At 38.0% G+C, this 57,671-nt stretch carries 49 protein-coding genes and 1 tRNA gene (2 of these 50 cut by a window edge); 1 reads left to right on the top strand and 49 read right to left on the bottom strand.

Translation table 11 applies throughout. The features are described 5' to 3' along the window. The 23 genes from C4S54_RS11565 to C4S54_RS11455 all read right to left on the bottom strand — a co-directional run. A protein-coding gene (locus C4S54_RS11565; protein ID WP_103869679.1) for an ABC transporter ATP-binding protein crosses the window boundary here: on the bottom strand, positions 1–679 show its 5' end (the start). The gene continues 1,016 nt to the left of window position 1, outside the view; only the first 679 of its 1,695 coding nucleotides appear in the window; its start codon is at positions 677–679; the stop codon falls past the left edge of the window. Continuing rightward, positions 676–1,134, bottom strand: coding sequence for a lasso peptide biosynthesis B2 protein (locus C4S54_RS11560; RefSeq protein WP_103869678.1), 459 nt, complete (start codon positions 1,132–1,134; stop codon positions 676–678). The genes C4S54_RS11565 and C4S54_RS11560 overlap by 4 nt, the downstream gene beginning before the upstream one ends. A gap of 20 nt (positions 1,135–1,154) precedes the next feature. Further along, positions 1,155–2,240, bottom strand: coding sequence for a CDP-glycerol glycerophosphotransferase family protein (locus C4S54_RS11555; RefSeq protein WP_103869677.1), 1,086 nt, complete (start codon positions 2,238–2,240; stop codon positions 1,155–1,157). Next, positions 2,227–4,251 (bottom strand): glycosyltransferase, encoded by a 2,025-nt coding sequence (locus C4S54_RS11550; RefSeq protein ID WP_103869676.1) that lies wholly within the window; start codon positions 4,249–4,251, stop codon positions 2,227–2,229. The genes C4S54_RS11555 and C4S54_RS11550 overlap by 14 nt, the downstream gene beginning before the upstream one ends. Positions 4,252–4,264: 13 nt before the next feature. Then, positions 4,265–5,788, bottom strand: coding sequence for a lipopolysaccharide biosynthesis protein (locus C4S54_RS11545; RefSeq protein WP_103869675.1), 1,524 nt, complete (start codon positions 5,786–5,788; stop codon positions 4,265–4,267). A gap of 16 nt (positions 5,789–5,804) precedes the next feature. After that, the gene (locus C4S54_RS11540; protein ID WP_103869674.1) at positions 5,805–6,983 is read right to left on the bottom strand and encodes a nucleotidyltransferase domain-containing protein; all 1,179 of its coding nucleotides are present in this window, start codon (positions 6,981–6,983) and stop codon (positions 5,805–5,807) included. After that, positions 6,976–9,258: a CotH kinase family protein gene (locus C4S54_RS11535; RefSeq protein WP_103869673.1), complete on the bottom strand. Its 2,283-nt coding sequence runs from the start codon at positions 9,256–9,258 to the stop codon at positions 6,976–6,978. Before C4S54_RS11535 ends, C4S54_RS11540 begins: the two co-directional genes overlap by 8 nt. Then, positions 9,242–9,700, bottom strand: a complete 459-nt coding sequence (locus C4S54_RS11530) for a VanZ family protein (RefSeq protein ID WP_160110754.1) — start codon at positions 9,698–9,700, stop codon at positions 9,242–9,244. The genes C4S54_RS11535 and C4S54_RS11530 overlap by 17 nt, the downstream gene beginning before the upstream one ends. A gap of 134 nt (positions 9,701–9,834) precedes the next feature. Next, positions 9,835–10,740 (bottom strand): glycosyltransferase family 32 protein, encoded by a 906-nt coding sequence (locus tag C4S54_RS11525; RefSeq protein WP_103869671.1) that lies wholly within the window; start codon positions 10,738–10,740, stop codon positions 9,835–9,837. Beyond that, positions 10,709–11,656, bottom strand: a complete 948-nt coding sequence (locus C4S54_RS11520) for a capsular polysaccharide synthesis protein (protein WP_103869670.1) — start codon at positions 11,654–11,656, stop codon at positions 10,709–10,711. Before C4S54_RS11520 ends, C4S54_RS11525 begins: the two co-directional genes overlap by 32 nt. After that, positions 11,640–13,019, bottom strand: a complete 1,380-nt coding sequence (locus C4S54_RS11515; RefSeq protein WP_103869669.1) for a hypothetical protein — start codon at positions 13,017–13,019, stop codon at positions 11,640–11,642. The genes C4S54_RS11520 and C4S54_RS11515 overlap by 17 nt, the downstream gene beginning before the upstream one ends. A gap of 3 nt (positions 13,020–13,022) precedes the next feature. Further along, positions 13,023–13,973: a glycosyltransferase gene (locus C4S54_RS11510; RefSeq protein WP_103869668.1), complete on the bottom strand. Its 951-nt coding sequence runs from the start codon at positions 13,971–13,973 to the stop codon at positions 13,023–13,025. Then, positions 13,970–14,968 (bottom strand): glycosyltransferase, encoded by a 999-nt coding sequence (locus C4S54_RS11505; protein ID WP_103869667.1) that lies wholly within the window; start codon positions 14,966–14,968, stop codon positions 13,970–13,972. Before C4S54_RS11505 ends, C4S54_RS11510 begins: the two co-directional genes overlap by 4 nt. Next, positions 14,940–16,352, bottom strand: a complete 1,413-nt coding sequence (locus C4S54_RS11500; protein ID WP_103869666.1) for a polysaccharide biosynthesis tyrosine autokinase — start codon at positions 16,350–16,352, stop codon at positions 14,940–14,942. Before C4S54_RS11500 ends, C4S54_RS11505 begins: the two co-directional genes overlap by 29 nt. A 27-nt stretch (positions 16,353–16,379) precedes the next feature. Then, the gene (locus tag C4S54_RS11495; RefSeq protein ID WP_103869665.1) at positions 16,380–16,646 is read right to left on the bottom strand and encodes a lasso peptide biosynthesis PqqD family chaperone; all 267 of its coding nucleotides are present in this window, start codon (positions 16,644–16,646) and stop codon (positions 16,380–16,382) included. A 13-nt stretch (positions 16,647–16,659) separates the two neighbouring features. Then, positions 16,660–18,063: a sugar transferase gene (locus tag C4S54_RS11490; protein WP_103869664.1), complete on the bottom strand. Its 1,404-nt coding sequence runs from the start codon at positions 18,061–18,063 to the stop codon at positions 16,660–16,662. A gap of 11 nt (positions 18,064–18,074) precedes the next feature. Beyond that, complete coding sequence (gene pssE / locus C4S54_RS11485) at positions 18,075–18,557, bottom strand: PssE/Cps14G family polysaccharide biosynthesis glycosyltransferase (protein ID WP_103869663.1); 483 nt, start codon at positions 18,555–18,557, stop codon at positions 18,075–18,077. A 24-nt stretch (positions 18,558–18,581) separates the two neighbouring features. Further along, the gene (gene pssD, locus C4S54_RS11480) at positions 18,582–19,052 is read right to left on the bottom strand and encodes a PssD/Cps14F family polysaccharide biosynthesis glycosyltransferase (RefSeq protein ID WP_103869662.1); all 471 of its coding nucleotides are present in this window, start codon (positions 19,050–19,052) and stop codon (positions 18,582–18,584) included. 295 nt (positions 19,053–19,347) lie between these two features. Next, complete coding sequence (locus C4S54_RS11475) at positions 19,348–20,787, bottom strand: glycoside-pentoside-hexuronide (GPH):cation symporter (RefSeq protein WP_103869661.1); 1,440 nt, start codon at positions 20,785–20,787, stop codon at positions 19,348–19,350. Then, positions 20,787–22,259, bottom strand: coding sequence for a DUF6937 domain-containing protein (locus C4S54_RS11470; protein ID WP_103869660.1), 1,473 nt, complete (start codon positions 22,257–22,259; stop codon positions 20,787–20,789). Before C4S54_RS11470 ends, C4S54_RS11475 begins: the two co-directional genes overlap by 1 nt. 195 nt (positions 22,260–22,454) lie before the next feature. Next, complete coding sequence (locus C4S54_RS11465; RefSeq protein ID WP_103869659.1) at positions 22,455–23,540, bottom strand: HD-GYP domain-containing protein; 1,086 nt, start codon at positions 23,538–23,540, stop codon at positions 22,455–22,457. A 52-nt stretch (positions 23,541–23,592) separates the two neighbouring features. Beyond that, the gene (locus C4S54_RS11460; protein WP_103869658.1) at positions 23,593–25,755 is read right to left on the bottom strand and encodes an HD-GYP domain-containing protein; all 2,163 of its coding nucleotides are present in this window, start codon (positions 25,753–25,755) and stop codon (positions 23,593–23,595) included. After that, positions 25,733–26,788 (bottom strand): histidine kinase N-terminal 7TM domain-containing protein, encoded by a 1,056-nt coding sequence (locus C4S54_RS11455; RefSeq protein WP_103869657.1) that lies wholly within the window; start codon positions 26,786–26,788, stop codon positions 25,733–25,735. Before C4S54_RS11455 ends, C4S54_RS11460 begins: the two co-directional genes overlap by 23 nt. A 193-nt stretch (positions 26,789–26,981) precedes the next feature. Here C4S54_RS11455 and C4S54_RS11450 point away from each other — a divergent pair. After that, positions 26,982–27,064 (top strand) — tRNA-Leu (locus tag C4S54_RS11450). Between the two features lie 111 nt (positions 27,065–27,175). Here C4S54_RS11450 and C4S54_RS11445 read toward each other — a convergent pair. The 26 genes from C4S54_RS11445 to C4S54_RS11320 form a co-directional block, all read right to left on the bottom strand. Beyond that, complete coding sequence (locus C4S54_RS11445) at positions 27,176–27,775, bottom strand: NUDIX hydrolase (RefSeq protein WP_103869656.1); 600 nt, start codon at positions 27,773–27,775, stop codon at positions 27,176–27,178. A 68-nt stretch (positions 27,776–27,843) separates the two neighbouring features. Continuing rightward, the gene (locus tag C4S54_RS11440) at positions 27,844–28,122 is read right to left on the bottom strand and encodes a hypothetical protein (protein ID WP_103869655.1); all 279 of its coding nucleotides are present in this window, start codon (positions 28,120–28,122) and stop codon (positions 27,844–27,846) included. 92 nt (positions 28,123–28,214) lie between these two features. Then, the gene (locus C4S54_RS11435) at positions 28,215–29,861 is read right to left on the bottom strand and encodes a putative manganese-dependent inorganic diphosphatase (protein ID WP_103869654.1); all 1,647 of its coding nucleotides are present in this window, start codon (positions 29,859–29,861) and stop codon (positions 28,215–28,217) included. A 60-nt stretch (positions 29,862–29,921) separates the two neighbouring features. Beyond that, entirely contained in the window at positions 29,922–31,652 is a 1,731-nt protein-coding gene (locus C4S54_RS11430; RefSeq protein WP_103869653.1) for an ABC transporter ATP-binding protein, read from the bottom strand. After that, positions 31,649–33,373: an ABC transporter ATP-binding protein gene (locus tag C4S54_RS11425; RefSeq protein ID WP_103869652.1), complete on the bottom strand. Its 1,725-nt coding sequence runs from the start codon at positions 33,371–33,373 to the stop codon at positions 31,649–31,651. The genes C4S54_RS11430 and C4S54_RS11425 overlap by 4 nt, the downstream gene beginning before the upstream one ends. Positions 33,374–33,405: 32 nt before the next feature. Further along, the gene (locus C4S54_RS11420; RefSeq protein ID WP_103869651.1) at positions 33,406–34,935 is read right to left on the bottom strand and encodes an RsmF rRNA methyltransferase first C-terminal domain-containing protein; all 1,530 of its coding nucleotides are present in this window, start codon (positions 34,933–34,935) and stop codon (positions 33,406–33,408) included. Between the two features lie 128 nt (positions 34,936–35,063). Continuing rightward, complete coding sequence (locus C4S54_RS11415; RefSeq protein ID WP_103869650.1) at positions 35,064–38,864, bottom strand: hypothetical protein; 3,801 nt, start codon at positions 38,862–38,864, stop codon at positions 35,064–35,066. Between the two features lie 271 nt (positions 38,865–39,135). After that, positions 39,136–39,504: a metal-dependent transcriptional regulator gene (locus C4S54_RS11410; RefSeq protein WP_103869649.1), complete on the bottom strand. Its 369-nt coding sequence runs from the start codon at positions 39,502–39,504 to the stop codon at positions 39,136–39,138. A 117-nt stretch (positions 39,505–39,621) separates the two neighbouring features. Beyond that, positions 39,622–40,167: a DUF3793 family protein gene (locus C4S54_RS11405; RefSeq protein ID WP_103869648.1), complete on the bottom strand. Its 546-nt coding sequence runs from the start codon at positions 40,165–40,167 to the stop codon at positions 39,622–39,624. 37 nt (positions 40,168–40,204) lie between these two features. Then, positions 40,205–40,630, bottom strand: coding sequence for a flavodoxin (locus C4S54_RS11400; protein ID WP_103869647.1), 426 nt, complete (start codon positions 40,628–40,630; stop codon positions 40,205–40,207). Positions 40,631–40,831: 201 nt separating this feature from the next. Further along, positions 40,832–42,376, bottom strand: coding sequence for a ribonuclease Y (gene rny, locus C4S54_RS11395; RefSeq protein WP_022776027.1), 1,545 nt, complete (start codon positions 42,374–42,376; stop codon positions 40,832–40,834). A 164-nt stretch (positions 42,377–42,540) separates the two neighbouring features. Next, positions 42,541–43,161: a regulatory protein RecX gene (locus tag C4S54_RS11390; RefSeq protein ID WP_160110753.1), complete on the bottom strand. Its 621-nt coding sequence runs from the start codon at positions 43,159–43,161 to the stop codon at positions 42,541–42,543. Between the two features lie 104 nt (positions 43,162–43,265). Beyond that, positions 43,266–44,351: a recombinase RecA gene (gene recA / locus C4S54_RS11385; RefSeq protein ID WP_103869645.1), complete on the bottom strand. Its 1,086-nt coding sequence runs from the start codon at positions 44,349–44,351 to the stop codon at positions 43,266–43,268. A 273-nt stretch (positions 44,352–44,624) separates the two neighbouring features. Continuing rightward, positions 44,625–45,161, bottom strand: a complete 537-nt coding sequence (locus C4S54_RS11380) for a hypothetical protein (protein WP_103869644.1) — start codon at positions 45,159–45,161, stop codon at positions 44,625–44,627. A gap of 64 nt (positions 45,162–45,225) precedes the next feature. Continuing rightward, complete coding sequence (locus C4S54_RS11375; RefSeq protein ID WP_022776032.1) at positions 45,226–45,624, bottom strand: GerW family sporulation protein; 399 nt, start codon at positions 45,622–45,624, stop codon at positions 45,226–45,228. A gap of 25 nt (positions 45,625–45,649) precedes the next feature. Beyond that, the gene (locus C4S54_RS11370; RefSeq protein WP_160110752.1) at positions 45,650–46,630 is read right to left on the bottom strand and encodes a DUF2953 domain-containing protein; all 981 of its coding nucleotides are present in this window, start codon (positions 46,628–46,630) and stop codon (positions 45,650–45,652) included. 54 nt (positions 46,631–46,684) lie between these two features. Then, on the bottom strand, positions 46,685–47,038 hold the full coding sequence (locus C4S54_RS11365) for a hypothetical protein (protein ID WP_103869642.1): 354 nt from the start codon (positions 47,036–47,038) through the stop codon (positions 46,685–46,687). Between the two features lie 95 nt (positions 47,039–47,133). Then, positions 47,134–48,573 (bottom strand): peptidoglycan D,D-transpeptidase FtsI family protein, encoded by a 1,440-nt coding sequence (locus C4S54_RS11360; protein WP_103869641.1) that lies wholly within the window; start codon positions 48,571–48,573, stop codon positions 47,134–47,136. Beyond that, complete coding sequence (locus C4S54_RS11355; protein ID WP_103869640.1) at positions 48,551–49,912, bottom strand: FtsW/RodA/SpoVE family cell cycle protein; 1,362 nt, start codon at positions 49,910–49,912, stop codon at positions 48,551–48,553. The genes C4S54_RS11360 and C4S54_RS11355 overlap by 23 nt, the downstream gene beginning before the upstream one ends. A gap of 4 nt (positions 49,913–49,916) precedes the next feature. Then, positions 49,917–52,160, bottom strand: coding sequence for a peptidase U32 family protein (locus tag C4S54_RS11350; protein WP_103869639.1), 2,244 nt, complete (start codon positions 52,158–52,160; stop codon positions 49,917–49,919). A 47-nt stretch (positions 52,161–52,207) separates the two neighbouring features. Continuing rightward, entirely contained in the window at positions 52,208–52,621 is a 414-nt protein-coding gene (gene zapA, locus C4S54_RS11345; RefSeq protein ID WP_103869638.1) for a cell division protein ZapA, read from the bottom strand. A 58-nt stretch (positions 52,622–52,679) separates the two neighbouring features. Next, entirely contained in the window at positions 52,680–53,711 is a 1,032-nt protein-coding gene (gene ruvB / locus C4S54_RS11340; RefSeq protein WP_103869637.1) for a Holliday junction branch migration DNA helicase RuvB, read from the bottom strand. Positions 53,712–53,763: 52 nt separating this feature from the next. Then, the gene (gene ruvA / locus C4S54_RS11335) at positions 53,764–54,384 is read right to left on the bottom strand and encodes a Holliday junction branch migration protein RuvA (protein WP_103869636.1); all 621 of its coding nucleotides are present in this window, start codon (positions 54,382–54,384) and stop codon (positions 53,764–53,766) included. A gap of 110 nt (positions 54,385–54,494) precedes the next feature. Beyond that, a complete protein-coding gene (locus C4S54_RS11330) occupies positions 54,495–55,526 on the bottom strand; it encodes a branched-chain amino acid aminotransferase (protein ID WP_103869635.1) in 1,032 nt (343 codons plus the stop codon). A 105-nt stretch (positions 55,527–55,631) separates the two neighbouring features. Continuing rightward, positions 55,632–57,044, bottom strand: a complete 1,413-nt coding sequence (locus C4S54_RS11325; protein WP_103869634.1) for an AI-2E family transporter — start codon at positions 57,042–57,044, stop codon at positions 55,632–55,634. A 43-nt stretch (positions 57,045–57,087) separates the two neighbouring features. Then, on the bottom strand, positions 57,088–57,671 hold the 3' portion of the coding sequence (locus tag C4S54_RS11320) for an Mrp/NBP35 family ATP-binding protein (RefSeq protein WP_103869633.1). It continues 226 nt past the right edge of the window; 584 of the gene's 810 nt are visible here — the last part of the coding sequence; its start codon lies beyond the right edge, outside the window — the gene reads right to left on this strand; its stop codon occupies positions 57,088–57,090.

Here is a 57,671-nt window from a genome sequence, read left to right as displayed (position 1 = left end):
AAGATTTTTCTATAAGTATATTGGCAAGACTCTCCTGCATAAATGATCTGTACTTAGATTCCGACTCCTGTACTTTCACCTGCAGGTACTTAATTTTTTTACCAAGCCAAAAACTGGCGATCATAGTTATCGGAGCTACCAAAAGAGCAAATAGGGCAAGCCTTACATCGTAATATGCCAGTGTAAAAAAAGTAACCAAAAGCTCTACCACTAATCTTATTATGGTAGGAATAGTAGATGATATCCCGTCTGATACAGCTGACACATCGCTTGTAAGTCTTGTCATAAGATCACCGGTGTGGTATTTGGAAATATCCAGCCAGCAAGTATCCAGTATTCGTCTGTATACTTTTTTTCTTATGCCAAATCCAAATTTCTCATATACTACAGTTGAAACAAGATTGCTGATAATTGCAAGACTCTGTCCCCCAACAATAACCAAAACATATATCGTTATGATTGATGCCAGTTCTGAAAGATTTCCCTCAGAAGCATTGTCGATCATAGTCTTTCCAATTATTGCCATTCCAACTGACAATAATGTAGCTATCAGATCAAAGCTAAGGAGCAGCCCTAATTGCGGTATGTAAGGTTTTGTATAATCGATGATCCATTTAAAATATTCTTTTGCATCATCTTTTCTCGCCCAATATCTTTTCAATTTATTAACTCTGTTCATGTTCCTTCCCCAGCCCTAAACTTGTCTACTATTGCATACCCCTGATTATTTCCGTTACCGCCGGTAACATATAATTTCCCACACCGTAACCATGCATGGGCTATCATTTTTTTATTTTCATCAAGCCTGCAGCCTAAATACAAAGTAGTTTCAATACGTTTTTCAGAAAGAAGTTTCTGCGCTGTAAGTGCTCTTACAAGGCACTTACTCTCCCATTTTGTCTTTTCACATACCTGATTTACTGCATATGCAACTTTTTTGGCATATTTATAGTCTTCAAACGATGCATCATCCGGGGATTCTTCACCTTCAACTCCCCATTTACCAGCAAGTTTCTTTATATCAGAATTAATAATTCGAAATCTGTAATACGCTGATAGCAAAAATGCTTTAATCGTTACTTGTTTATGCTCGTTATATCTGATAAATCGGTACAATCTTAAGAAATAACTCATTTCATCCCCATAGCGTTTATCTAAATTACACTTTTAACTTTTTCATAAACTCTCTGACAATTGCTTCTATCCATATATGCAAAAAATTCTTTTGCTCTTTGTCTGTATTTTTCTTCCAATTTGCATTGGTTTAAAACCATTTTTTTAAGTACATCCAAAAAAGCATCATAATCAATGGTAAGCGGCCCTAATCCGTTTTCATAATCATATTTGCCCTTTGATGTATATGGATTGTCATAATAAGTATCATCAAATTGATAATAAATAACAGCCTTTCCAAGATAAGCAAAATCAAAGGCTATAGATGAATAATCCGTTACAAGAAGCATGGACTCTTCAACGAAACTTTGATATGTTCCCCTGTATATCTTTTCCTTTACCACAGCAGGTAAATATTCTTCAAAGTATTCCATTTCAGGATGCATCTTAATCCTCAGTTCATACCCGTTAGATGCTAAAAAACTCCTGATTTCCTGATCTTCAAACAGTCGACCTATAGTTCTGAAATACTCAGTATCCATAACCTTTTTGGGGTCTTGGCCTAACAGCTTATGACGCATGGTAAATGCTATTCCGATCATTTTTTTTGATCTGCTTTCAAGAAGATCAAATCTTGGAAGCCCGGTCAACCATAGATGACTTGCATCAATCTGTCGGTTACTTTTAAGCATATACTCATATTCCTGTTTCCCGGAGGTAATGACATAAAAGTTCTTATGAGCAACCTCTTTTAACATTTTTGAAAGGTCATGAGCTGCTACTCCATGCTGAAGAAAAATCTGCTTCGTTTCACAATGATTCTCCATATGGAGAAGTTGTGAACTGCAGTGACATTCTGATATGCAGGATAGAAACTTATGTGTCAAAGAACCATAATCAACTACTTTTCCAATTTTATTCAGTCTCTCATAATCAGCAGATTTCTTACTGATTGCAAATACGGAGTCAACCTTTTTATCCTGAAGATATTTAAAAAAAGCTTCTCCATTGTCGCCTGCACTCATCTCTCTGTCGCTTATAAGCCATATTCTTTTCTTATAAACTCCCCTGCCTATTTTTCTGATAAATATAAATACATATCTTTTTAAAATTCTAAAATTCCCCATTGTTTAATATCTTCGCTTTAAGAATTGTGAAATCCCCTGAGTAATCTGCCTTTGTGTAAGTATTATTCTTTACTCTTTGCATTTTGATAAAAGCCTGCCTGAATGATTCTACAGAATCAACATATTCAATATATCCACAATCTTCAAAAGTTTTGAAAGTCTCGTAAACCTTATGGTGATTGTTTCCAAAGACAATGCATGGTGTGCCTGTGATCAAACTGAAGATCATTCCATGCAATCTGTCTGTTACGACAAACTCTTTACTTCCCCAGACTTCCAGTTTCTTATTTAATACCTCTTCCCTTTTTGATGAATTTAAATCTCTTTTAATACATGTGTCTGTTACAAATATTTCATTATTTTCCTCGCACAAACGCATAACTTCCTGCTTGTCTTCCAAAGAAAGTGTCCCTTCTTTGTCAGATCTTAAGCAAATAAGAATTCCATCACGCGTCTTATTTATAGGAGAAACGTCAAACTCAGATACAATGTCATGCAAAAACTCTATATTGCAATTAAAGTATTTCTCCATAATTGCTTTTGATTTATAATCCCGGGCAAAAATAGTGATATTTTTGCATTTTGATATTATTTTCTTATCAATTGCCAGCACTTTTTGTCCATCTTCATCATCAGTGTAGTGGATAGTTTGCGGCATTATGATGATTCTGTTATTAAAAAATGACTTAAGAACAATCCTTCTAAAATCCTCAGCAAAGGAATACAGGTTGCCAAAATTACCGCCGCCCTGGCATATAATAATATCTTCTTTTGTTATGTACTTTTTTAAAGACCTGGAATCATCCTCAGTATTCCATCCATCTACTACAAAAAGTTCATAATCTTCATTCTCATTGCAAAAGTCTGCTAATTTTTTTTCTGTAACATATGCAATGGCATGGTCACCCAAATTATCAAAGCAAGGCAGTTCAAAATACACTATCCTGATTTTTTTATCTCCAGTCAGAGAAAAATCTCGTGTTTTTTTCTGAGGAAGTAATTTTTGTTTTACTCTTTTAAGCTTTTTTGCAGTAAACTTTACTACTTCCTTTCCCTGTATATAACCATTGAAGAAAATTTCATCTTTCAGATATACATCTATGATCTTTTTGTCTTTATCAGATATAAGCGAATTCTTTAAAAATTCTGTCTTATAGTCTTTAAGCATATGCTTTGCATATTTCACATTTTCTTTTGCACCGGCACAATATCCGCTCCTTATATCAGAAAAAACATAAGGCAGAAGTTTAGATAAAGACAGCTCGTATAAATCTTTATAGCCCTTTTCTTTAAAATATCTTGCTCTTTCCTCCTGACCAATACATGAAGCATGGCACCCTTTGTGCCAGCTCTGTGTAGTCGCATTATATGAAATGCTGTCACTTCTGATTAGATAGAAATATAAAAAGTCCGGAATTTTTACAACTCTCTTTGCCTTATCAAACAAGTAATACGTTGTCGCAATATCCTCATAATTTCTTCCCTCAGGATACCTTACGCCATTAAAAAGCTCAGCCCTGTAGAGTTTCCCCCATGCATAACTTTTGATATCATCATCATCAACAAGCTTTTTTAGAGCATCATGACGGTCCCACACTCTGGCCTCATCATATATCTTATTGGTAATAAGCAATTTATTATTGTCATCCTCGTAATGACAGCAAATAGAAATATCCGCATCATGCCGCAGGGCAGCATCAAGAAGCTTTTCTACCATCTTCGGATGAATGTAATCGTCCCCGTCAACACAAAGCACCCAATTTCCACTAAGCTCATCCAAAGCTGCATTTCTTGCACTTGAAAGGCCCCCGTTTTTCTTATGAATAACCCTCACTCTTTTATCTGTCTTAGCATATTCATCGCAAATATCTCCACATCTGTCAGGAGACTCATCATCCACAAGCATCACTTCCAGATTTGTGTAAGTCTGACAAAGTATTGAGTCAACACATTTTCTTATATAGTTTTCAACTTTATAAACAGGGACTATCACACTTACAATATCACTCATAAAACCTATCCTGTTACCTTCTTATCATCATTTTTATCTTGGCAATTATGCCTTGTGCTCCGTCTGAATTGAAATAAACGCCGATAAAAAATGCAAAGCTAAGACAAGCTACTATTCCTCCCTTTATTATCAGCATTATTATTCCCGTAACCTGTATCCATGATGTAACAAGACTCAAAGCAGCAATTGCAGAAATACACAAAATAACATTTACAGCTATATCACGATAATAAATTAAAGCAGATTCATTAAAATACTCTTTGAATAATATCTTGGGTTCATACCAGCAATAGGTTGTAAGTCTTGCAATGGCAGAGGCAAAGATGACTCCCGCAATTCCCAAAACATGCCCCAGAACAACTGATAGTACTATGTTCTCTATTGTTGCTATAAGCATGATATACTTGGTCTTTCTGTATAATCCTGTTGCATCTCTGTACAGCCACAATGGTTGTAGTGCACAGGAAAAATAAGCATTGACAGTAACAGCACAGACAACTACGGTCGGTAATGTAAACTCCTGTCCAAATATCAACCTGACAAAATCATCAGCCAGTAAAAAGTAGCAACCTGTTATTACACCGCATAAGATCAAACTTATTGACTGGATAGATTTAAATACCTCATATCGCTTTTTATCATTTTCTTTTGCTATTACATTACCAATACTTGCAGTCATTGAGGAAAAGAGGATCTGCTCCATCAAAAGAAGCTTCTGACTCAGCATAAGATAATTTCCAAACATTCCTACTGCTACGGTACTTACCACCATCGAAATAATAATATTGTCTGTGGCTGAGAAAACTGTTGTTGAAACCTTGTAAATAAATACAGACCTCATATTTTCAACAATTTTTTCTTTAAGACTTACATCCTCTACGCTCTTGTCCTTCAAGTTCCTTATATATGGATACTCTTTCTCGGCCTTTCTGGTTGCAATGATATTGTTGGCTATAACCATCAGTGTATCTGCTGCCAGATAAAGCATGTAGCTTTTTAATACGATCAAAATCAGTATCTGCAGCAGAACTTTTGTAATGTTGATTACCATTCTGATCCTTATGACCATGTAGTCTTTCTGATCAGCGGTCAAAAGGGTAGTCTTATAAACAAAAAGATAGGATGTAACAACATTAGCAAGGGCAAATAAGTAATAAATCTCCAAATACCTGATATCGTTTTGGACATTCACTATTACTTTTAAAAATGGAATACAGCAAAGACCACATACAAGGACTATTAAAGCCACAATGTTGTATAACTTCCTGTAAAAAGCAACAAGTGCCGTTATCCTTTCTTCATCGCCATCTGCAAGGGGTTTATAAAAGCTATATGACATAGCAGTTGAAAAGCCCAGATCTGCCAGGCATAAAAGATTAAGAACATCAGAAAAAATACCATTTAATCCAAGAAACTCAACTCCAATCGTTCTTAAAAAAACAACTCTTGAGACAAAACCAAGAATCATGGTAATAAACTGGTATACAAACCCCATTATTGCATTTTCTGCTGTTCGTTTTGTTCTACTGACACTCATTTTTTCACTTCCAATGCTATGCTCTATTCTGCTTTCTAAAATTTAGATCAAGCTTACAATAGATTTCAAGCATTCTCTCCCGCTCCTCTTTATCAGCTTCTTTAAATCTTGAGGCATGAATCCTTGAGCTCTTATTACATGCACCTGATACTCCTCTTATCACCCATGCAAGCGGCAAGAGAAAAGGTGCCTTCTTCAACCATGAATATTTTTCAGTCATAAAACTGATTGAAGGAAAATAATAATGTAATCTCGTGCTGCCTTTTTCATCTGCAGATATCTCTTTTGCAAGTTGTCCCCAGATACCATTTTCTGCTTTTCCGTAAATTCCACATTCCACCATGTAAGAAAACAGATTTTCATAAAATGGTGAAAACTCTTTGTCATCCATCCAAATGAATGCAAGTGCTTTCATATTTTTTTCAAAGCTCAAAATGCCGCACTTTTTAAGCTCTGCCTGGATATATTTCTTGTCCAAAGACTCACCTTTAGCATTCCAGAAAATGTATATATCTACCAGATTCCTTATACCACAACCAGTTTCAAAGAAATGTTTTGCCATATGAGCAATCATATAAATGTAAAAATCTTCATCAGCAAACTCATATGTATAATTCATACCGGGTTTCAATTTAGCTTTAAATGATTTATCAAAGTACTGATTTTGTACGTAATCAACATTTTTGTCATAAAGACTCCAATGCATTTCAACTATTATTTCTGAACCCTTTGAAAAAATAACATGATGTTTGATAAGACCATGATTCGTATACCCAAGACTCTCCAGAATTTTTTCCGCTTTTTCCAGATCATCATCATAAACAACTATGTCTATATCACTCATATCTCTCATTTCAGGGGAAGGATACATCCTTTTCAGGATACTTCCTTTTAAAAACTGATGCCGAACTTTTCCCTGTTCAAGAGCATTGCTGATTTCATTTATTGAGTTCCATTGCAAAAAAGTTTTAAATGTACTTCCGGCAAGACTCCTCTTTATCTGATCAAGTTCAGGCTTCAATTTTGCCAGACTGATCAGTGATTTCATAAACAGATAATCCATCTGTCCTCTGATTCCAATATCTATAATTTCATCTATTGTTATGTCCTCCGGCAGGTCATCAACCACCTCGTTGTAAAGTGAGCCCCTGATCAGATTTCTTGCACACTTTCTTATGGATATACTATTAACCATTTACTTCAACTCCTACATCTTCTCCGGTTTCACTCTGCTGCAAATTCTCCCCACCTGTTTCTGTTTCGGCATCAATACCTGCTTCATCTGTCAGATTCTCCTCATCAGTCTCCGCATTATTCATATTTTTAGCCTTTTCTTTTTCTTCATTGATTCGCTCAAGTTCCAGTGCAGCAGCTACATCGCCGCCTTTTTCTGCAATTTCTTTTGTATACTGCAATATGTAATCTTTTCTTGTGCTCAAAAAATCTGTCACATATTCAAGCGAATTGTTATAACTGGCTTCGGTCCCTTTACTAAAAAATCTGTTTTTTGAAGCAATTGCCGGTTTCTTTATAAGTGAAACAGCATTTTCTAATGTTACCGTCCATTTTTCTTCGCTAAAACTTGTACTACTAAGTGTATTCATCTTGCTTACCAGCAAGTTACAAAATTCATCATTCATAAGAAGAGACTGCAAAAACACATCTCTTTGCATTCCCATTTGTATAAATGAATCAATTGACGCTGTATGATATTGATCAATTCCCAACGTATTTTGGAGACTCTCGCACATAAACCTCCATCTTCCGTCTGCATACCCTGTTCCATCGGAAGATGCAGTTTTCCATGCTGCGCTGTCCTTGGGAGCAAATGGATAATTGCCCACATACATGTTGTAACAGATAAACTCTGCATAGTTTTCAACATCCATCATTGTTTTGACTTCATTGTAATTTGCTTCCACTGACAGATCCGTATTCCTGACATAATTAACAAGGAGTTCAAAATCAGAATTATATCCCTTCCAATCTCGTATGATTATCTCCTGATCTCCAAGATTATATCTGTTTTGTATATATTTAATGTCATAGTCCGGTTTAAAGAAATATAGTCCCCAATATTCCCCATCTATAAACAAAGAACATGGAGAATAGTTATAGGTTGCAATGCTGAGACCATCTGCCAGGTTGCTTAGCAGATAACTTCTTATTTTCAGATCATTATCAACCCCGCCCTGAACAAGGACAATCTCTCCTGAATCTGTAATGTGATCAATGGCTGAAGATCCTTCATAAATAGAACTCTCCTGCTTATCCATTGAAATCCTTATATTTTTTTGCTTTGTGAATGTAACATCATCTATGATAATGCTTATATCAGAATTGATCTCAAATGTCTTATCTTTACTAGGTTCAAAGTACTCTATTATCGCCGGTTTCTTCCATTTGTTATAATAATTGCCATATTTGGCCCCAAGTTCCTGTATAAGAGCATCCTCTCCGGTTCTTCCAGAGACATATATTCCATTTTCGTAATCAAATAGATTTTCTGGATCAGTACATATAGATAAGACCGGTATGTCTGTATAGTCGCTGTCCTGTTTAAGTCCCACATAATAACTTTGAGTGGCCTCTTTTGTGACATTTCCCTTTGCATCTACAGCTATTGCTCTCACAACAAGGCCTGCATCCACTGATTCCGGAAAATAACCTTCGCTGGCTTTATACTCCATTGCAAGAGCAGCATATTTGTACTTCGAGCCAGACTGATTCGTAATTTTAATAGGACCTGAATATTCTGCTGAATCTTTTGTAGGAGTAGTTCCATCAGTTGTGTAATATATTTTTTCTCCTTCATCACAAGAAAGTGTCAGCAAAAAGCTTCCGTTGTAAAATCCCCCCGGTGTTGAAAAACTAATCCCGTTATATTTAGCATATTCAATGTCCTTATCAGAATTAGCCTTTCCTTTTGTAGATGATAAATATCCCCAGGTATTATTTTCATCCATCACACATCCATAACTTTTCTCAGTCGGAGTTTTGGGAACCAGAATACTTTTTATTACCTTGCCATCCTTATTTTTTAAAAATAATACATTTTTGTCTAAGGCGCAGGGATTAACACTGACATCCACCACATAATACTGATCTTTTTTTAATGATGTATCATCACTTATAGCAGCAATTTTCTTATCGCCAAGATAAATTTCCACTCCGGAAATATCAAGCGGTTCTGTTCCCGAATTATATAATTCAACCCACTTTTCAGGGCTCACTTCAGATATAACAATATAAGTTTCAAGTGTATGACTGTTTGACACAAGCACATCATCAGTTGTAAAATCCTTATTTTCCTGCAGATACTCCGCTATTTGCCTGTCTCTTTGCTTTGAAAAACAGACAATAATTATTAAAAGTATCAGTGATAATACGCTTAATATGATTATTGCAATATCCTTTTTCTCAAGCTTTTTATCCGGTTTGTCATCTCTTTTTTTATTCAGAAAACTCATTTTTTTTCTTTACCCTCATACTAAAACGTTGTATTACTCCACCGATCATAGCTCCGGCAAATGTCCCTGTAACATTTGTAAAAAGATCTGTCAGCTCAAAAATTCCTCGTCCTGTCAAAGCCTGCAATATTTCTATCCCAAAACTCGTAATAAAGCCCACAAGCACTGTCATGATCACCGCACGAAACAAAGGATCTTTTTTTCTATATAAAACAATCAATAGTCCCCACGGAAAAAACAAAGCTATATTAAGCAGGCTATAAACCGTATACATATATGAATATATGTGTCCACGAGAAATACCAAGGTTAAAATACACCCCGATTCCTCCATTCCTTGACCCCGGTTCACGTCTTATTATCGCGATCAGCAATATTACTCCTAAATAATACACAGTAAAAAACACGAGAAATACTTTTGACCACGGAACTTTTCTTTTCACATGAAAAACATATCCCGGCACTATGATGAACAAACATAGTATTATAAATAAAAATTGAAACTGACTTATATACAGCCCGCCTAATTGCTCAATCACAAGCCATCTGAAATATCTTGCAAATTCATTTATCATTGTCAAAGCTCCGGTAGAGCATCCCCATTCTTTTGAGCGATAGAATACTCATAAAATGGAATACTCTTATTCAAAATGCGATATCTTTTTCTTCTGACCAGAATCTGAACAAAATCGAATACTCTCTCATTGCGGCTTATTAATTCCTTTATCTTGTTCTTGGCATTTCTGCCATCACTACCTTTCAACCTCCACACACCTGCATTCAAATGTATTGCGAAGTGACGTCCTGTCAGTGTTCCGATTTCAAATAATTCTTTAGGATAAATGACAAAATCACCTAAATCCTGAAAGGTGTTGTTTAACATAAACTGCGGGTAATGCTTGAGTATGTAATATGTATAGTAATAATTGCTGGTAGCATATCCATGAACATATATCTTTCCGTCTTTGCACTCGAATGATTTTTTACTGATACTGCCATCATCAGGTAAAAACACCGTGTTATCATACATATCCATGATTCCCTTAAACAATGGATTGTGCTTTTCACTTCCTATTATTGCCGTGCCAACAGAACAATCAAAGATGAAATTTAAAAAAGCTTTATGCTTTAACAGGGGATCAAAGCTTTTCTTTACTTTTACATCTGTGTCAAGATATATGCCACCATATTCATAAACTGCTTTCGCTCTGTAATAATCACCTATAAATCCTATCTGACCGTCTTTATATGTATTCCTTACAAAATCATTTTCATCAAAAGTGCAGTTTGATTCATCCCATCTCATGATGGTATATCCATGAAGCTTTTCCCATGTATCAAGGCATTTTTTCAGATCCTCCGGTAGTGGTTTGCCTCCAAACCAGCAATAATGGATTATCTTAGGTATTCGGTTTCCCTCTTCCGGAATTATATTTATTAATTTCCTGGCATCAGTAATTTCCTTTGTTGATAACGACATCATAGAAGTTTCCTTCCCTCTTTAATCTCTTCTGGTCAAATCTGTAACTAAGCTTATGTACGCCTGTTGTTTCTTTCAAAAAGTCATATTTGAATTCATCAAAATCATCGTATATATATGATGCGAGCAAATGTGCCTGTGCCTGACTTAAAACAGGCATTTGCCTGAATTCTTCAAAATAGAACTCATTTGCTATAGATTCAAAGATCTGATAAATAAAGTAGTTTACGCATCTGTCATGATCTTTCCAATATTCCAAAAGCATCTTTTGAAGCAGGCAAATAATATTGTTATTGGTCGTACTGTGTATGAACCAGTTATTAAGCTGCATTATCTCGGGATTGAAACCAAAATAATAGAAACTGAACATAAAAAAAGGTACTGAATCGATATATCTTATGATTTTGTTGTCAGTAAGCAGGACTGTCGAATCAATCCAATATCCTCCATATTTTATCAGGAGTTCATTCCTTACCAGATCACTGTACTGCGCATTTCCAATTATTCCCTCTTTCCACTTTTTTTCTATGTAATCAGGAAGCGTCACATAATCATGAATAGTAGATTCATCCAGAACAATTATTTTCTTGTCAGGCATATATTTTTTCTGACTGTCAACGCACTTCTTTACTATATCCGGAGCATTATCAATTCCCTGAAGCCACAAACTCCACACAACGTCAGTTTTATTTTCTTTTGCACGCATCTCCCAGGGTCTCTCCAAAATACATTTAGAATAATATTTTTTTCTGAATTTCTTATAGTAAAGCATCCTGTGCTTCTGCCCGACCATAACTCCATACAAAAAATGCATTTTGGGCACATTGTACTTTACTTTAAGCATTATCTGATCATATATTGTTCCCAGAAGCATTCCGTCTTTTGCTCTGTTTATAATCTTGTTATCCCTTTTTAACATACCTGGATTTCCTCTTCTTAAAGTACCTTGACTTTTCAGCAGCTACATACGGTGTTTTATCGCAGCATATATATATAGTGAACAGTACATAAAGATACTTCATTGTCATTAAAGAATCAGCAATATACAGATGCACACAGTAACTCACTGCCCCAATAAATAATGTCCTTATGAGTGCAGACCTTGTCCTTATCATATCTTTAAGCATCACCACACCCATATACACAAGATAAACAATGTATGAGATCATTCCAGGGTATGCGTATCTGATATAATCGGCAATATAAAAGCTATCTATTGATGCAACAACAAGTCCGTCAATTTCGCAAAGGAAAGCTCTTTTCCTGCCTATCCCCAAAACCGGATTAAGCCATTTAACCTTAAATACTTTTTTTAACAAGTCTCTATATGCAGCACTTTGCCCAAGCTGCTCGAGGTTTGCACCATACTTCACTGAAAATGATGTATTAAAGATCGTATCTACAAGACTTGTAATCTGAAGCATTATGTATTTGCCTGCACCTGTAGGCTGCAGAAGGACTATAATACCTGCCCCTACAATAATTCCCGCAAAAGTATACAGACAATTTCTCTTTAAATATTTCCTGTCAGAGAGAATAAACATCATTCCATAGCACAAAAAAACAACTCCAAGACTTGATCTTGATCCTGTTAAAAAAACATTGGCAATAATGCCAAACAGTAATAGCGGCCTCCTGTAGACATTAAAGGTTTTCTCTTTTATGTCATACCCTGCCAGAGGCATGGCACTCATCAACAGTAGTCCATAACCAAGTGAATGAATGCAATTTCCCATTATTCTATAATGCCCGCCTCTTATATATCGTCCGGTATAAATCCCATCAAGGGTAACCAGATATGAAAATGGCGATACCGTTGTTATTGACTCTTCTATCCCCAAAATGACCAGAATATACAAAAACGCAATTAACATCTTTAACGTTTTATCTACTCCAACGCAGTCTTTGATCACATATATCAAGAGGTACATGCACAAAATGTCAATAAATGGGTTGAAAAAAGCATTGAAGTCTACCCTGAGCACCATTGTGTAAAAAACAACAAAAACATACGGAAATAGTACCCATGTCATCTTCTGTTTAAGTACAACATCAACAAAATCAGTACTTCTTTGATAATCAAAGGCTATTGCACATAACAAAGCAATTATCACAACTCTGACAACAGTCAGGTCAAACAGAGGATTTTCAAGTCCAAAATATGGTGGCATTATATATAAAGCAAAAATATATAACAGAGAACATCTGTAAAAAATAACCCGTTCTCTTGGAGCCTTGAAATATTTACTTTTCTCATTATTTAAAGTCTTAATATTACTCATTTTCTATTTAAAAGCCATCAATAGTTCTACAGGTATTGATCTGGCCTTATGATAACAATCTACATATCCTAATAATCTAAAAGTGTTAAGCAGTTTTCTTTCATTTATCAGTCCAACTCTCATTTCAGTCGCTGATACATGCTTTTTCAAAATACTGATCCTTCTGTTGATTTCTGCGTCATTTTGCCCATCTCTGCAGTCCTTATCCAAATAATAAATCGTCTGCTCATGACTTTTTTTCAGATCCGTCAGGTATTTGAGACGTTTTTCTTTTTCATGCTCCTTATGAAGCGTTACATTATCTGAATGAAGGCGTCTTTTTATTGTAACCTTATGAAAGAAATAAAGTTCATCACCTGCAAGAGCAAGCTTCCAGACATACTCGTCATGAGCCCACCCTTCATACCAATAGGTGCTGATTCTGTCCAGAAATTCTCTTCTCATCAACATTGTGCAGCCCTGGCATCCGATAAATATGTTTTCAGAATTAAACTCAAGTTTTTCTAAACTATCATCATTTTTGAATTTCTTTAGCTCCCAGGCCGGAACGTCAGGCGCATCCAAAGTACTTTTAAATGGTTCAAACTCAGATCCAAGAAGCCCAATCTCAGGGTGGTTTTCCATTACTTCTACCATCTTTTCCACCCGATCTTTGATCCAGATATCATCCTGATCACAAAAAAAGACGTAATCGCCTGTTGTTTGTTTTAAAGCAGTTATAAAATTTGATGCATAACCAAGATTACATTTATTGACCGACACTTTGAATCTATCCTGCAGTCTGTTTTGCTCTATAAACTTTTCTATTACTGCTACAGTGTTATCTTTTGAGATATCATCCTGAATTATTACTTCATTCACAGGCATTGTCTGATCTATTATCGATTTTAGCTGGTCTGATATATACTTTTCGCCATTATAAGTAGCTATGGCCACAGATATTTTTCTATTCATCCGATCATTACCTTTGATAATATTTTTGAATATATGCCATAATCCAACCTGTTTACAGATTTGATATATACCCCAATCTTTCCGGTAAAATACTTATTCTGCCTGTAATCAGGAAATATGGATCTCGCATAATCAAAAGATTTTTTTAAAAGTTCTTTTCTTAAATCGTTGCTTTCCACTCTTCCTATCCTGCTGAAATTACTGCAAAATAGTATTTTCACACAAAAATATTCAAGTTCATCTTTATAAGAGTTGTATAAATCATTATCCTTGTAATAATTCAAAATATCGTCTATGACCAACAATATATCCCCAACTCTTTTCCCTTGATTTGAAGTCATCGTAGAATTTTTTCTGACGCTATAATAGACAAGTTTTTCATCAACATAAATCTGTTTCTTTATGTAAGGAAGCACTTTTACATAAAAAGCTGTATCCTCATAGATCATGCCTTCAGGAAAGCGGATACTATTATCTATAAGTATTTTCTTTTTATATAGCTTATTCCATGGCGATACCTGAGGATCAAAAAATAGTTCTCTGCTGTCACCATGTGATTTGATAGTTCCTCTTGTTCCTATCTCCTTATATAGAGGCAATCCATCAGGTCCATCTTCAGTAAGCTCAAGCATACTGTGATAGTGGCATTCCACAATATCCGCATCATTATCTGTAGCAGCTTTATAAAGTTTCTCGAACATTGTAGTATCAACATGATCATCAGAATCCGCAAATCCTACATATTCTCCGCTTGCTTTCTCTATCCCCAGATTTCTGGCGCTTGCCTGCCCACCGTTTTCTTTTGAAAAAATCTTTACAATGTGCGGATATTTCTCACTGTATTCATTCAGGATTTCAAGAGAGCCATCTGTTGACCCGTCATTGACTACTACAATCTCCAAAAGATCATGATCTAACGTCTGTCCAACTAAAGCATCCATGCATCTTCTAAGATACTTCTCAGTGTTATACACCGGCACTATTACGCTTACCATACTCTCCACCATTCACATAATCTTTATGATTGTAATCTTCTGATTTTACAGAAATACCGTTGTATACAAAACCGCATATATTGGCATCAACAGCTTCAAGTCTTCGTATGATCATCTCTTCTCTTTCAAATTTGGTAAGTAACTCTCTGATTACAACTATAAAGGCTGTCGCTACATTAACTACTTCTATTCCATCAGTAACTATTCCAATTGAAGGAGTATCTATAATAATCATCTCATACTTTTCTTTTAACTCATTTATTAGTCCCATCCACTTTTTACCAATCAACAATTCTGTGGGATTAAGCGGATATTCTCCGGAAGTGATCACATCCAGATTTTCTAGTGCATTTGGAACAATTCTGATTTCTTTTTTTCCTGAAAGAAATTCACTAAGTCCTGAAGATTGTTCTATATTCAACTCCTGCGCTATATTTCCGTTTCTTAAATCAGCATCTATAAGGAGAGTTTTCTTCCCCATCATGGAAAAAGCAATTGCTATATTAATACTACTTGTAGTTTTACCTTCATCGTAATCTGCACCTGTAACTGCAAATACAGGGCACTTTTCATTTTTTCCCGCAAAGACCAGGTTTGTGCGAATATCGTTATATGCCTCCTTTAAAACAAAAGGGCTTTTCTCATTGAGAAGAATATCTGGTGCGCCGTTTTCCTTCTTTTCATCAATTTGCGGAACTGTACCAAGTATCGGGATATTGAACATGTCAGTAACTTCATAGACACGTCTGTACCTCGTATCTCTAAATCCGATAAAAAGAAATACAAGTGTAGCCAATACTGCGCCTCCAAAAACACCAATAGCTGCAAAGACAATTATGTTAGTTGATTCAGAAGGCTGAGTCGGCAAAACAGCTTCATCCAGCACCTCAATGCCACCGGACTTTACTATACTGATTATTTTTTGAGGAGCGAGCTTACCTATTGTGTTTGCAATCAGCATGGCGTTATAGGGGTTACTGTCAGATACAAAAATTTTAAACACGGCAGTTCCACCCACAGCAGAAGATGTGATCTCCCTCCTCAGAACATTGGCGTTATAATATGCCGTGTTCAATTCAGCTTCTTCTATGACAGAGTTAAGAAAGCTGTCACTCTTTAGAATCTGGGTATAACTGTTAAGAAGTGTTGATGCAGATGTTATATCAGAAGTAGAAATATTGATTCCATTATCATTGATATAATCAGGATTTGCATACACATACAAAGATATTTGAGCCATATATGTGTCTTCGCGCATAAACATAGACACTGCTCCGGTTATGACTCCGCATATAAGACCAACCAAAATTATAAACTTCAATTTCGATATAATGATCCAAAAAACTTTTTCCAAATGAAAATTCTGCAATATTATCTTTAGCATTATTTAAAATCTCCCCTACTTCCACATTCAGATAAAACTAAATTCCTGTAGTTTCCCCAAAAACTCCAGGACTGATTTTTCACATTCTTCTTCCGACACATCATATTCTGCCAAGAGCTTTTTTATGATTTCTTCAACAGTTATGTCTTCCTGAATAAGGTCCCAGATATCATTTCCTGACCCCTTTATCATGAAGTATTTCCCGGAATCAAAATCAATCATTACTTTCTCACCGGAAAGATCCGTAACATTAATGTCTTTTTTCAACTTTATAACATCACTTCTGTCAAACATTCCTTTGCCTCCCTTAGTATGCTCCCTTTCTTTTGAACAAAACCCCTACTGTCTTTAGTATTATTTGTATATCAGTTAAAATGCTCCAGTTATCTATATATTTCAGATCAAGCTGAACAACCTCATCAAAATCTGTGATATTGCTTCGACCGCTGATCTGCCACATTCCTGTTATCCCCGGCTTAATGCTGATCCTGCGCCACTGTCCCCTCTCGTACTTTGATACTTCATCTACTGTCGGTGGTCTTGTGCCCACAACACTCATATCTCCCTTTAAAACATTAAAAAATTGTGGAAGCTCATCAATACTGGTCTTTCTAATGAATCTGCCTACCTTTGTGACTCTTGGATCATCTTTTATCTTAAACATGAACCCGTCCATCTCGTTCTGCGATAGAAGTTCTTCCTTCTTTTTCTCTGCATCAACACACATGCTTCTGAATTTATATATTTCAAAGGTTCTTCCATTTTGTCCGACTCTTTTTTGCCTAAACAAAACAGGTCCTTTTGAATCAAGCTTTATTGCGATTGCCGTAGCCAGCATTATAGGGGAAGTTATTATAATTCCTACAACGCTCACGAATATATCCATAAGTCTTTTCACAAGCTGCTCATATGTGTTAAGGGTTACTGTGTGATATGTGATAAGCGGATATGTTCCAACTGAGCTTACAAAACTGTTTGGCCTGTTCATAAGGTGATGTCCGTCAGCATCGATAACAACCTTGACTGTGACTCCCATTTCAAGACAGATATCTACATACTCATGGATCTGCGCCAGATTATCATCTGTATGCTGCATGAAATATATCTGATCAATCTCATAATTTCTGATAATATTTTCAAGATCTGACAGATTTCCCAAAACATTGAATACTCTGTTTTCTAGTTCTCCTTTTTCCAAAATATATCCGACATTTTCTATCTTCATGCTTGTCTTATTCAGGAAATAGTTAAACTTCTCAAATTCCTCAAAAGTGCCAACATACGCCGCTCTTGGCGCTTTGTATGTAGTAGTTACCATCTGCAGGAATCTGCTCACTATCATGTTCAGGCATATTGCTATGTAAGTGAACAAAAGGTAATGCAAATGGAATCTTCTGGCTCCAAGTCCCGGATTGTAAACATACATAAACACTATTGTTGTTATAGATGCAAGAATCCATGACTTGGTAAGTATCTTCCAAAATCTGTCCATATAGAAAAACAATGTGACATTATAAATCCTGGCTTCTTTATTAGCCAGGATATATACGACTCCGAAGACAATTACCAAAGCAAAACACTTCAGATAAGTCCCCTCTCGCAAATAATTGCCATAGACTATCTTTTCAATGAAATAAACAAAAGCTATCAAAAAGATATCTACACACATTTGTATTACATTAGTATTAGCACCCTTGTTGTTCCTGTTCATATCCCAAACCCTTAATCAAACATTCCCATAAAATTCAGTATTATATCTTCTATGTTACCGCCCTTTACTTCATAAGGCTTAAAATCATAAGTTTTTGCTTTTTCAATATAATCGCCAAGCTCATCAACATTTTCGCAGCTAAGCACGCATCCTTTTGATGAAAAAGCATTTGCTATCTCTCCCTGGTGGTCATCCACGTGCTCTCCGAACTTGCTCTGCCTTGGAACTACTATTACAGGCTTTTTGGCATTGGTTCCGGTAATTATGGTTCCTACCCCTGCGTGTGTGATAAGTATGCTGCATTCAGATATTTTTTTTGCATATTCCTCAGAATCAATAAAGTCAACATACTTACAATTCTTGGGCTTGTATGTTGAAGAACCGGTCTGAATAAAAATCTCTTCTCCAACAATATTTTTGCCGGCAAGTTCATCAACCGCCTTAACCAGTCTGTTCATCTGAAATTTTTGTGTTCCAAGCGTAACAAAAATCAAGACAACACCCCCCACGATGCAAATTTAAAATATTTCACCACCAAGCATTGATTTTGGATAATTCTCAAGCATATCTTCCCACTGAACCATGAAAAGATCCGACAGGTTATATACAAGCTTTCCTGTCATTGACGGATGGTTAACCCTGGCAAAAGATTCTACATAAATAACCTTTATTCCTAAGAGCTTACCTACCACACAGAAGGGATACGCTATAAGAGCTCCTGTTGTAATGATGAATTCAGGCTTCTCTTTAAGTAATATCTGTATTGTCCTAAGGAACAGATAAATAAACTTAATAGGAAACTGTGCCTGCTTTCTATTCATCTGTGGGACATAATAATGTCTGTTACAAAAATCCTTGACCTCAAAATCACTTTTTTCTGTAACAAGAAAACAATCGTATTTTTTTTCTATTTCTTTTAATCTGGAAATTTCCTCCAGGTGACCACCTGAAGACGCTACGAACGCAACTTTAGCCGTACTTTGACTCATACAAGTCCCCTCCCATTAATAAGAAAATAAAAAGCCGTTAAAAAATCCCGAATAGTACTGTTTTTCCACCCTTGAAGTATTGATTGATCCGCCCTAAAGAAATGAATCAATATTCATTTCTATCAATCCTGTAATACTTATTACAATACTGTTACAAATTATAGCGTGTTTTTAATCATAATATCTATCATAATTCGGCATTTTTTTGTGATTTTATAATTATTTTATAATTAGAAAAAAAGGGTTATGTGCGGCAATTTTCCACACATAACCCTTCTTTTCGTATAATTATGAATTACTTCATTTTTTCAGTTTCCCTTTTTACAAGTTCCACAGATATTTCCTGTAATTTTTCGTCTGTTAAAATGTATTTTTTCTTAAACCAGAAGATTGCAAAGATAAGACCTGCGATAGGAATAAGAGTCATTGTCATTCTAAGTCCCATCTTCTGAGCAGCTTCTACTCCAAGTGAGTAATCAATTTTCTCAGCAGTTTCCTCAACATCCTGTGAAAGTGCAAGGATCTGAAGTGCTAAAGATGCAATAAGCGCTGAAATTCCGGAAGCAAGCTTAACTACAAATGTCTGCATTGAAAAAATAACAGATTCATCGCGGCGCTTATTCTTAAGATCACCATAGTCAACAGTGTTGGCAAGAAATACTGTTGTTATAACAGCAAGCATACCATTTGCAGCAAAGATAAAGAATCCCGGTACAAATAACAGGAACACATTGCTCATAGATGTTGATGCCAAAACAAGAAGTGAAATGTATCCTGCAATAGCCATTCCAAGGCTGACATAATAAATCTGAATTGATGAAAAGAACTTTCTAAGGAATGGATATAAAAGCATCATTGCAAGGATCTGTATTCCGCCGCCAAAAGTAGAAAACAGAGTATAATCACCTCTCCAGCCTGTTCCGCCAAAATCATATTTAAAGAAATAGATAACAAGGTTTGATGTAATATAAATTGAGCAGTTTACAATTACGATTGCTACAGTTACTGCCATAGCCTGGTCATTCTGGATAAGAGCCTTGAACATCTCTCCTATTGAAGCTGACTTCATATCTGTTGTAGCTTTTTCTTTTACATTGATGCAGCAGATAACTGTAAATAATACAAAGAGAACTGCTACAGCAATTGAAAAGTAAGAAAAACCGATTCTTTCAACTTCTCTGTCTGAGATTCCTGCAGGTCCAAAGGTTCTACCAAGAGCAGATACTGACATTACTGTGATGATAGTGATAACAGCAGAACCAACTCCTGCACATGAACGAGCAAGTGTTGTGAGGCCCTCTCTCTCTTTTCCGCCCTCAGTAAAGGCAGGGATCATTGACCAATATGGGATATCCATCATTGTATAGGTAACACCCCAAACTATGTAAGTTACAGCAGCATAAGCCACAAGTCCGCTTCCTGAAAGAGTTGGCGGAGCTGAGAACATAAGATAAAGAACGATTGCATTTGTGATCGTTCCTATAAGAAGCCAAGGTCTGAACTTGCCCCAACGGGTCTTGGTCTTGGCAACTATCGCTCCCATGATAGGATCGTTAAACGCATCAAATACTCGTGCCACCATAAGAATAACGCCCATTGCAGCAGCGCTTACCCCTAAAATATCCTGAAAATAATAAAGTACATAAGATGCTGAAAGCATGTATACCATGTCTTTTCCCACAGCACCCAGTCCATAGGACGCCTTCGCAGCCCCTGACAGTTTTGCTTTTTCCATTATTTTTTACCCTCCTTAAGCTTTACAGCAAGCTCAACAACTTTTTTTGCTCCGTCATAGATACCCATTTTTTTGTTAAGAACTATGCTCTCACACATCTCATTCAAAAGATCAGTTTCAAGGAACTGGTCAACCATCTGAAGGATATGTGGTATATCTCTGCACTCAAGTGTACCATCACCAATCTCTGCTGAATGGATTGCTCCCCACATCTCATGCTTACCGACTCTCTTTATAAAGAGCTTTGGAACAGGATAAAAGGCCAGTTCACTTGGCTTTGTAACAAGTACATCGCAGCTTCTCATGAGAAGATTTGTTGCGTATACTGCCTCAAAAATGTTCTTGTGATAAAAGCCGTGTATTCCTGTAATAAGATTTGAAGGATCAAGGGTTTTCTCTGCAAACTCAAGTGTATCCTTCCAATCATTCATATGCTCTGTAGCAAGAGCCTTCATGCCATCTATCTCGGCTACAAGCTCATCCCAAACGTTTCTGTAATCTCCGACATTAACGTAGAGAACAGCCTTTCCATCTTTTATACTTGGGATCAGGTGCTTTATGATCTCTGCAAATATCTCTTTCTGTGCTCCTGCTCCGCCGATAGTCAAAAGAAATCTCATAGGATCGCCATTTTTCTTTCTGGCAATTCTCATATCACAGTCTTTTTCAATATTGGATACAAGCTCATAGTCGATATAATGTCCTGTATAAACAAGAGCGTCCTTTGGCATAGGCTTTGACACACTCTTTTTATTCATTCCATTGAGTACACGATAGCCCATATAAGCATTCTTGCATTGTATTGTATGAACTGAGCCTTCAGATAAATGAAGAGCCATTGGCCAGTTATCAGGAATGGCATTAACTACATATTTCATTCCTGCATGAACTGCTGCCTGTGCAGGCCATGCATGAGTTGCAATAACAGGAATATCCTTAGGCACATTTTTATATACAGGTGCCATGAGCTCTGCATTCTTCTGATCCTTGGCGTTATATGAAAGAGCTCTGAATCCCTCATAGTTCATAGGTTCCCAGACAAGCTTATTGAAAATTGGGTTCTTGCTGAGTCTTGATCCAAGAGAATAAAGGTCATTCTGAGCACCTATAACCTTGGTACAGGTTGTCTCTTTATATGAATTAAGATCCATCCAATATGGGGTATATCCGAGATGATGGGCGTATGATGCCATTGCCATTGAGATTCTGTAATGGCCAAATCCCATTCTTATATTTCCAACAATGATTCCGTTCTCCCTGTCCATCTCCGAAACAGGAGCCTTAGATGAAACTTCAACATTTTTAACCCCAAGAAGCGGGCCGATAACATCATTGTCTACAACATCAAAGCCGTAGTTTACATTTGAATCATCACCGTATTTCTTTATATAGCTTTTCTTGGACTTAACCGATGATCTGTAATCTTTATCACTGATCACATTACCAAAAATAACTTTAGATTTTTCAGTCATAATCTTCCCTTTTCTGCCACTAAAAAGAGGCTTCTTATATACTAATAACATTTATTTACCATTATGGAAACCATTAATGCGTATTTTAGTTTCCATATCTTAATAGTATACAAAAAAGCCCATTTCTTCAAGAAACGCTTTTTACAATTTTAGTATTCGCTATTTGTGCAAATTTACCCCAGCGTAAGGAAAAATCTAGATCACAGCCACAATAGACAGTTGCCTGTTTGTAGCAAGATCGACGTAAGTATCACCGCACTTCACAACAGGCCTTGCCAAATGATTGGGATTTACAAAGATAATATCTCCGGTCTTACCATTATTTAACATTACTCTATTGGCAATAAAAGTATTAACAATATTACTAAGGAAGGTCATGATGGCATTGGGATCATATTTATCAATTCCCTCTTCCTCAAACTGCTCAATTACCTCAAAAGGACAAATCTGTGATCTGTACAATTTTTGAGAAGTCATTTCATCATAGACGTTAGCAACAGTTACGATTGATGCTATCTCATCTATCTGTTCATTTTTCAGATGAAATGGAAAACCTGAACCATCCCTGAGTTCATGGTGCATCAAAACACAGTTTTTGATATGAATATCAATATCCTTGTCTTTAACAAGCTCATACCCCTTTACCACATGTTCATTCATGGTCTTCTGTTCAAAGGGTGTAAGAGGAGTAGTTTTAGTAAGAAGTTCAGGTGGGAGAAGCACTTTCCCAATATCATGCAATAGACCACCTGCTGTAGCAAGATGTATCTTTTCCTTGGGAAGTCTCATCCATGTAGCAAGGGTATTGCATATCAAAGATACATTAAGGCTATGCATATATACTGCATCGGAATTATCCCTAAGGTTATGGAGCATATCAAAAACGCCTGCTGTTCCACCAGCTTCAACAAAGAGATGATAAACAGGTTCTGTAAGCTTATCAACATCAAGAGGCATAGTATCATTAGCGATCATACGAAAAGACTCTTCAAGCTTTTCAGCGTTCTCTTCAAGATGCTGTTTGAATCTAATGAACCCTTCGGAATTCTTTAGCTTCTCTGAATAGGAAAGCTCTGCCTTGGGCTTTATTGGAACAGATTTAGGAACAGGTTTAACCTCATCCTCTATAAAAATATTATAAAGAGAATGTGACTTTATCCTCTCGATACCCTTACTGTCCAGCACTGTTCCCTTGGGAAGAACAAGCCTGTCATCTATGGTATAGATATTTTCCGAAACCACCATTCCGGGTTCAAGTTTGTTAACAGATATCAGCTTCATAAGTGCCCCTTTGAAACGTTTATAATAATACTATATATAGTGTATCACATTTTCACGAAAGTCGTTTTATTTCTGCTGTCGGGCAGGCTTTATTGATCGCATTTTCATATTCTTCAATCTGTGATTCTTCTTTATCATAAAAAGCAACTATATATTGACCTTCTGTATACTGAATATTGACGTCATGTGCATCAGTTATTTCTTTTACAACCTGTCTATACTGATCTTCATATCCCAAAGGTTTTACAAAAAGTAACTGATACTGTTTTCCCTTCTTTTCCATAAGTTTCATAACATAACATAGCATTCTGACATGAGAAGGGTTGAGAATATTTTCTTTTCCAAGTAAAAGATCACTTTGAAGCTTTGTCTCAAGAAGCCCAGAATTCTTTTTACCTGATATCCCATTATCCTTAACATCATTTAGAGTAACAGCACTTATTTCTTTATCATCTAAAAGACCAACAAATATATCTACAAGTAACGGATCAAACTGCGTACCGGCCCCATTAACAAACTGCTCTCTTACTTCTTCGTCTGTCAGCCTGTTTCTGTACACACGATCAGAAGTCATCGCATCATAGCTGTCTGCTATAGCAAGTATTCGTGCAACCAACGGGATATCAGTGTCAGAAAGGCCATCCGGATAACCTTTTCCATCAAATCTCTCATGATGATATCTTATTCCGTCCAAAAGAACTTTCATGCCCTCTCCAAGAGTATTCATGATCTCATACCCTATTTCTGTATGTTTTTTCATCAGACTATATTCTTCATCATTTAGTTTTCCGGGTTTATTGAGGACATTATCTGCAACCCCTATTTTTCCGATATCGTGAACAAGCCCCACATAATGAATTGTTAATATATCTTCCTCGCTAAAGTCATAGTCTGCAGCCATTTCTCTTGCAAGTCTCTCGGCATATAATCCCACACGCTCAGAATGCCCTCCTGTGTACTCATCTCTGGCATCTATAGCACTTGCGATGGTCTGTATGGTATTTATAGTCATGGAAACGCGGTTCTTTTCAGTATTTCTGTAAAGCTTTATCTCATCATAAAGTGTCTGGATGACAGTTGCCGCCATCAAAAGCAAAAGCCCCGTACATATACGAGCGCCAAATAAACTGAACATTCCAAAATGATAGCCTGCAAATTCAATAATTGCCGAGAATATGAAAAATATCATACCTACAGTCGTTATATGATATTCTCTGACTCTTTTTGTTCTGATATCAGTAAAGATGTTTACGATAGAGACAATTGCACAGACTGCGTTTAATACCTGGGAAATGGCCATGGTCTGATACAGATCAAAAATCCCTCCCATGGTCAAAAGAATGTTTATAATGATCTGTCCAAGGACAAGGCCTTCAAGCACAAGATATCTCTTATGATAAACTCTGTGCTGCACCTCATCAAAATACATACATGACAGAGCTCCTATAAGTTCCACAAGGAAATAGGAAAAATACCTTGATAATGAGGGTCTATGGAAAATGAACTGTCTTAATGTAGACTCGCTAAGAACCCACAGCGTGATATTCATCATGAGCAGTCCCAGATTTTTGGTTGCTCCAACTCTAAATGAATTTCCAAAAAACAGTGACGTCACAAACAAAACTGCTCCAAGAGCACAAACTATTATGGCACTGATATTAACCCAAAGTCCATTTTTAATAACCTTGAACCAGACATTATTACCATAGCTTATACTCATGTCATTTACTATTCTGTTTGTTTTGAATTTAACTACTACTCGTATTTCTTTTCCGGAATCGGAAGAATACAAAGTAGTAACAAGATACGCACTTGGGATGTAGTAAGACATGTATTCCATGGATTCGGTAGAATACTCACTTCTAAGTTTTCCATCCACATACACGTAAACATCTTCCATATTAGATCTGACCATAAGGCTCATTCCATTATTAAGGAGCCTTGGCAGCGTATTGACGATTGTTATCTTATCACCATATTCAGAAGGTACTACCCAGGGAAGTTCAATCTTTTCACCTGAATCATCTCCAGAAATTGTCCATCCCTGATTAAAGCTGTCCGTATCAAAGGACCCCATATAGGCTTCATCAGCATCCCTGCGGTCAAAAAAAGCAATACCCATGGTAACTATTGTCAGTGCTAGCACAAACAATAGCCCTATGCTGATAAGGTTTTCCAATATTTCACTGGACTTATATCTGAGATTTCTCTTCATCAGTCTGCTCCGATGGTACTTTTGCGTTTTCCCTGATGACTTCGGTCACATTTCGCACCTTGATAAGATACCCTATTGACCATTTCTTGCTGCTCATAAGCTTTGCTATTTCATATCTGTAAATCTGCCCCTTATACCCATAAGTCTTTACCGGGGTCTTTTTTGTGGTATTCTCTTTTACATAATCCATAAGCGGTTTTCGAAGGAATGTATTAAACCGCCCTCCATTACCCGGAATCTTTTTTTCAAGCTCCCATTTATCAAGCTCAGGGAAAAGAACTTTCGCATAGTCATTACATCCCATATACTTTAGCTTTCTGCTAAAAATAATGTATCCTGTACTATTTATCTCATCCTCAAAAATATCCTTGTTATTGTAAACGGAATACACTGATATTCTGATAAGTGGCACCATGATTACAGCTATGGAAAAAGTCAGGAAAATAGGGATAAGCTCAAATTCAAGATGTATGAATTTCTCAACAAGATATACTCCTACAACAAGCATATCCATAAAAAGAATGATGTTGACATTAGTTCTGCTGACTACAGTCTTCCTACTAAGAGAATACATGCAGACTACGATACCGGCCGTAGTATAAAGAAGCAAAAAAACCAAGAAAACTGAGTGCATCGGGCCATAAGTCTTAATAAGATAGGCACCACCGCCATCTGTACTATATTCTACAGTTTTATAGAAGATATCAGATTTTCCTACTGTACTTACAGTAAGAAAGATAACAATTTGAACTGCATACAAAATCGAGCTTACAATCTTGGGAACAAATACGTGACAGATATTACAAATAATAAGAAAAAGAACTGTTGGCGCAAAAATACCAATAACGTAAGACATAGTATTAGAAAGGATTGCTTCCTCAAGATTCTGCGAAGAGTAAAGCGCATAATAACCACCATTACCTACTGCTACTACAGCAATAAGTAAGATAAGATTGACATCTATCGCTTTCTCATAAGCTACTATAAACAGCAGCATCACAAGTGCTATACAGAAACAAACCAGATATATCATGCATACCTCATTTCAATCATGAGTTGAAGCGCTTTTATTATCATTTTATCGATAGTACTTTACTATTATAGCATATATCCCTTTAAATGTATGCACAAAGCACGCGTTTACACTCAAAAAATCACTTGAATATCCATGATACCTATGCTAAACTAATAAAGCTGTGTCAGTTAGATGATTCAGCCCTATATCAGCCGGCATGTCGGAATGGCAGACGATGCAGACTCAAAATCTGTTGTGGGTAACCACGTGTGGGTTCAAGTCCCACTGCCGGCACTAAAAAAGAAGACAAAACACTTTATTTATGAGTGTTTTGTCTTCTTTTTTATTACTATCTCTTTGTATATGCGTAAGTGAGAATATTTGTTTTTTCAAGAAGTAATCAGCTTACATCATATCTTTAAAAAGATAGTATGCAAGCACATGAAGCGACTGTTTGAAATCACCCTCAAATATTCTTTGCTTAAGCTCCTTTTCTGATAAAGTCAGAACATTTAAAAACTCAGTATCATCAAGGTGCTGCCCGGTAACCTTCCTGCAATTTGTTGCTGCATAAATATGGACATTGCTGTTTGATAATGTGGCATTGGCAGGCATTGTAAGAAGATGTTTCCAGTTATCAGAAACATAGCCTGTCTCTTCCTTAAGTTCTCTCTTTGCAGCCTCAAAGGCATCTTCCTCTGAAGCAACTATATTCTTACTGGTAATATAAGGAACATCGCTCTTTTCCTTGTATTCAATTGCACCGGCAGGAAACTCGCTTGTCACCTCATCTATTCCGTGCCTGTACTGACGAACGCAGATAAAATTACCATTTTCATCAGTAGCAACAATAAGTGAAAAACTATGTTTGGAATAATTATAGACAGGGCCTATTACTTCTCCATTTGGAAGCTCATAGTCATTTCTTCTGAAATCTATCCATTCATCCTGAACAACATGCTCTTCCTTCTTTAATCTCCAAACTAAATTGCTATTATCTTCCATGACTAAACCTTATGTATTATTTTTTTATACTTCTCAATATATATCTTTATATTTTTGCTAACAAAGCATCAGTCACTAACTATGACCTTGTCGTTAAAAATGCATCTAGTGATATCAAATTCATCTCCCTTACAGCGCATGCGTTTCCGTCCGTACAAAACAAGATGAATTTTCTTATCCTCAGTCATATATTCTTCTGACACTTCATCAAAAGAACTACTATCACATACTACCTTCTGAAAATCTCCTATGAACGCAGGAACAATAACCGAAGCAATGCTCATTCCCTGCCCCGGCCCATAGATTCCTATTATTTCATGTAACAGTTTTGCTCTTAATTCGTCCATGTTTTTCACCTATCTCAAATAACAAGGAAGTTCTGCTCTCACTATCGTTCGCCAGAACAAGCTTCGATCACGGAAATCAAAGATTTCCTATCTCAGCTTTGTATAGCTTCAACGATATTAGGAAGCAGCTGCTTTTTGCGGGATACCACGCCAGGAAGCTTTGCACTGTCTCCGTCGATGTTCACTCCAAAAGCCGCATTAAGTGTATGCTGTGCCTTTGCTCCTGCAAATACAACCTCAGAAGACTCACTGATAATATCTGTAAGCATAAAGAACAGCATATCAAGTCCGTCATCATCTGCAACCTTTGAAAGCTCAGGCTGGATCTTTTCCTTGATATCTACAAGTTCCTCAGCACTCATGGAATTGATCTGTCCAATTCCAATTGTGAGATCATCTACAGTAAACTTCTTGAAATCCTGGTGAAGGATCTCTGTAGCAGTCTTGCCGCTAAGATTTGAGCCTGCATGGAACATCTCTTTTGCAAACTCCTCATAGTCAACACCTGCTATCTTAGAAAGCTCCTCTCCTGCCTTTTTATCAATATTTGTACATGTAGGAGATCTGAACATAAGTGTATCTGATAAAATAGCTGCAAGTAGAAGTCCAGCAATAGTCTTATTTATCTCAACTCCATATTCTTTGTACATAAGATAAATAATAGTACATGTAGAACCAAGGGGCTGGTTTCTAAAGAACACAGGTCCAGCTGTCTCAATAGTACGAAGTCTGTGGTGATCTATGATCTCCAGAATCTCTGCAGAATCAGCGCCGTTAACAGCCTGATTCTTCTCATTGTGGTCAACAAGAATAAGCTGCTTCTTTTTCGCACCAAGGAAATTCCTTCGACTGATCATTCCGATATAGTGGTCATCCTTATCAAGAACAGGGAAATATCTGTGTCTTGTAGATGCCATAACTTCCTGAATGTCTTCAATATAGTCATCCATGTGGAAAGTGATCAGATTATCTTTTTTCATAACATAAGAAACAGGCATACTCTGATTGATAAGTCTTGCTACAACGAATGTATCATGCGGAGTACAGATTATCTTGGTTCCATGGTCCTTTGCCTGAGTCTGGATAGTCTTGGCTACGCTTGCACCTTCGCAGACAATGATGCATCCTGCATTCATCTCAATTGCGCATAGCTGCATGTCATATCTGTTACCAAGAATAACAACGTCGCCCTCCTCGATGACATTTTCCATCATATCAGGATTGGCAGCTGCTATAACCACCTTTCCTTTGGTAAGTGTATCCTCGATTTCACCAATAATAAGCTCTCCATCGAGAGTCTCGACAATGTTTTTATAAGATGTCTGAGCCATAGAAAGAATCTTTGGATCAATAACATCCATGTATGTTTCAACGATGTCATTAGTTGTTACGATACCTGTAAGCTCATCGCCTTCTGTAACACACAGAGTAACTACACTTGCATCTCGCATTTTTGACCAGGCATTCTTAAGTGACAGGTCATCCTTGATCCCGTCAAGCATGCGGATCTCCATGTCTCTTACCTGGGTTCTTACATCCTTTACATAGGCAGGAACCTCAACTCCAAAATGAGATAAAACAAACTGAGTCTCCTCATTCAGGTGTCCTGCTCTGCAGGCGATGTAATCATCTCCTGTTATTTCTCTTTTAAGATTTGCATAAGTAATTGCTGCACAGATTGAATCCGTATCAGGATTCTTGTGTCCGGTTACAAATACAGGTCTCTTTTGATTTGTCATATAATTTCTCCTAAATAAAAACCACTAACTCTTTATCCATAATAAACCATCAATATGCGTCTATGCAAACTGACTGTTATAAAGTTCATGATAAAAACCTTTTTTCTCCAAAAGCTCATTATGGCTTCCCTGCTCAATGATACGTCCATTTTTCATGACAAGTATCACATCTGCTTCTCTTATGGTTGAAAGTCTGTGAGCAACAATAAAGCTGGTCCTGCCACTCATCATCCTGTTAAATGCCTTCTGAATTCGTATTTCAGTACTTGTATCGATTGATGAAGTCGCCTCATCAAGAATCAGCATAGGCGGAATGCTGAGCATAACTCTCGTAATGCAAAGTAGCTGTTTCTGTCCCTGAGAGAGATTCCCTCCATTTTCTGAAATAACGGTGTCATAGCCTTCAGGAAGTCTTTTTATAAAGCTGTGCGCATGGGAAGCCTTTGCTGCTTCAATAATCTCTTCATCAGTAAAGCCTACTCTTCCAAGGGTAATGTTATCCTTTATGGTTCCACTACGCAGCCAGGTCTCCTGAAGAACCATTCCAAAATTGTCCCTTACCTGTCTTCTCTTTAGGTCTTTTAAGTTAATTCCATCAATTGAAATGACGCCTCTATCAACATCATAAAATCTCATAAGGAGATTTATAAGTGTACTCTTTCCGGCACCTGTTGGTCCAACAATCGCTACTCTCTGGCCCTTCTTGATATCAAGGTTTAAGTCTTCGATAAGGTTTTTATTCTTGTCATATGAAAAGAAAACATCGTCAAACTTAACATCGCCTGAAGGCTCAAAAGTATCCGGAGCATCAGCGCTGTCAGGAATCTCGGTTTTTTCTTCTATAAGTGCAAAAACTCTCTCTGCACAGGCAAGAGCGTTCTGAAGTTCTGTAACTACACCTGAGATTTCATTAAAGGGTTTAGTGTACTGATTGGCATAGCTAAGGAAAATAGTAAGTCCACCAACAGTCATGCCCCCTGAAATACAAGTAAGTGCTCCAAACAAAGCAACTGCCGCATAAACAAGATTATTGATAAATCTTGTTCCTGGGTTAGTCAGAGATGAAATGAAAGTAGCCTTTATGGATGTCTCCTCAAGTCTTTCATTTATGCCATCAAAGTACTCCATATTCTCATCTTCATGGGCAAAGGCCTTAACCACTGAAAGATTTCCAACCATTTCATCCACAAAGGATGTCTGATCAGACCTTGCCTCAGACTGGAGCTTAAAGAGATTAAAGCTCCTTGTAGCAATGAATCTTGCTACAAATAAAGAAAGAGGAGTCAAAACAACTACTACCAGTGCGATCTTAAAATTCAGATAAAACATGAACATTAAAGTTCCGACAATAGTTACAATGCCTGTAAAAAGCTGGGTAAATCCCATTAAAAGTCCATCTGAGAACAGATCAACATCAGAAATGATCCTGCTTACGATATCTCCTGTCTGCTTGGAATCAAGATAGTCAAAAGGGAGTATCTGAAGTCTTTCAAAAGCCTCTTTTCTCACATCCCTTACAACCTGAAAGGTTATCTTGTTATTGGCCTTGTTCATGATCCACTGACAAACGGAAATAATAGCTATAGTCACGATCATCTTAAGCAATATGCCACCAACAATAGTAAAATCAACATTTCCTTTTCCAATAATATGATCAATTGCTCTTCCAGCAAGGATTGGTACATATAAGGACAAAAGAGCTGTTATCACCGCCAGCAACATTGATAAATATATCAAAAACTTATATTTTGCTGCATATCTGAGTACCTTTTTTAGTGTTCCCTTTTTCATACTGCCCCCTCCTTTTTGTACTGAGAATCATAGATTTCTTTGTAAAGATCACAGCTTTCAAGGAGTTTCTCGTGTGTACCGATTCCTGCAAGACTTCCGTTATCAAGTACCAGTATCTTATCGCAGTCCCTTACTGCAGATGTTCTCTGAGAAACAATAAAGGTCGTAGGCGGATTGTCCATTCCTGCAATTGCTGCCCGCAGATTTTTATCTGTAAGATAATCAAGGGCTGACGCACTGTCATCAAGGATAAGGATCTCTGGCTTTCTCACAAGTGCTCTTGCAATTGTAAGTCGCTGCTTCTGTCCACCGGAGAAGTTCTTTCCTCCCTGGGCCACAACAAAGTCCAGTCCGTTTTCTTTTCCCTTCACAACTTCTTCAGCCTGGGCTATTTTAAGTGCCTCTCGGATCTCATCGTCTGTGGCATCTTTTTTGCCCCACTTCATGTTATCTCTGATAGTTCCATGGAAAAGAACTGCCTTCTGCGGAACTATACCAATTCTTTCTCTAAGAGCCTCAAGATTATACTCTTTAACATTCAATCCGTCTATAAGAACAGCGCCTTCTCTGACATCATAAAATCTTGGAATAAGATTTATAAGCGTGGACTTACCGCTTCCAGTTCCGCCAATTATGCCGATTCTCTCGCCTCTTTTTGCAACGAAGCTTATATTCTCAATGCTGTCTTCTGCATCCCCGTGATAGCTCATGGATACATTGTCAAAGACAACATGTTCTTCCACATCTGAAAACTCTGTGACACTGCCATCTTCCATAGATGTTCTGTATTCCATAAGTTCCTGAACTCTGTTTCCTGATGCGATGGCTTTAGTCATTGTAAGGATCAGATTGGCTAGCTTAATGAGCTCTACAAGAATCTGGAACATGTAGTTGTACAATGCAACCATCTCTCCCTGAGTAAGCTCACCAGAATCAACCAAAAAAGCTCCCTTATAGATCAAAAATACAACAGAAAGGTTAAGGATTGCATAAGTCACAGGATTCATAAGAGCTGTCACTGAGCCAACAAACTTCTGTAGTCCCATGAGCCTGTCATTATTCTGTTCAAAGTTCTCTTTTTCCCTCGCTTCAAGGCCAAAAGCTCTTATGACTCTTACGCCCGTATGGTTTTCTCTTGTAAGTCTAAGGAGGGTATCCAGTCCTTTTTGTATCTTTTCATACCTGGGGATGCTCCAGCCTGTTATGAAAACAACTACAAAGGCCAAAAGCGCGATTGTAACTACAAAAACAAGTGCCTGCCTGAAGTCGATTGTGAATGCCATAGCCATAGCGCCAAATACGACAAAAGGTGACCTTAAAAGGAGCCTTATTGTCATGTTGACACCCTGCTGGACCTGGTTCATATCGCTGGTCATCCTGGTTATCATGGCTGACGTTCCAAGCTTGTCCATATCCGAATATGACAATTTCTGAATATTATCAAAAAGAGCTTTCTTTGCCTTTTTAGCAAAACCGGCTGCAGCTTTTGCTGCAAAAAACTGCGCTGTAACAGCACTGATACAGCCTACAAAGCACAGTAATATCAGTAAAAGGCACATCTTTATGACATAGCTCTTATCTCCACTTGCGATGCCCTTATCTATCATTGCCGCAATAACAAGCGGAACCAAAAGCTCAAATGAGGCCTCAAGAAGTTTAAATAAAGGTCCCAATACAGTTTCTTTTCTATAGTCTTTTAAATATACAAGTAATTTTCTCATCAGTTCTCCAACAAAAGTTAGTCTTAATCTATTTAGTAATTTATTCTTAATCCCTTTGGATAATGGTTTTTAAGCATACCACCTGCAGCTTTAGCCCAGCCAATGCTATAGCCGTCAGTTGTTATAAGTGCCCATCCCTTGCTGTCTTTTTTCACCTGACTATATGTAGAATCTGGTGTATCATCTGTAATCTTCATGGTCTGACCATTCAGGTAACTCTTTATCTCAGATCCATCAGAAGGGTAGTCCTTACAAAGACATACATCGTCAGCTGTCAAAAACAGTGCCAAAGCATGAGAAGGCTCAAATCTATCCTTTTTAATTGTTCCAAGATGAAGTCCTCCTCTCATAACCTTAAGACCATTTACTGAAGGCATATCCTCCGGGCAAAGATAGATCTGATCGCCGAACATGTACATGAGCCCGTTAAGACTCCTTCCACCTTCTAGGTTGCAAAAGATTTTCCCCCTTTTAATTTCAAAGGTCTTTTTATCAAAAGAAAGATTGTCTTTTACAAAAGCTTCAAAAACTTTAGTGCATTCAGGCCTTGCAGCTATATTTCTGCCTCCCGGCACATAGGAATTCGCATTTTCTCTGGTAAGTTCACCGTCTCTTTCAAGCACACATAAAAAATGCCCCTCGCCCTTTAATTTATGAGGCCATAATCTAAGAGAATTCAAAACTTCTTCTCTGCACTTCTCTGCTCTCACAGCATCAATCAATGAATACTTTTCATAAAGTTCATCAGAAATAAACTCTATTCTTCCGTTTTCTATTCCACCTGTTTTTTCCACTTTTACTGTATGAAAATCAGGGTTGGCAAAAAGAAATTCAAATATAGTTTCTTCATTCTCATCAGCAGAAAAAGTACATGTAGAATACACAAGTCTTCCTCCCGGAAGGAGCATTTTTGCTGCATTTGCCAGTATCTCTTTTTGCCTTACTGCACAGGTTCTGACATTATCAAGACTCCATTCATCGCCGGCATTATCATTTTTCCTGAACATTCCTTCACCTGAACAGGGCGCATCCACAAGTATCTTCTCAAAGTATCCTTCAAAAACCTCAGAAAGATGCGCGGAATCTTCATTGAGCACAAGGGCATTCTTTATCCCAAGCCTCTCCACATTAAGAGATAGTATCTTTGCTCTGTCCCTATTTATCTCATTGGTCACAAGAATGCCTTCTCCATTCATGTAAGAAGCAATCTGTGTAGTTTTCCCGCCTGGCGCAGCGCAAAGATCGAGTATCTTTTCTCCGGGCTTTGGTTCAAGAAAATGCACAGGCGCCATGGCACTGGGCTCTTGAATATAATAAAGACCAGCCTCATGATATGGGTGCTTACCGGGCTGAGCATCATCATAGTAGAAACCCTTTTCTTCCCAGGAAACTTCTGTTTTTATGTATGAAAGTTTAGACTTTAAATCTTCTTTATCGCATTTAAGCGTATTTACCCTTAAGGAGTGATATCTCTCATCATTGTCAAAAGAGCTAAAAAAGTCCTCAAACTCTTTTTCTCCAAGATATGATTTCATTCGTTCTTTAAAATCTACAGGAATCACAATAAGAACCTCCACAAAAACTCTATGGCTATACTAACAGTTTTTTTCATTAATCACAAATCAGCATCAAAAGAAGCTGATGCTAAACGCACCAGCTTCTTTCGGATTTTATGAGATTTTATAATGGATCACACTTCATCATTCTCTTTCTTTTTTCCAAAGAAAAGAAGTGAAATTGCAATTCCCGCAGCTATTACAACAACCAGCACTCTCATGCCTTCATTTGTTGCATCCTCTGTAGCCGCCCTTCTTGCGCCAAGTACTGCTGCGCCTGAAGTAGCCTCCGCTCTCCTTGCTCCGAGCACTGCTGCAACCGGGCTAGGAGGTACTACAGTTGTGGTTGTTGGTGGATCCGGATCTGGGTCTGGATCTGAAGGTGGATTATCTCCACCGCCAAGTGGTGTAACTGTAAGTGTACCGTATTCCTGAGTAATAATATAATTTGATGCCTTCGTATTACTCTTTAATGTGTATGTGTAGTCATTTCTTACTGACTGTGTCTCTGTCGCAGAACCTACAAGTGATCCGGTTATATCATAGTCAGCTCCTTCTCCCGGAACAAATCCCTTGTTAGAATTCTTATCTACAACATATTCTGTCTCTGATACATGCTTAGCTGTAAGAGGTGTTCCGTCGTACTGCTTGCTTGCTGTATCAGAAAGCATAACAACTTCCCTCTGAGTTACATGAAGCCAACCAATTATCTCTTCACCTGTCTTAATTGCAGGGTTGACATTATACTCTATCATCTCTTTAGCAGCTGTTTCATGATCAGGAGTGATCTCAACCAGCTTTGTAAGATCGATAGTCTTGCCATCGATAACTGTTTCAAGATGCATTCCGGAGTAATCAAGGAAAATTGGATAATGACCAACATCGGTACCTGCTCCGCCGCGAACCATAAGTCCGCTGACAGTAATATCCATACCTGCAACAGTTTTCGTTTCAGGTTCCACAGCTATCGGATCGCCCGGATTACCTTCGGCATGTACCACAAGTGTACCGGCATTCAAAACGCTTGCAGCTCCATTCTTAAGAGCCTCAATAATCGTCTGAAGGAAAGAATCTATATCTCCATCGTGTTCTCCTTCAATTTCAATGTGCACAGTCATGTCACCCTGCTGAACTCCACCATTATAGATTCTGTAGGTATTACGTCCGTCTCCTTCGGCGTTGGCCTTAAGTTTGATTTTAATCTGTATCTTTTTGCCAACTGTAATTTCAAGAGAGCCATAATAAGGCGTAATCGCATAGTTTTCTGTAAGAGTGTTACTCTTTAGGGCTTTATCGAACTTAAAAGTATTGGCATTTTCTTCTAACTTAATATCGATGAGCTTTCCTGTAAACTCAATTTTGTCATTATCGATACCTTCGCCGGGAACAAAGCCTGTTCCATTTTTTGCATCATAAGCATTTGGAGTAATATTCCTTGCGGTCGTCACACCGGCTTTATAACGCTCATCAGCAGTAAGATACTTGCCATCAAATTCTTTCGAAAGATTTTCTGAAGTAAGTGTAACAGTTCTTGGTTTAATAGTAAGTGTACTGTTATGAACAGTAACCTTTGTCTTTTCGCCATTAATAGTTACTACTTCACTATTACCATTAACAGTAAATGTATACTCTTTGCCAGTAGTCTTATCCTTGATAGTTACCTTAGTAATTTTGTTGTTAAGATTGCTTGTGTCGCTTACATTCTTAACTTTTCCATTTGTTTCAATGGCCGTTACTTCGTAATTAGGATCATCACTTGTCTGTTTAAGGATTTCGTTGTTTGTATGATCTGTTCCATCGTAGAACCATTCATCATCCTTGGCCCATACTTCGATGTTTGCATCAAGAACTCCATCCTTCTTCCACTGAGCATAAAGAGTGAGCTTAGGTCCTACCAAAATATCCTGGTTTACATCAACAGTCTGTGTATGTGACTTACCATTCCACGCAAAAGCATATGAAATATTATCTAAATATCCGTTATCTGCAAAATCATCAGGGTCAGGACTCCACCCTACAAAAGTATAACCATCTCTTGATACGCTAAATACATCGCCATAATCCTTGATATGATAATCAGTCAAAAATTTTACTGTTTCAGTTGATGTAACCGGAGTTCCAAAATTAGTATTATATCTCACAGCAGAATTTAAAAATCCATCGATATGGAATGCATCAAGCTGATTCTTGTATACATACCAGACTACATCATTTTCTGTGAAATCTGCGTTATCAAAGCCAAAGCCAGGAAACTCTGATGCAAGATAAGCATTAATCTTGTCTGTTGGTTTCTCTGTGATATACTTTTCTACTTTTGCCCCTGACAGATCATAAACATTTCCAGTTTTTATGCCATGATGATCGGATATTACATCGTCCTTGTCCGCATCGTCAACAAGCGCAAGAGAAAGAGCTCTTCCTACCCACTTATCATCAATATCACTCTGACCATAGTGCGGTAAACCACCTTCGTATCCGTTACTGCCATAGGAAGGGAAATACTTCCACTGTACATCACCCTCTGATGTAAGAGGTACAGACTTGTCAGGAATCAGTAAAAAGAAATATATCAGTTCCGAATCCTTAAATTTTACATTATTTTTATACACGAACTTGAGCACCGGTATATCACTAACAGCCGGCTTATTTATCTTTTCCTTATCTACCCAATCAAAGCTGTCGCTATAATTATTGCCATTATACTCAGTTTTGATTATGAGTTTCTTATTAGAAGTATCAACTTCTATAAGTGTCACATTAGCTTCCACTCTAGTTCCATCAATATTCTTTTCATAATATGCTCTTACATACTCATACCCCGGAAGTTTAAGCGCATATTTTTCTGGTGATCCTGACTCATCTGAATCAATCTCTTTTATGGTCTCTCCATAATTTGAAATATTTATTGCCTTTCCATTTTCATCAACAGGATCCAACTGGAATTTAGCTGCTTTATCGCCACTTTGTTTCAGAAAAGCAATTGTATAAATTGAAAAGTGCTCGGCATCAAAACCGATTTCAGTATCAGTTGAATTTTCCTCTCCCTTTTTTACCTCATCAACATTTTCAACTTCATCACCTGACTCTTCAACATGGTAAACAGCAAGTGCTATTTCCTCATCGGAAGCCTCGTCAATTTCTTCAAAAGTCACTCTAACAGTTCCATCTTCAGGCTGAACGAAATCCCCCTCGCTCTCTGAATAGATCTTGATATCGTAAGAGATTGTCTTTACTACCTCAACGTCTGCACCTGTATCTTCATCAATAGCTTCTGTAATCTTATCTTCAAAATCACTTTCAATTTCTGAAACCTGAAGCTCTGCATCATTAGGAAGAACTCCTGGAACAGCGTAAAGAGTAATCTTAACTCCGTTTAAAATTACAGGATCCGGACTAAACTCTATTGGTTTTTCTTCCTCAGAACTTGCAAGTGCTGCTGCATCTGATGATGCTAACGCAGCCGCATCAGAGCTAGCCAGCGTAGCTGCATCCTCGGAACTTGAAAATGCTGCCGCATCTGATGATGCAAGAGTAGCCGCATTACTTTCTTCTGTGCTGTTAAAAATAGCTGCAACTGCTTCTCCCTCAGCTGAGCTTTCCTTAACAGACTCTTCTATAATATTCTCTAAACCCTCACTTTTTTCCTCAGCAAGAGTAGCTTCCTCTGTAGCTGCCTCTGCTGTAGAATTGTCAACTTCTGTTTCTCCCTCAGCGTCAACTATCTCCTCCTCATCTTCCTCAGACTCTTCTGACGTCTCAACATCAGAAATATCCTCGAAAATGTCACCAATTTCAGATGAATCAACCGTTACTTCCAATTCATCCTCATCAGCAACAGCATATGCCCTTGCACTTGCAAAATCACTGCCAAAATTAGTAGTAATAAGCGCAAGCGCCAGAACAAGTGTAATAAATCTCCGTAGCTTTTTGTACATTACACTACCTCCCTCTCATAAAATCTCATAAAAAAATCCTTTTTTATCATAAAAAAATATCAATCATAAAAATCATCATAATCAGTCGTTTTTTTGTAAAAATAAATTAAAATTTCATAAATTGAACACACTTTAGACATTTATAAAAATAAAAAACAAAGGCGCAATCACAGTAATACTGCAATTGCGCCTAAATAGTCCTATAATCAATATTCAGTTTTAATCATAAAAAGTAGAAAGAAAACCTTCTATGACTCATAAATTCTTATGATTATTTTGCATTCTCTTTAACGAATTTCTTAATTCCCTTAAAAGTTTCAGGACTAATAATGTGTTCGATCCTGCAAGCATCGTTCTCAGCAATTTCCTCGTTAACTCCTGCAGTAAGCATCAAAAACTTTGTAAGGTTGGTATGCTTTTCGTAAACCTTTTTTGCAGTTTTTAATCCTTCCTCTGTAAGAATAAGCTCGCCATCATTCTCAACGACAATCAGTCCATTGTCCTTTAAGATTCCTACCGCTCTTGAAACGCTAGGTCTTGAAAAGCCAAGCTCATTGGCAACATCGATAGAACGTACCATTCCCTTCTTCTTTTTTAAAAGGTATATTGTCTCGATATAGTCTTCACCTGATTCGTGCATCTCAAAGCCCCTCTCCACATTTTTTTAATATACAATGTACAGATTTTTCTTTTAATCATAAAACATAATGATATTATATTGCACACAATCAATTTTATCAAGTACTATATCCTCTTTTTATTCAACTAATTCTTTTATCATACGTTCTGTGGCTCTATCATACTCTCTGAAAAGTTTTTTAGCAGCCTGAGGGCGGCAATACACCTTCCAGTATCCACTATAAAGATAGTTTTTGCCTCCGTTGCACATAAAGCCATTAACATCTTCAAGCGGATATCCAAGTATGATTCCCATTTCATGTGGAAAGTCCATTCGATCCATAAGATAAAGACTATACCTGAAAGAAAACTCTTTTAACACAGAATCCACATCAGTGTTCTCATAATCCAGCTTTCTTAAAAAAGAAGCAATCATATTTTTATTCAGATATTGTGATAGTCCACTTCTATTGTAGAGCAAAAGAGTAAGCATCCCATTGTTGTTTGATAGCGTCAATAATTCAACTTCTGTCCCCTTAAGTACGCTTAATACTTCCTCATAATTAATCGCTCTGGTAACAAATAGAGATGCTATCTTTAGCCCTGCTAAAAGAGGTGCACAACTCAGTACCATCATATGTCTTACATTATTTCTATCGATCTTATTTGCCAGTTCCGTACTCATCCCCGATTTTTTAGCTTAACTCTTCCCCTTCAATTTTTTAAACAAGAGCAAGTCCCAAATTCTTGCATGCATCAACAGCTTCATCATCCGGTGCACTATTAGCAATAACTCCCTCATTGCCGACTACAGTTGCTCCTGCAGCTTTCATTCTGTCGACCCAGTCGCGCATCCACTGGCCATCTCCCCAGCCATATGAACCAAAAAGGCCAAGCTTCTTCCCTGCGCACTGATTTTCAAAAGTTTCAATAAATGGCTCAACAACAGATTCCTCTAAAACTTCAGCTCCCATTGCAGGGCATCCAAATGCAATAGAAGTATCGGATGAAAGATCAGATGGGCTGATAGAATCAAATGTCACAACTTCAGCTTCTGCTCCGCCCTGTCTGATTCCATCAGCTACTGCATTAGCCATAGCCTCAGTGTTGCCACTTCCTGACCAATAAACTACTTTAACCTTACTCATACTTATTCCTCCAGTATTATTTTATTTGTAAATGGAAACATATTAGATGAATGTTAGCTACCGCTAACACTGTTATGTTAGCATATGCTTACGCACCTATCAAGATATTTTAGGAACGCATATTGAGAAAAAATGTCTGTTGCACATGGCTCTGCTTTTCACGCAAAAAAAGAAGCCGTCCTATTGGACGACTTCTTTGAATTATTTAGCGTATTCAGTTGCTCTACTCTCTCTAATGATATTAACCTTGATCTGACCAGGATATTCCATTTCATCCTCGATCTTCTTGGCAATATCACGAGCCATAAGTACCATATCGGCATCTGAAACCTGCTCAGGAACTACCATTACTCTGACTTCTCTACCAGCCTGAATAGCAAATGAGTGATCAACACCCTTAAAGCTATTGGTAATATCCTCGAGTTCTTTTAATCTGGATGTGTAAGTTTCTAAAGTCTCTCTTCTAGCGCCCGGTCTAGCTGATGAAATTGTATCAGCTGCCTGAACAAGGACTGCTATAAGTGACTGTGGCTCAACATCACCATGATGTGCCTCAACCGCATTGATAACGATCTGAGATTCCTTATACTTTTTACAGATATCTACGCCAAGCTGAATATGTGAACCTTCAAGTTCATGGTCAACAGCCTTACCAATATCATGTAAAAGACCTGCCCTCTTAGCAACTCGAACATCAAGTCCAAGCTCAGAAGCTAAAAGTCCGCAGAGCTGCGCTACTTCAACAGAATGTTTAAGGCAATTCTGACCGTAGCTTGTTCTGAACTTCATACGACCAAGAATCTTGATAACTTCAGGATGAAGTCCGTGAACTCCTGCCTCAATAGCAGCATTTTCACCTTCTTCTTTGATCTTGGCAGCAACTTCTTTCTGTGCCTTCTCAACCATTTCTTCGATTCTTGCCGGGTGAATTCTTCCGTCAACAATAAGTTTCTCAAGTGCTATACGAGCGACCTCTCGACGTATAGGGTCAAAACCAGAAATTACTACAGCTTCCGGTGTATCATCAATAATAAGATCAACACCAGTCATTGTTTCAAGAGTTCTAATATTTCTACCTTCTCTACCGATGATCCTACCCTTCATCTCATCGTTAGGAAGCTGAACTACAGAAATTGTAGTTTCAGAAACATGGTCAGCTGAACAACGCTGAATCGCGTTAACAACTATCTCCTTAGCCCTCTTATCTGCTTCTTCCTTTGCCTCAGCTTCCATGTTTTTGATCATGACAGCTGATTCGTGTTTTACATCATCTTCGACAATCTTTAAAAGATACTCTTTTGCCTGCTCGGAGGTTAAGCCAGAGATTTTTTCAAGTTCCTGTATCCTCTGTTCGTTTAGCTTTGCAACCTCTTCACTCTTCTTGCTCAGTGCCTCTTCACGGGCATTTAAGCTTTGCTCTTTTCTTTCAATCGCTTCAGATCTTTTTTCGACGTTTTCCTCTTTCTGCTGAATCCTTCTCTCGGTACGCTGAACCTCATTACGACGGTCCTTTACTTCTTTCTCGAGATCATTACGTGTTTTCAGTGCCTCTTCCTTTACTTCAAGAAGTTTCTCACGCTTCGTTTCTTCGGCAGTTTTGAGTGCTTCGTCAATAATCTTTCTTGCCCTTTCCTCTGCACTTCCGATCTTACCCTCAGTTACTTTTTTCTGATAACCTGTGGATATGAACCATGCTGCAACAAAAGCGACAAGAGCTGCTACTACTGCAATAATAACAGTGGTCATTACAGGAGCACCTCCTTATTCAATTTTCATTGTACAATATTTTGTATAGAGAGCCCAAAATATACTCTCTTTAATACAATTTTACAACACTTTAAATTTTACCTTTTATAAATGACAGTGTCAAGAAGCGCAAATGGGATAAAATCAGAAAATTAAAAGAAAAATTAAAAGTTATCCATTGCTTTTTTTACAAGGTCCATACTGTACCCTTTTCTAAGTAAAAAGGCCATAATCTTCTGTTTTTCCTTATATTCCATTTCAGGATCGTAGTGTTTTTTCTGCAATAAATGCTCTATCTGATTAAGTTCAGTTTCAGAAACGCTTTCAAAAAGACCTTCACTTTCAAGCTCATCAAATATATCCAAAATAATCTGTTTATCAATTCCTTTGGCAGAAAGATCCTGGATTACTCTGTTCTTACTTCTGCTTTCGATATGATAAACAATGTAATCTCTTGCAAATCTGTGGTCATCTAAATATCTGTATGATTTAACATATTCAATTGCTGCATCAATGGCATCATCAGAATATAAACCTTCAGAAAGCTTATCCCTAAGCTTTTTTTCAGTATAGTCCTTCTTTTGCAAAAGATTCATGGCTCTCTTGATAGCTCTTTTGGGAAGTAGTTCTGATGTGATTTCTTCATAAGCATTCTCTGACAACTCAGCATCAAGTTTTATCTTATAATCCCTAAGCTCGCCTTTATAAAGCAAAAAAGCAAATTCCCCATCTATGAATACCTTGCTTCGCTTTTTATCAAATTCAACTATATCTGAAATAATCATGCCAACATTCCTCATTGAAAATATCAAATGCTAATTCTTTACAGTTTTTCATTTATACAAGAATCGGTGGTCATTACGACCACCGATTAACATTTTTTATCTGATTATTTAGAAGCTTTGCTCTTCTTAGCCGCTTTTGCTTCATCATCACCATCAGCAGCTGTATTTGCCGCAGCTGCATTGCTGAAGTTATCTACAGGAAGTCCGTAGTGCGCACGAACCTTTGCCTCGATATCGTCTCTGATCTGAGGGTTGTTCTCAAGATAGAGCTTGGCATTCTCACGGCCCTGTCCAATCTTCTCTCCCTCATACTGGTACCATGCACCACTCTTATTAACAATATCAACGCCTGCAGCAAGATCGAGAATATCACCTGTAGCTGAGATACCCTTACCAAACATGATATCAAACTCTGCCTCTTTGAATGGAGGCGCAATCTTGTTCTTAACCACCTTGACTCTTGTTCTGTTACCGATGTTCTCACCGTTCTGTTTAATAGCCTCAATACGACGAACATCCATACGAACTGAAGAATAGAACTTAAGAGCACGTCCACCTGTTGTTGTCTCAGGATTACCGAACATAACGCCAACTTTTTCACGAAGCTGGTTGATAAATACTACTGTACAGTTTGACTTACTGATAACAGCAGTAAGTTTACGAAGAGCCTGTGACATAAGTCTTGCCTGAAGCCCCACATGAGAATCACCCATATCTCCGTCAATTTCAGCCTTAGGAACAAGGGCTGCAACTGAGTCAACTACAACTATATCAATAGCACCTGAACGTACCATAGTCTCTGTGATCTCGAGAGCCTGCTCACCACTGTCTGGCTGTGAGATGTAAAGGTTATCAACATCAACACCGATGTTCTTAGCATATACAGGATCAAGAGCATGCTCAGCATCGATGAATCCGGCAATGCCTCCGCGCTTCTGAACTTCTGCTATCATATGCAGTGTAACTGTAGTCTTACCACTGGACTCAGGTCCATAGATCTCAATAATTCTTCCCTTAGGAATACCACCAAGGCCAAGCGCGATATCAAGGCTAAGTGATCCTGTTGGGATAGTTTCTATATTCATAGTATCTGATGAGTCGCCAAGCTTCATAACAGCGCCCTTACCGAACTGTTTTTCAATCTGTCCAAGAGCTGCCTCTAATGCTTTTTGTTTATCTTCTCTTTCCATACCAATCTCCTTTTAAGAACATTCGTTCTGTATATAAACATACTAAAACAAGTGTTCGATTGTGTCAATAATTTTTTCTACAAATTTGATAATTCTTTTTACAAGTTACTCTTTGAAATTCCTGGCAGAAATGCCAAAAAGATCTGTCAGCATACAGCACCTGATAAATACTGTATAACCATTTCCCCTTAGAACATACACAAGTCATTGCCCAAGACAGGCAATGACTTGATAAAGGTTATCATATAAATACTATGTTGTCAAAATTATTTTTTAATTAAAAACACTCATGTCATACTGCCTGCAAAGTGAAGCATATTCCTGATTTATAAGCCGAACCATGTCTGCATCTCCGCTTATGTTGTCAGGATGGAACATTTTCATGAGGTCTTTATATCTCTTTTTCAATGTGAGTGGAGTGTTGGCTCCCCTGAAAAGAAGATCCAGAGCATCATATTCATTTTCTCTCTGATACATCTTTTCTCTCTCAAGTCTGATAAAGTCAGCCTCGAGTTTCTTTTTATCGCTGTTTAACTGATCAAATCCGCTGTTGAGGATTTTTAATCTCTGTTCAAATAAAGCTTTGTCATTATTAAGTTTTTTTGATGCAGTTTCAAGCTTTCTCTCTGCTATATCCATCCTGTCTCTAAAAGCCTGCTCATCTGCTTCCAAACGAGCATATCGCTCAGACAGCGCACTCTCCTGATTCTCAAGACGTACACTCTCTTTAAAAAGCCATACGCGAAGTTCTGAAAGATCATCCTCTGTGCCGTTTAAGATAATCTCTTCCAAATTTCTCTTTTCTACCATAGTAATTGCCCCCGTTACTACTGCCGCCTATATGGACTTTTGTCAAAAGGCAGCTCTTACAACATTACTCTTTATTGTCTTCCTGAGGAAAAGCAATGTCTACCGCTTCGCCATCGTCCATCATATTTTCTTTTTTGCTTGCAAAGCGATCCACAATATCCGGTACGAGATCAAGGACCTTTGTAACAGCATCCTGATTCTTGATATTAACAAGTTTTGTGGAACCATTCTTGATAACAAGGACTGCACTTGGAGACATCTTGGCACCAAATCCGCCTGTTCCGCCGTTCTTCTTGTCAGCAGATGTAGCACCGGCTCCAACACCAAAAGATACATCTACCAAAGGAAGAACAATAGTATCACCAACCTGAGTAGGCTGACCAACTACTGTCTTGGCCTCAATTACAGAATGCATTCCGTTTAATAATGACTCAACTACGCCGTTAAAATTATTCTCTCCCATCATACCCTCCAGATAATCAGTTTTATTACGATCTTAATATTTTTTTGAAGCGCCTGATTACCTTTTTAACATCTTTGTTAAAAAAGCAGACCGCCGCACTGTAAACAATAGTAAATACTGTGATGTGTCCCTTCAAATGTGCATCCATTTCTATGACTTTCTCATCAAAATCAGGTTCAAAACTGACCTTGTTAAAAAGAAAAGGATACATGGCGCCAAAGATACCTACAAGCTCAGCAGTCTGTGCCGGGTCCCCGGTTCCAAGACCTAATCGGATATTACATTTGTCAGGAAGGATCATCTTAATGATCCGTAAAAGTTTACGCTTTACGAGGCCAAATGCTCTCTTAAAGATGTCGTTCTCTATTGTGGTTTTAATCATACTAATCTTACCACAAACTCTAGATATTGTATATTGTATTTTTTCAAACACATTTTGTGGCGTTTCCAGAATACTAGTAACCTTATCTATGATATTCCAAAGTACATCCAAAAATGATCTTGGCTCGTCTGAAGCTTCTTCATCAGATTCTTTTCCGGCTGCAGCTTCATCAGAAGGATTTGTCTCTTCTTTTTCTGAAGCTTCAGCTGTATCTGTTTCTACTGTATCTGTTTCTACAGAATCTGCTTCTTCCTTAGCCTCCTCCACATGATCATTTTCAGGAATATTGCTCATTTCTACAACGCCGCCAGAAGGTTTACTCTCATCTTTATTATCTTTATTATCGGCCTTTTCCTTCTTTTTCCTTAAAGGAAAAATCCTGATGCCAAATAATCTGACTTCAAATTGCTTGTTCTCCGGATATACTATTCCACCGCTTAAAATGTGAAGGAGCCAGGAAAATGACACCTTGGCATATATTTTTTCTACATCAAATTCCTTTTCCAGATCTGTTCTCGGTATTAAACTGTCAATCCTGTATCTGACAGGAACAAACAGGATAAGAAGTAAAAGAATAAGGATAAATCCAATTACACAAAGCAGAATAATCCCTAATATCTTCAAAAATGTTAATACACCCGCCAACATAAAAATCCCCGTCAATTAATTTTTCTTATTTCAAGATAAGCTCTGCGAATTATTACTTTCTCTGCTATCAAGATAATCAATAAGTCTTCCGTCCATGCCAGCCATAGATGCTTCCTGCGAAATTCTGAGTACCAGGTCAACCGCCTCATCATGGCTGGTAGCAATTCCATAAATATAGGAAGGATGCGCTTTAAAATAAGCCTGTTTTAAGAAAGCACAGTGCACAATATCAAGCTGGTCACTTGTATTCAAGGCTCTTGTAACACAAAAAATAGAAAGCTGCCCCGCTCCATGTTTTAGTTTCCATTTGACCAGTGCCTTGTTATTTACAGAAGCTCCCCAATACAGATCCTTATAAAACTCACAGAATCCTCTTTTTTTCATCTCAACTCCCAAGGAAAAACTTTTTAATTCATATATATAATTTACAATCAATTCTAACATATTAGAGCTGATTATTATACTTTTTTACGGGCAGATCACTCCACTCCAAAATATGCGTCAAAAATACGCTTAGCGATAGGAACTGCGTAGCTTCCGCCGCTTCCTGCATTTTCAACTATGATCGTCACGCAGATCTGCGGATCTTCAGCAGGAGCATATCCTGTAAACCAGGCATGGGAATCTGACTGAGAATTAAACTCAGCAGAGCCTGTCTTACCTGCAGCGCTATAGGATAAACCCTTTAGCTTGCTGGCTGTTCCTGTTTGAACAACCTGCTCCATCATTTTCTTTAAAATAGCTGACTCCTCAGAAGACATAAGTCTCTTATATTTTTCAAAAGAAACATTCTCAACAACCTTTCCCTCTTCACTCTTAACCTGAGTATAGAAACAAGGCTTCATAAGGACTCCGTCATTGGCCACAGCACAAGTGATCATATTCATATGCATTGGCGTTACAGAAGTTGTTCCCTGACCAATGGAAAGCTGCATTTTATCTGCATTTGACATGTCATCGGAATACTCAGCACTGCTCTTTGAATATAGAACTTCCAAAGGTAGTTCCTGACCAAACATAAGGTCATCTAATGTAGTGCTAAAAGACTTTCCGGATACGCCCATACCTATGTTGGCAAATGATGAATTACAGGATTCAGCAAAGGATGTAAAAAGGTCAAGGCTGCCGTGAACCTGTCCATGGTAGCAGGAAATCTTATCTGTTCCAACACTAAAGCTTCCGGAACATGTATATCTGTAATTAGCATAATCTGTAGGGTGATCTTTTAAGTAAGCAAGTGATGTAATGATCTTAAATGTTGATCCAGGAGGGTAAAGGCCCTGAGTTGCTCTGTTTAACAGCTTTGCATCAGTGGATTTATCAGCCAAAAGGCTATCCCACTCCTGAGCTATGGAATTGGGATCAAAATCTGGTTTTGATACCATCGCCAATATCTCACCGGTTTTAGGATTAGATACTACTATTGCTCCTTTTCTTGCAGAAAGCGCATTGTAAGCTACTTCCTGTAGAGTTACATCCAAAGTGCTCACAACATTGTCACCCGGATACTTAGCACCTGTAGCATCAAGCTTTACTTTCTCGGAAAGATCTATACTTGTATTGATAAGATAGTAGTTGGCAAGCGCTTCTATTCCTGCCTTACCGTTTGTTGCATAGCCAACTACATGAGCAAATTCTTTTTCATAGGGATAGATTCTTGTTTCCGTTCCATCCTCTGCTTCCTCTGTATAAGCCAGGACTTCTCCATCCCTTGAAAGGATCTTTCCTCTTGAATTCTGTGCCAAAAGAATTGCCTGTCTTGTATTGAAACTGTTATTCATAAGGGTCTGTCTGTTTGAGTATGAATAGTAGCAGATATAACCAAGCATAGCCCCGAACAAGACAGCATAGAACACAGAAAGCACAATGATTGGATATGATCTTATCTTCTTCCTGTTAGTATTCTTTTCTTCTCTCATTTTCTCTGCGCCTCTTCATTCTTTCAATAGCTTCATATCTCTCATCTGTTCTGATCATAAAGATTCCCTGTGTTATCATGATCATCATTATTGTTACGAGCACAGATGAGCCGCCATAGCTCACAAATGGCAGTGTTACACCCGTAAGCGGAATAAACTTTGATCCGCCGCCAATTGTAAGGAAAGTCTGAAAAATATAGGCCACTCCAATTCCGCAGACTATAAGTCTGTAATATGTATCTCTAAGAAAATAGCCAAGTCTCATGATCTCAATAAATGTGCTGACACAGATAAGTGCCATGAGCACAGCAAAAATAACTCCCATTTCCTCTGCTATGGCAGAAAAAATAAAGTCCTGCTCTACAAATGGAATTGACTTTGGTGTTCCTCCATAAAGGCCAAGTCCAAACCATCCGCCTGAACTTATACCAAAAAGGGACTGTGATAATTGATAACCTGTTGATTCGATATCTGAGAAAGGATCAAGCCATGCCTGAACCCTGACCTGAATATGAGAAAAGAGCTTATATGCGATCACACTTGCCAGTGCTCCAAAAGAAAGCCCCATGGCCAAATACCCGATATTCTCTGTTGATATATATATAAGTGCCAGATAAATCACAAAAAAGATAAGGGCACTTCCCAGGTCTTTTGACAAAACCAGGATTATTACATGTATTGCAGCTACCGCTGAAGCAAGAAATAGCTGCCAGATATTCTCTGCACTATCAAGAGCTCCTGCCATAAAGAACAAGAAGAGGATCTTAACAAATTCAGAGGGCTGAAGTGTTATGCCGCCAATTGTGTAGGAAATTTTGGATCCATTAGTGACAGCTCCCAAAAGAAGAACTATTCCTATTGCCACGACGCCCATAGCCGCATATATCCATGTGAATTTCTTAAGGAACTCAAATCTGAATATGATCTCAGGCACAATAAAGCCCACTACGAATGAAGCGACAATAATAAAGAACTGCTTCACAGCCCTGTCATAGGACAGTCTTGTAAGCATGATAAGACCTATCATCATGAGCATACAACTGTTGTTTATGATAAGCCTGTTTCCGTCAGGATAGATAACATAAAACAAAAGAAGGACAGATGAAAAGGCAATTATCTGAAAGGCAAAGAAAAACAGGTAAACCGGCTTTCCGGTCCTTGCCATTATCTGAACAAAACATGCGATCTGAACCGCGAACATCAATATGATCTGCCTGATATATAGTCCTGTTCTCTTTTTTTCAGTACGCCATCTAAATGCAACAAATGCCTCCAAAGTATATAAAAACATAAGAAAAGCAATTACATATTTTGATATTTCAGTTACGTATAATTCCATTAGTCTATTCTACTCCGCGTTTAAAATGCCCGGTTGTAAATTTGAGATTATCAAACTCTTTGCCTATAGCACCATTTCTCAAAAAGTCTGAATAACCGTTAAGGACTTTTAATGATGCTGCACTATCCTCAACTGTCAGATCTACTCTGTAATTGTCAAAAGAAAATCTTCCAGCAATATTCTCCATCTTTTTATGAAGCGATGTTGGAAGTGCATTCCAAATAACATTGTAACAATTACGGCAATTTGTTGTTATCTTAAGCTCATTGCCCATTCTGTCTACAATAGCAGTTTGAGAAACCGATATTTTTCCCTGATTACCGCTGCATTTATCAAGTGTTTTTTTAACACACCCTGCACTTATCATCATTGGAGCGTATCCATAAACATTAAAGGATACAGGAATACCAAGGTTTTTCCTGACTTTATCTGTTACTTCAGCTGCCTCATGAATAGTAAGCTCCAGGGGAACAGACACTTCTGATACCATATCTTTTATCATGGAAGCTGCCTGCTCATTCCAAATATACATACCATAATCAAGGACAATCTTACCTGTATATCCTCTAAACTTAAGTATTCCAAGCTGTTCAAGATTGCGCACAAGAAGCCCTGAAGCCCCCTTCGCCATAGCAGAATCTGCTATTTTTTCAATATCAAGAGTTCCATCAAAGTTTTCATGCCTTGTCATATAAGGAAGCGCCACAAAAATCTCAGCTCCATTGCCGTCAAAAGAGCCATCACTTCCCAAAACAAGATTGCTGTCAATATAGATTCTGGATATATTATGTTTTTCGCTCTGAACCTCAAGCGCACTCTTAAGCTGCTGTGTTGTATTAACAAGAACGTGAAGACAAGGCTTGTGATCAGGTAGTTCAGATACCTTACTTTCAAGCTCATCTGCGTTTTCTTTTGTTACCTTCATAGCAGCAGAGTCGTTATCCGGCTCAGTAATGCATGCAATCATCTGATCACATAGATTCCTTCTAAGTTCATTGAGCTCACTTACAGGAATAAAAATGCCCTTTCCACTTCCGCGATCATCTATATCTATATCAATTTTCTCAGGTTCAAATGCTGTGCCGCCAAACTTTGAAAGCTGTTTAAGAACGCTTTCCTTGTCCATAGGACGCTTTGAAGCCTCCTGAACTTTGTTGCCATGTGTTTCAAGAACAATCTCCTGCCCACTATGAACAAGAGACATAATAAGAGATGCCTCTTCTCCAACGCAAAGCCTGCAGCTAAGCTTACATTTAAGTTTCAGCTCTTTATCAAGATATTTCTCTTTTACATCAGAAAGCACCTTATCTGACGTGCCGTTATAAGACGGAGAATCAAGAGTTACCATGTCCTTGCCGTTGTGCTTGTGATAATACCCCTGACTGATCTGAGACCTTAAATAAAGAGAACTTAGTACCTCCATATCCTCTTTGGAAATCTCATGATGCGCCGTAGGCTCTTTATAATACAGATCGATATATTTGCGGTAGATAGATGTCACGCCGGCAGCATATTCAGGGCGTTTCATTCTTCCTTCAATCTTAAAAGAATCTATTCCGGCTTCAATTAGTTCAGGAATAATGGAAACAGTGCACATATCCTTAAGACTAAGAGGATACTGCTCTTTAGCCTTCGTGCCTGCAAGAGAATACGGCAGTCTGCAGGGCTGTGCACATCTGCCTCTGTTGCCGCTTCTGGTTCCAACCATACTGCTAAAAAGACACATTCCAGAATAGCAGTAACACATTGCACCATGAATAAAGGCTTCTACTTCCACATCAGCCTTTTCCCTTATCTCTTTCATCTCCATAAGGCTAAGCTCTCTTGCAGGAACGACTCTTACACAGCCAAGTTCTTTTAAGAGTCTGGCACCATTTACACCTGTTACAGTCGCCTGTGTACTTGCATGAAGTTCAATATCCGGGAATTCGTCTCTTATTAGTTTCATAACTCCAAGATCCTGAACAATAACTCCATCAAGCTTTTTCTCTGCAAAAGGGAGCATAAAATCGTATAACTCACTGTATTCTCTCTCTTTTACAAGAGTGTTCACAGTCATATAGATTTTTTTGCCGAATAAATGTGCATAAGAAATAGCGTCCAAAACCTGCTGAGTATCAAAATTATCAGCGTAAGCTCTGGCGCCAAATTTCGCTCCACCAAGATAAACGGCATCAGCACCTGCATTAAAGGCGCCAACCATTGTTTCATAGCCCCCGGCCGGGGCAAGTAATTCTACTTTCTTCATAATATCTTTTAACTCAAAAATAGGCTGTCATCAGACAGCCTAAACAATCACTTTTTACTTCCTGTTCCTTTGACCTGAGTCTCAAGCTGAATGATCTTTTTGGATGAATCATCAAGCTTAGTCTGCAGGCTCTTACTGTTCTTTTCAGTATTCTCAAGCTTGATCTGAGTTGCAATAAGCTCGTGCTTCAGATCATATAGCTCTTTTTCTTTTTCTGAAAGCTGCTCTTCCATAAGCTCAATCTGCTTTTTAGATTTGAAATAATCATCTGCAATGTTGAGCTGCAGCAGGACATTTTGAGTATCAATCGGCTGCCTCTTGAAACCATCAATCTTATTATATTCAGCAATTTTATTGTTGATATATGAAGCAACCTTCTGCAGATACTCTTCACTTTCATATCCGCTTAAGGTAAAAACTTTCCCGCCAATGATAACTTCGGTATCTGTCTTGGATGCCATTTAAACTCCCCCCGAACACAAATTAATTATCGAATTATTACGATGTATACTTCATTGATTATATATCGCCATCGCTTGGGTTTTCAAGCCCTAAATGATGATAAGCCTCATCTGTTACAACTCTTCCCCTGGGCGTTCTGTTAATAAGTCCATTCTTTATAAGATATGGCTCATAGACGTCTTCAATAGTGCCGGAATCCTCACCTATTGCGGCCGCAAGAGTATCAAGCCCCACAGGGCCACCACCAAACTTATTTATCATAGTCAAAAGAATATTTCTGTCAGTATGGTCAAGACCGAGCTTATCTACATCCATAAGGTCCAAAGCCACATTGGCAACCTCTTCTGTTATGGAACCATCATACCTTACCTGGGCAAAATCTCTTACTCTCTTAAGTATCCTGTTGGCAAGACGAGGTGTTCCACGGCTCCTTCTAGCCATCTCTTTTGCTCCATTAGGATCAACATCAACGTTCAAAACTTTGGCAGACTGTCTGATGATAGCGCAAAGCTCATCAATATCATAAAATTCCATCCTATGGATCATTCCGAATCTGTCACGGAGAGGCGCTGAGAGCATTCCTGCCCTTGTTGTTGCTCCAATCAGAGTAAAATGTGGAAGGTCAAGTCTTATAGACCTTGCTGTGGGCCCTTTTCCTATCATGATATCAATACAGTAATCTTCCATAGCAGGATAAAGAACTTCCTCAACCTGCCTGTTTAGTCTGTGGATTTCATCTACAAAAAGGACATCTCCCTCCTGCAGATTGTTGAGTATAGCAGCCATATCACCGGGCTTTTCTATGGCAGGACCTGAAGTAATCTTTATATTAACCCCCATCTCATTTGCAATAATGCTGGCAAGTGTCGTCTTTCCAAGTCCGGGAGGCCCATAAAAAAGAAGGTGATCCAGGCTCTCGCCTCTTCCCTTTGCTGCCTCTATATATATCTTGAGGCTCTCCTTTATTTTCTTTTGACCAATATATGAATCAAGGTTCCTTGGCCTGAGTGAGCCTTCTATCTTAGCATCCTCTGCGTTTTCCTGAGTATCTACTCCCCTGGCATTTGTTACTATCTTACGTTTTTCCATACAATTCTTCCCTGTTATGAATTAAATCTATAAAAAATCTCATATTTCATTATCAGAACATCTCTTTTAATGCCTGTTTTAAGATAAGCTCAGTGTCACCTGACATTTCCGGATTAACGGAAAGGACCTTTCTAACGGCCTTTGTTGCATCCGTCGCATTATATCCGAGAGAAACAAGCGCTGCCACAGCCTCATCTCTTGCAGGACTCTCAGAATCTCCAATGTCTGATGAAGAAAGCCCTGCCGCAGAAGCAAGCATACTGTCTTCTGTTGCCTTTATTTTATCCCTGAGTTCAAGAGTAATCCTCTCTGCTGTCTTTTTGCCGACTCCGGGAGCTTTGGAAATTGCGCCGCTGTCCCCTGCAATAATTGCAAACCTCAGATCATCAGGCGTCATAACCGACAAAATAGCAAGGCCTCCCTTAGGTCCTATGCCATTTACAGTAATGAGCATTTTAAAAAGATTAAGCTCATCCCTTGAAAGAAAACCAAACAGTGTAAAAGCGTCCTCTTTTACATTGGTATAAGTGTAGAGTTTAACCGCCTCTCCAATTCCAGGCATCCTGTCCATGGTAGATCCGGATATATTCACATTGTAGCCAACGCCATTTACATCAACTACAGCATTTCCCTCTTCAATACTTTCCAAAATTCCATTCACATATGCTATCAAAGTTTCATCCCCGTTTTCACTTAATTCATAACTTGTATTGTAACACAAAATAAGGCTGTCGCACTAATTTAGTGTGACAGCCCCTTCATCATTTCTAAGACAACTCTCTATTACTCAATCACATGGATCCAGCCTTCTGGAGCCTCAACAGTGCCCATCTGAATTCCTGTAAGTGTGTCATAAAGCTTTTTGATAACTGGTCCCATCTCGTCCATTCCGCTTGGGAAGCAGATTTCTCTGCCATGGTCATTGATCTTGCCAACAGGGCTGATAACAGCAGCTGTTCCGCAAAGTCCCATCTCTGCAAAATCATCTACCTCTGAAAGCTTAACCGGTCTCTCCTCAACATTAAGACCAAGAATTTCTCTTGCAACATAAACAATTGATCTTCTTGTGATAGATGGAAGAATTGAATCTGTGTGTGACTGTGGAACTACGAGTCCTCCATCCTTTGTAACAAAGATGATGTTTGCTCCGCCTGTCTCCTCAATATATGTTCTTGATTCTGCATCAAGATATACATTTTCAGCAAAACCTTCTTCATGAGCTGTAACGATAGCATGTAAGCTCATAGCATAGTTAAGACCTGCCTTGATATTTCCTGTTCCGTGTGGTGCTGCTCTGTCAAAATCACTTATCTTAACAACGATTGGCTTTGCGCCGCCCTTAAAATATGGGCCTACAGGAGTGACAAAGATTCTGAACTGATACTCATCAGCAGGTTTAACACCGATAACATTACCTGTTGCAAACATTACAGGTCTGATGTAAAGTGTTGCTCCGCTTCCATAAGGAGGAACCCAGTCTCTGTTAGCTGCAACAACTTCTTCTACAGCCTTTATGAATCTGTCTTCAGGGAAAGGAGGCATCTCAAGTCTCTTTGCTGAATCTACCATTCTCTTGGCATTGAGGTCAGGTCTGAAAGTAACGATCTTGCCATCTTCTGTCTCGTAAGCCTTTAATCCTTCAAAACATTCCTGCGCATAATGAAGAACTCCTGAATCCTCGCTCAAAACAACTTTTGAGTCCTCTGTAAGGCATCCGTCATCCCACTTACCATCCTTGAAGTTTGACACATATCTCTTATCTGCTACCATGTAGCCAAATCCAATGTTTGCCCAATCTAAATTTTTTTTACTCATAATCTTCATCCCCTTTTAGACTTTAATACGTCAAAGCGCTAATAAATATCATTATAACCCTTTAAAAACGTTCGTCAAGCATTAATGAAACAACAAAACTCTTTTTTATACGTCTTTCTTTTCAGTTTGTTCCTTGATTTTATCAGTCTTTGCAACTTTCTTCTGCCTTGCAGCTTCTTTTATGCCATCCACATTAAAGATCTTTTTGAAGGTATCTGCCTCCTTGCTGGCATTGAACTTAACGTTCTCTTTATCACTCAAAGGCTTATACTGTTTATCCTCAATGTATGCCAGATCATAATAGTCCTCTGTGTTTGTACTAAGATTTCTCTTTTCCAAAAGAATATTTGTGATCCATCCCACAAGTGCATAGAACACAGCAAAGATAGGCACACCGATTAGCCATCCAACAATTCCCCACATTCCGCCAAACAATGTGATTGAAAAGATAACCCAGAAACTTGAAAGACCTGTTGAGCTTCCAAGGATCATAGGTCCTAAGATATTGCCGTCAAACTGCTGAAGCACGATTACAAATATAAGGAATATCAGCGCCTCGATTGGGTCAATGAGCACCAGTAAAAGAGCTCCTGCTATTCCTCCGATATACGGGCCAAAGAAAGGAATTATGTTAGTCACGCCTACAATAACCGAAATAAGCACCGGATAATCAATCTTAAGAAGCAGTGCTCCTATATAGCAGATAACACCGATTATAAGTGAATCAATGATCTTGCCGCCAATAAAGTTCTCAAATGTAGTCTTGGTAAATCTAAATCCACCGATCAGTTCATTGGCAAAATTCTCCTTAAATAAAGAATAGGCCATTTTTTTGCCTACTGTCGTGAACTTTTCTTTTGAGTTAAGCACATAGATAGCCACAATTATGCCGACTATCAGATTTATGATACCACCTACGATAGAGAAAACACTCTTTGAAGCCACTTTCACTATTGTATTTACGTTTGGCATCATTGGGATAAGCTTTTTCGTCAAAAACTCACTCAGGTTCTCATAATAAGCATCCAGCTGAGAATCAATGATCTTCTGAAGATCAGGATTATTGCTCAAAAATAAGTTTGAATACTCATCCACGTTCTTAACATAGATAGGAAGGTTTGTTGCAATCTCCTTGATACTGTCAACAAGCTGCGGGATGATGATCCTGAACAGACTGTAAACAATCAGCATGAAGATTATCATAGTCAAAAGAACTGCTATTTTCCTTATCTGACCTCTTCTCTTTTTATCTTTTTTATCGAATTCAGATGTCTCTTTTCCTATGAGCTTAAAGAATGGATAAAGTATCTTTTCCTCAATTCCCTCCAGGAGCGGTAACAAGACAAATGCAATAACTATACCTATTATGATTCCGGAAAGAGAATCAATCACTCCGCCAATTGATCTTGCCAGCGTGGTTCCATCAAAAATGATATAGTAAGCCAGCATAAGTGCCACAGCTAAAACAAATATAGTAATTGCCCAGGTTACCTGGTTTTTCTCAGGTCTCATTTTCATATATGATTTCCTCAGCTACTTTAATATACAGATAATGCTATTTTTATTGCTCTGCCATTCCCTCAAGAATATATGCAAGGCTTTCAAGATAGTCCTCTGAGATTTCCTCAATCTTTCCATTGTCGCAAAGTCCTGCAATGTCAGGATCAAGAGGAATCCTTCCAAGAATATCTATACCATTAGAAGCAGCATAGCTCTCAATCTTGCTGTCTCCAAAAATATTTATAGCTTCGCCGCAGTGTGGGCACTTCATATAGCTCATGTTTTCTACGATTCCAAGAACAGGAACGTTCATCATATTGGCCATATTGATAGCTTTTTCAACGATCATCTCAACCAAATCCTGAGGAGTTGATACAACAATTATTCCATCAACAGGAAGTGACTGGAAAACTGTAAGCGGTACATCACCTGTTCCTGGTGGCATATCCACAAACATAAAGTCCACATCTGACCAGTTAACATCAGACCAGAACTGTTTTACAATGCCTGCAATTACAGGGCCTCTCCAAACTACAGGATCTGTCTCATTTTCAACGAGCATATTAAGTGACATCACCTTAGTGCCCTTAGCAGTTGTAGCAGGTAAAAGACCTGTCTCATCTCCAACATTGAACTTGCCGATTC

The organism is Butyrivibrio sp. Su6 (assembly GCF_900108105.1).
Classification (GTDB): Bacteria; Bacillota; Clostridia; order Lachnospirales; family Lachnospiraceae; genus Butyrivibrio.
Note: the sequence above shows the minus strand (reverse complement) of the source record. Positions and strands in the feature narration are given on the sequence as shown.

What these genes read in the sequence shown, in the direction of transcription:
- C4S54_RS11560 (WP_103869678.1), bottom strand. Translation starts at nt 1,134, where the DNA reads ATGAGTTATTTCTTAAGATTGTACCGATTTATCAGATATAACGAGCAT.
- C4S54_RS11555 (WP_103869677.1), bottom strand. Translation starts at nt 2,240, where the DNA reads ATGGGGAATTTTAGAATTTTAAAAAGATATGTATTTATATTTATCAGA.
- C4S54_RS11550 (WP_103869676.1), bottom strand. Translation starts at nt 4,251, where the DNA reads ATGAGTGATATTGTAAGTGTGATAGTCCCTGTTTATAAAGTTGAAAAC.
- C4S54_RS11545 (WP_103869675.1), bottom strand. Translation starts at nt 5,788, where the DNA reads ATGAGTGTCAGTAGAACAAAACGAACAGCAGAAAATGCAATAATGGGG.
- C4S54_RS11540 (WP_103869674.1), bottom strand. Translation starts at nt 6,983, where the DNA reads ATGGTTAATAGTATATCCATAAGAAAGTGTGCAAGAAATCTGATCAGG.
- C4S54_RS11535 (WP_103869673.1), bottom strand. Translation starts at nt 9,258, where the DNA reads ATGAGTTTTCTGAATAAAAAAAGAGATGACAAACCGGATAAAAAGCTT.
- C4S54_RS11525 (WP_103869671.1), bottom strand. Translation starts at nt 10,740, where the DNA reads ATGATGTCGTTATCAACAAAGGAAATTACTGATGCCAGGAAATTAATA.
- C4S54_RS11520 (WP_103869670.1), bottom strand. Translation starts at nt 11,656, where the DNA reads ATGTTAAAAAGGGATAACAAGATTATAAACAGAGCAAAAGACGGAATG.
- C4S54_RS11515 (WP_103869669.1), bottom strand. Translation starts at nt 13,019, where the DNA reads ATGAGTAATATTAAGACTTTAAATAATGAGAAAAGTAAATATTTCAAG.
- C4S54_RS11510 (WP_103869668.1), bottom strand. Translation starts at nt 13,973, where the DNA reads ATGAATAGAAAAATATCTGTGGCCATAGCTACTTATAATGGCGAAAAG.
- C4S54_RS11505 (WP_103869667.1), bottom strand. Translation starts at nt 14,968, where the DNA reads ATGGTAAGCGTAATAGTGCCGGTGTATAACACTGAGAAGTATCTTAGA.
- C4S54_RS11500 (WP_103869666.1), bottom strand. Translation starts at nt 16,352, where the DNA reads ATGCTAAAGATAATATTGCAGAATTTTCATTTGGAAAAAGTTTTTTGG.
- C4S54_RS11495 (WP_103869665.1), bottom strand. Translation starts at nt 16,646, where the DNA reads ATGTTTGACAGAAGTGATGTTATAAAGTTGAAAAAAGACATTAATGTT.
- C4S54_RS11490 (WP_103869664.1), bottom strand. Translation starts at nt 18,063, where the DNA reads ATGAACAGGAACAACAAGGGTGCTAATACTAATGTAATACAAATGTGT.
- pssD (WP_103869662.1), bottom strand. Translation starts at nt 19,052, where the DNA reads ATGAGTCAAAGTACGGCTAAAGTTGCGTTCGTAGCGTCTTCAGGTGGT.
- C4S54_RS11475 (WP_103869661.1), bottom strand. Translation starts at nt 20,787, where the DNA reads ATGGAAAAAGCAAAACTGTCAGGGGCTGCGAAGGCGTCCTATGGACTG.
- C4S54_RS11470 (WP_103869660.1), bottom strand. Translation starts at nt 22,259, where the DNA reads ATGACTGAAAAATCTAAAGTTATTTTTGGTAATGTGATCAGTGATAAA.
- C4S54_RS11465 (WP_103869659.1), bottom strand. Translation starts at nt 23,540, where the DNA reads ATGAAGCTGATATCTGTTAACAAACTTGAACCCGGAATGGTGGTTTCG.
- C4S54_RS11460 (WP_103869658.1), bottom strand. Translation starts at nt 25,755, where the DNA reads ATGAAGAGAAATCTCAGATATAAGTCCAGTGAAATATTGGAAAACCTT.
- C4S54_RS11455 (WP_103869657.1), bottom strand. Translation starts at nt 26,788, where the DNA reads ATGATATATCTGGTTTGTTTCTGTATAGCACTTGTGATGCTGCTGTTT.
- C4S54_RS11445 (WP_103869656.1), bottom strand. Translation starts at nt 27,775, where the DNA reads ATGGAAGATAATAGCAATTTAGTTTGGAGATTAAAGAAGGAAGAGCAT.
- C4S54_RS11440 (WP_103869655.1), bottom strand. Translation starts at nt 28,122, where the DNA reads ATGGACGAATTAAGAGCAAAACTGTTACATGAAATAATAGGAATCTAT.
- C4S54_RS11435 (WP_103869654.1), bottom strand. Translation starts at nt 29,861, where the DNA reads ATGACAAATCAAAAGAGACCTGTATTTGTAACCGGACACAAGAATCCT.
- C4S54_RS11430 (WP_103869653.1), bottom strand. Translation starts at nt 31,652, where the DNA reads ATGAAAAAGGGAACACTAAAAAAGGTACTCAGATATGCAGCAAAATAT.
- C4S54_RS11425 (WP_103869652.1), bottom strand. Translation starts at nt 33,373, where the DNA reads ATGAGAAAATTACTTGTATATTTAAAAGACTATAGAAAAGAAACTGTA.
- C4S54_RS11415 (WP_103869650.1), bottom strand. Translation starts at nt 38,864, where the DNA reads ATGTACAAAAAGCTACGGAGATTTATTACACTTGTTCTGGCGCTTGCG.
- C4S54_RS11410 (WP_103869649.1), bottom strand. Translation starts at nt 39,504, where the DNA reads ATGCACGAATCAGGTGAAGACTATATCGAGACAATATACCTTTTAAAA.
- C4S54_RS11405 (WP_103869648.1), bottom strand. Translation starts at nt 40,167, where the DNA reads ATGAGTACGGAACTGGCAAATAAGATCGATAGAAATAATGTAAGACAT.
- C4S54_RS11400 (WP_103869647.1), bottom strand. Translation starts at nt 40,630, where the DNA reads ATGAGTAAGGTTAAAGTAGTTTATTGGTCAGGAAGTGGCAACACTGAG.
- rny (WP_022776027.1), bottom strand. Translation starts at nt 42,376, where the DNA reads ATGACCACTGTTATTATTGCAGTAGTAGCAGCTCTTGTCGCTTTTGTT.
- C4S54_RS11390 (WP_160110753.1), bottom strand. Translation starts at nt 43,161, where the DNA reads ATGATTATTTCAGATATAGTTGAATTTGATAAAAAGCGAAGCAAGGTA.
- recA (WP_103869645.1), bottom strand. Translation starts at nt 44,351, where the DNA reads ATGGAAAGAGAAGATAAACAAAAAGCATTAGAGGCAGCTCTTGGACAG.
- C4S54_RS11380 (WP_103869644.1), bottom strand. Translation starts at nt 45,161, where the DNA reads ATGGTAGAAAAGAGAAATTTGGAAGAGATTATCTTAAACGGCACAGAG.
- C4S54_RS11375 (WP_022776032.1), bottom strand. Translation starts at nt 45,624, where the DNA reads ATGGGAGAGAATAATTTTAACGGCGTAGTTGAGTCATTATTAAACGGA.
- C4S54_RS11365 (WP_103869642.1), bottom strand. Translation starts at nt 47,038, where the DNA reads ATGAAAAAAAGAGGATTCTGTGAGTTTTATAAGGATCTGTATTGGGGA.
- C4S54_RS11360 (WP_103869641.1), bottom strand. Translation starts at nt 48,573, where the DNA reads ATGAGAGAAGAAAAGAATACTAACAGGAAGAAGATAAGATCATATCCA.
- C4S54_RS11355 (WP_103869640.1), bottom strand. Translation starts at nt 49,912, where the DNA reads ATGGAATTATACGTAACTGAAATATCAAAATATGTAATTGCTTTTCTT.
- C4S54_RS11350 (WP_103869639.1), bottom strand. Translation starts at nt 52,160, where the DNA reads ATGAAGAAAGTAGAATTACTTGCCCCGGCCGGGGGCTATGAAACAATG.
- zapA (WP_103869638.1), bottom strand. Translation starts at nt 52,621, where the DNA reads ATGGCATCCAAGACAGATACCGAAGTTATCATTGGCGGGAAAGTTTTT.
- ruvB (WP_103869637.1), bottom strand. Translation starts at nt 53,711, where the DNA reads ATGGAAAAACGTAAGATAGTAACAAATGCCAGGGGAGTAGATACTCAG.
- C4S54_RS11330 (WP_103869635.1), bottom strand. Translation starts at nt 55,526, where the DNA reads ATGAGTAAAAAAAATTTAGATTGGGCAAACATTGGATTTGGCTACATG.
- C4S54_RS11325 (WP_103869634.1), bottom strand. Translation starts at nt 57,044, where the DNA reads ATGAAAATGAGACCTGAGAAAAACCAGGTAACCTGGGCAATTACTATA.